Annotated in this window: 52 protein-coding genes and 6 pseudogenes (2 of these 58 cut by a window edge); 8 read left to right on the top strand and 50 right to left on the bottom strand. The window is 33.5% G+C overall.

The genetic code is table 11. The annotated features are described in order from the left end of the window. Together tet(M) and HMPREF2574_RS10125 are read left to right on the top strand one after the other, a co-directional pair. Nucleotides 1-1,383, top strand: the 3' portion of a protein-coding gene (tet(M), locus tag HMPREF2574_RS03690) for a tetracycline resistance ribosomal protection protein Tet(M) (RefSeq protein WP_000691727.1). It extends 537 nt beyond the left edge of the window; only the last 1,383 of its 1,920 coding nucleotides appear in the window; its start codon lies beyond the left edge, outside the window; the stop codon is at nucleotides 1,381-1,383. A gap of 118 nt (nucleotides 1,384-1,501) precedes the next feature. Then, nucleotides 1,502-1,669 carry a cysteine-rich KTR domain-containing protein gene (locus tag HMPREF2574_RS10125; protein WP_000336323.1) on the top strand — a complete coding sequence of 56 codons (168 nt, stop codon included), beginning with the start codon at nucleotides 1,502-1,504 and terminating at the stop codon, nucleotides 1,667-1,669. Between the two features lie 59 nt (nucleotides 1,670-1,728). On the opposite strand, the gene HMPREF2574_RS03685 is transcribed toward HMPREF2574_RS10125, so the two are convergent. Further along, nucleotides 1,729-2,082, bottom strand: a complete 354-nt coding sequence (locus HMPREF2574_RS03685) for a helix-turn-helix transcriptional regulator (protein WP_001227347.1) — start codon at nucleotides 2,080-2,082, stop codon at nucleotides 1,729-1,731. Between the two features lie 504 nt (nucleotides 2,083-2,586). Here HMPREF2574_RS03685 and HMPREF2574_RS03680 point away from each other — a divergent pair. Both HMPREF2574_RS03680 and HMPREF2574_RS03675 read left to right on the top strand, forming a co-directional pair. Beyond that, nucleotides 2,587-3,009, top strand: a complete 423-nt coding sequence (locus HMPREF2574_RS03680) for a sigma-70 family RNA polymerase sigma factor (protein ID WP_000804885.1) — start codon at nucleotides 2,587-2,589, stop codon at nucleotides 3,007-3,009. Next, nucleotides 3,006-3,236, top strand: coding sequence for a helix-turn-helix domain-containing protein (locus HMPREF2574_RS03675; protein WP_000857133.1), 231 nt, complete (start codon nucleotides 3,006-3,008; stop codon nucleotides 3,234-3,236). Before HMPREF2574_RS03680 ends, HMPREF2574_RS03675 begins: the two co-directional genes overlap by 4 nt. Before the next feature lie 225 nt (nucleotides 3,237-3,461). Here the strand turns inward: HMPREF2574_RS03675 and HMPREF2574_RS10840 are convergent, their stop codons facing one another. Next, the gene (locus HMPREF2574_RS10840) at nucleotides 3,462-3,713 is read right to left on the bottom strand and encodes a hypothetical protein (RefSeq protein ID WP_001845478.1); all 252 of its coding nucleotides are present in this window, start codon (nucleotides 3,711-3,713) and stop codon (nucleotides 3,462-3,464) included. On the opposite strand from HMPREF2574_RS10840, the gene HMPREF2574_RS03670 reads away from it, so the two are divergent. The 4 genes from HMPREF2574_RS03670 to HMPREF2574_RS03655 all read left to right on the top strand — a co-directional run bounded on the left by HMPREF2574_RS03670 (nucleotide 3,697) and on the right by HMPREF2574_RS03655 (nucleotide 7,264). Continuing rightward, the gene (locus HMPREF2574_RS03670; RefSeq protein ID WP_000814511.1) at nucleotides 3,697-3,900 is read left to right on the top strand and encodes an excisionase; all 204 of its coding nucleotides are present in this window, start codon (nucleotides 3,697-3,699) and stop codon (nucleotides 3,898-3,900) included. The genes HMPREF2574_RS10840 and HMPREF2574_RS03670 overlap by 17 nt on opposite strands. Before the next feature lie 81 nt (nucleotides 3,901-3,981). Continuing rightward, nucleotides 3,982-5,199 carry a tyrosine-type recombinase/integrase gene (locus HMPREF2574_RS03665; protein WP_001291561.1) on the top strand — a complete coding sequence of 406 codons (1,218 nt, stop codon included), beginning with the start codon at nucleotides 3,982-3,984 and terminating at the stop codon, nucleotides 5,197-5,199. Nucleotides 5,200-5,576: 377 nt separating this feature from the next. Continuing rightward, nucleotides 5,577-5,927, top strand: a complete 351-nt coding sequence (gene mobC / locus HMPREF2574_RS03660) for a plasmid mobilization protein (RefSeq protein WP_000013643.1) — start codon at nucleotides 5,577-5,579, stop codon at nucleotides 5,925-5,927. Between the two features lie 5 nt (nucleotides 5,928-5,932). Beyond that, nucleotides 5,933-7,264 (top strand): relaxase/mobilization nuclease domain-containing protein, encoded by a 1,332-nt coding sequence (locus HMPREF2574_RS03655; protein ID WP_007894578.1) that lies wholly within the window; start codon nucleotides 5,933-5,935, stop codon nucleotides 7,262-7,264. 41 nt (nucleotides 7,265-7,305) lie between these two features. On the opposite strand, the gene HMPREF2574_RS03650 is transcribed toward HMPREF2574_RS03655, so the two are convergent. The 48 genes and pseudogenes from HMPREF2574_RS03650 to HMPREF2574_RS03435 all read right to left on the bottom strand — a co-directional run. After that, complete coding sequence (locus tag HMPREF2574_RS03650; RefSeq protein WP_225304694.1) at nucleotides 7,306-7,872, bottom strand: ABC transporter permease; 567 nt, start codon at nucleotides 7,870-7,872, stop codon at nucleotides 7,306-7,308. Nucleotides 7,873-8,098: 226 nt separating this feature from the next. Beyond that, the gene (locus HMPREF2574_RS03645; protein WP_007894588.1) at nucleotides 8,099-10,594 is read right to left on the bottom strand and encodes an FtsX-like permease family protein; all 2,496 of its coding nucleotides are present in this window, start codon (nucleotides 10,592-10,594) and stop codon (nucleotides 8,099-8,101) included. Next, a complete protein-coding gene (locus HMPREF2574_RS03640; protein WP_007894576.1) occupies nucleotides 10,581-11,270 on the bottom strand; it encodes an ABC transporter ATP-binding protein in 690 nt (229 codons plus the stop codon). The genes HMPREF2574_RS03645 and HMPREF2574_RS03640 overlap by 14 nt, the downstream gene beginning before the upstream one ends. Before the next feature lie 101 nt (nucleotides 11,271-11,371). Continuing rightward, nucleotides 11,372-12,349 (bottom strand): sensor histidine kinase, encoded by a 978-nt coding sequence (locus HMPREF2574_RS03635; protein WP_007894582.1) that lies wholly within the window; start codon nucleotides 12,347-12,349, stop codon nucleotides 11,372-11,374. Then, a complete protein-coding gene (locus HMPREF2574_RS03630; RefSeq protein WP_007894595.1) occupies nucleotides 12,342-13,001 on the bottom strand; it encodes a response regulator transcription factor in 660 nt (219 codons plus the stop codon). The genes HMPREF2574_RS03635 and HMPREF2574_RS03630 overlap by 8 nt, the downstream gene beginning before the upstream one ends. A gap of 75 nt (nucleotides 13,002-13,076) precedes the next feature. Then, nucleotides 13,077-13,250 (bottom strand): annotated as a pseudogene (locus HMPREF2574_RS10115) (sensor histidine kinase); the annotation flags it as partial. Further along, a pseudogene (locus HMPREF2574_RS11035) lies at nucleotides 13,234-13,323 on the bottom strand (DNA-binding response regulator); the annotation flags it as partial. The pseudogenes HMPREF2574_RS11035 and HMPREF2574_RS10115, both read right to left, overlap by 17 nt. A gap of 97 nt (nucleotides 13,324-13,420) precedes the next feature. After that, complete coding sequence (locus HMPREF2574_RS03625; RefSeq protein ID WP_007894591.1) at nucleotides 13,421-13,642, bottom strand: helix-turn-helix domain-containing protein; 222 nt, start codon at nucleotides 13,640-13,642, stop codon at nucleotides 13,421-13,423. A gap of 110 nt (nucleotides 13,643-13,752) precedes the next feature. Further along, on the bottom strand, nucleotides 13,753-14,412 hold the full coding sequence (locus HMPREF2574_RS03620) for a hypothetical protein (RefSeq protein WP_007894597.1): 660 nt from the start codon (nucleotides 14,410-14,412) through the stop codon (nucleotides 13,753-13,755). A gap of 42 nt (nucleotides 14,413-14,454) precedes the next feature. Further along, nucleotides 14,455-23,211 (bottom strand): helicase-related protein, encoded by an 8,757-nt coding sequence (locus HMPREF2574_RS03615; RefSeq protein WP_070812190.1) that lies wholly within the window; start codon nucleotides 23,209-23,211, stop codon nucleotides 14,455-14,457. A gap of 84 nt (nucleotides 23,212-23,295) precedes the next feature. Next, a complete protein-coding gene (locus HMPREF2574_RS03610; RefSeq protein ID WP_002843620.1) occupies nucleotides 23,296-24,099 on the bottom strand; it encodes a KilA-N domain-containing protein in 804 nt (267 codons plus the stop codon). Nucleotides 24,100-24,183: 84 nt separating this feature from the next. Next, nucleotides 24,184-25,890, bottom strand: a complete 1,707-nt coding sequence (locus HMPREF2574_RS03605; protein ID WP_007894717.1) for a DNA topoisomerase 3 — start codon at nucleotides 25,888-25,890, stop codon at nucleotides 24,184-24,186. A 98-nt stretch (nucleotides 25,891-25,988) separates the two neighbouring features. Then, a complete protein-coding gene (locus HMPREF2574_RS03600; protein ID WP_007894787.1) occupies nucleotides 25,989-28,178 on the bottom strand; it encodes a CD1107 family mobile element protein in 2,190 nt (729 codons plus the stop codon). Beyond that, nucleotides 28,156-28,392 (bottom strand): hypothetical protein, encoded by a 237-nt coding sequence (locus tag HMPREF2574_RS03595; RefSeq protein WP_000711923.1) that lies wholly within the window; start codon nucleotides 28,390-28,392, stop codon nucleotides 28,156-28,158. Before HMPREF2574_RS03595 ends, HMPREF2574_RS03600 begins: the two co-directional genes overlap by 23 nt. Before the next feature lie 12 nt (nucleotides 28,393-28,404). After that, nucleotides 28,405-30,537: a CHAP domain-containing protein gene (locus tag HMPREF2574_RS03590; protein ID WP_007894794.1), complete on the bottom strand. Its 2,133-nt coding sequence runs from the start codon at nucleotides 30,535-30,537 to the stop codon at nucleotides 28,405-28,407. Between the two features lie 4 nt (nucleotides 30,538-30,541). Continuing rightward, entirely contained in the window at nucleotides 30,542-32,971 is a 2,430-nt protein-coding gene (locus HMPREF2574_RS03585) for a VirB4-like conjugal transfer ATPase, CD1110 family (protein ID WP_007894666.1), read from the bottom strand. Continuing rightward, nucleotides 32,883-33,272, bottom strand: coding sequence for a PrgI family protein (locus HMPREF2574_RS03580; protein ID WP_034440670.1), 390 nt, complete (start codon nucleotides 33,270-33,272; stop codon nucleotides 32,883-32,885). Before HMPREF2574_RS03580 ends, HMPREF2574_RS03585 begins: the two co-directional genes overlap by 89 nt. A 3-nt stretch (nucleotides 33,273-33,275) precedes the next feature. Then, the gene (locus HMPREF2574_RS03575; RefSeq protein ID WP_007894829.1) at nucleotides 33,276-33,539 is read right to left on the bottom strand and encodes a hypothetical protein; all 264 of its coding nucleotides are present in this window, start codon (nucleotides 33,537-33,539) and stop codon (nucleotides 33,276-33,278) included. A gap of 17 nt (nucleotides 33,540-33,556) precedes the next feature. Continuing rightward, the gene (locus HMPREF2574_RS03570) at nucleotides 33,557-34,420 is read right to left on the bottom strand and encodes a VirB6/TrbL-like conjugal transfer protein, CD1112 family (protein WP_000466901.1); all 864 of its coding nucleotides are present in this window, start codon (nucleotides 34,418-34,420) and stop codon (nucleotides 33,557-33,559) included. Between the two features lie 19 nt (nucleotides 34,421-34,439). After that, nucleotides 34,440-34,523, bottom strand: a pseudogene (locus tag HMPREF2574_RS10110) (Maff2 family mobile element protein); the annotation flags it as partial. Nucleotides 34,524-34,526: 3 nt separating this feature from the next. After that, nucleotides 34,527-36,173 (bottom strand): recombinase family protein, encoded by a 1,647-nt coding sequence (locus HMPREF2574_RS03565; RefSeq protein WP_070584764.1) that lies wholly within the window; start codon nucleotides 36,171-36,173, stop codon nucleotides 34,527-34,529. A gap of 3 nt (nucleotides 36,174-36,176) precedes the next feature. Next, on the bottom strand, nucleotides 36,177-36,401 hold the full coding sequence (locus HMPREF2574_RS03560; protein WP_036757784.1) for a hypothetical protein: 225 nt from the start codon (nucleotides 36,399-36,401) through the stop codon (nucleotides 36,177-36,179). 154 nt (nucleotides 36,402-36,555) lie between these two features. Further along, complete coding sequence (locus HMPREF2574_RS03555) at nucleotides 36,556-37,299, bottom strand: phage replisome organizer N-terminal domain-containing protein (protein ID WP_070584762.1); 744 nt, start codon at nucleotides 37,297-37,299, stop codon at nucleotides 36,556-36,558. 65 nt (nucleotides 37,300-37,364) lie between these two features. Further along, nucleotides 37,365-38,396 (bottom strand): PDDEXK nuclease domain-containing protein, encoded by a 1,032-nt coding sequence (locus tag HMPREF2574_RS03550; RefSeq protein ID WP_036753996.1) that lies wholly within the window; start codon nucleotides 38,394-38,396, stop codon nucleotides 37,365-37,367. A gap of 179 nt (nucleotides 38,397-38,575) precedes the next feature. Then, complete coding sequence (locus HMPREF2574_RS03545) at nucleotides 38,576-39,103, bottom strand: PcfB family protein (RefSeq protein WP_070584760.1); 528 nt, start codon at nucleotides 39,101-39,103, stop codon at nucleotides 38,576-38,578. Nucleotides 39,104-39,353: 250 nt separating this feature from the next. After that, nucleotides 39,354-39,725 (bottom strand): hypothetical protein, encoded by a 372-nt coding sequence (locus HMPREF2574_RS03540; protein WP_052063280.1) that lies wholly within the window; start codon nucleotides 39,723-39,725, stop codon nucleotides 39,354-39,356. 76 nt (nucleotides 39,726-39,801) lie between these two features. Further along, complete coding sequence (locus HMPREF2574_RS03535) at nucleotides 39,802-41,280, bottom strand: WD40/YVTN/BNR-like repeat-containing protein (RefSeq protein WP_241686049.1); 1,479 nt, start codon at nucleotides 41,278-41,280, stop codon at nucleotides 39,802-39,804. Between the two features lie 100 nt (nucleotides 41,281-41,380). After that, nucleotides 41,381-43,021 (bottom strand): MobQ family relaxase, encoded by a 1,641-nt coding sequence (mobQ, locus tag HMPREF2574_RS03530; protein WP_070584758.1) that lies wholly within the window; start codon nucleotides 43,019-43,021, stop codon nucleotides 41,381-41,383. A 312-nt stretch (nucleotides 43,022-43,333) separates the two neighbouring features. Beyond that, complete coding sequence (locus HMPREF2574_RS03525; protein WP_004825302.1) at nucleotides 43,334-43,648, bottom strand: DUF3847 domain-containing protein; 315 nt, start codon at nucleotides 43,646-43,648, stop codon at nucleotides 43,334-43,336. Between the two features lie 60 nt (nucleotides 43,649-43,708). Beyond that, a pseudogene (locus HMPREF2574_RS10660) lies at nucleotides 43,709-44,182 on the bottom strand (restriction endonuclease subunit S); the annotation flags it as partial. A gap of 41 nt (nucleotides 44,183-44,223) precedes the next feature. Beyond that, nucleotides 44,224-44,739 carry a restriction endonuclease subunit S gene (locus HMPREF2574_RS10655; RefSeq protein WP_070584756.1) on the bottom strand — a complete coding sequence of 172 codons (516 nt, stop codon included), beginning with the start codon at nucleotides 44,737-44,739 and terminating at the stop codon, nucleotides 44,224-44,226. Continuing rightward, nucleotides 44,720-45,625, bottom strand: a complete 906-nt coding sequence (locus HMPREF2574_RS03510) for an HsdM family class I SAM-dependent methyltransferase (protein WP_207778512.1) — start codon at nucleotides 45,623-45,625, stop codon at nucleotides 44,720-44,722. Before HMPREF2574_RS03510 ends, HMPREF2574_RS10655 begins: the two co-directional genes overlap by 20 nt. 201 nt (nucleotides 45,626-45,826) lie before the next feature. Then, on the bottom strand, nucleotides 45,827-46,216 hold the full coding sequence (locus HMPREF2574_RS03505) for a hypothetical protein (RefSeq protein ID WP_001041172.1): 390 nt from the start codon (nucleotides 46,214-46,216) through the stop codon (nucleotides 45,827-45,829). A gap of 45 nt (nucleotides 46,217-46,261) precedes the next feature. After that, on the bottom strand, nucleotides 46,262-46,786 hold the full coding sequence (locus HMPREF2574_RS03500) for a phosphotransferase (protein WP_001176020.1): 525 nt from the start codon (nucleotides 46,784-46,786) through the stop codon (nucleotides 46,262-46,264). A 216-nt stretch (nucleotides 46,787-47,002) separates the two neighbouring features. Continuing rightward, nucleotides 47,003-47,734 (bottom strand): 23S rRNA (adenine(2058)-N(6))-methyltransferase Erm(A), encoded by a 732-nt coding sequence (gene erm(A), locus HMPREF2574_RS03495; RefSeq protein WP_000810833.1) that lies wholly within the window; start codon nucleotides 47,732-47,734, stop codon nucleotides 47,003-47,005. A 57-nt stretch (nucleotides 47,735-47,791) separates the two neighbouring features. Beyond that, on the bottom strand, nucleotides 47,792-47,845 hold the full coding sequence (locus HMPREF2574_RS11100) for an erythromycin resistance leader peptide (RefSeq protein WP_350225099.1): 54 nt from the start codon (nucleotides 47,843-47,845) through the stop codon (nucleotides 47,792-47,794). Nucleotides 47,846-48,320: 475 nt separating this feature from the next. After that, nucleotides 48,321-48,800, bottom strand: coding sequence for a Csac_0668 family 2Fe-2S cluster-binding (seleno)protein (locus HMPREF2574_RS03490; protein WP_000700631.1), 480 nt, complete (start codon nucleotides 48,798-48,800; stop codon nucleotides 48,321-48,323). A 398-nt stretch (nucleotides 48,801-49,198) separates the two neighbouring features. Next, nucleotides 49,199-50,148 (bottom strand): annotated as a pseudogene (locus tag HMPREF2574_RS10835) (IS3 family transposase); the annotation flags it as partial. Between the two features lie 12 nt (nucleotides 50,149-50,160). Next, complete coding sequence (locus HMPREF2574_RS11030; protein ID WP_204964914.1) at nucleotides 50,161-50,412, bottom strand: N-6 DNA methylase; 252 nt, start codon at nucleotides 50,410-50,412, stop codon at nucleotides 50,161-50,163. Nucleotides 50,413-51,192: 780 nt separating this feature from the next. Beyond that, the gene (locus HMPREF2574_RS03475; protein WP_004825248.1) at nucleotides 51,193-51,411 is read right to left on the bottom strand and encodes a helix-turn-helix domain-containing protein; all 219 of its coding nucleotides are present in this window, start codon (nucleotides 51,409-51,411) and stop codon (nucleotides 51,193-51,195) included. 123 nt (nucleotides 51,412-51,534) lie between these two features. After that, a pseudogene (locus tag HMPREF2574_RS03470) lies at nucleotides 51,535-51,687 on the bottom strand (Maff2 family mobile element protein); the annotation flags it as partial. 3 nt (nucleotides 51,688-51,690) lie between these two features. Further along, nucleotides 51,691-52,002: a hypothetical protein gene (locus tag HMPREF2574_RS03465; protein WP_007894841.1), complete on the bottom strand. Its 312-nt coding sequence runs from the start codon at nucleotides 52,000-52,002 to the stop codon at nucleotides 51,691-51,693. A gap of 164 nt (nucleotides 52,003-52,166) precedes the next feature. After that, entirely contained in the window at nucleotides 52,167-53,951 is a 1,785-nt protein-coding gene (locus tag HMPREF2574_RS03460; RefSeq protein WP_070812189.1) for a VirD4-like conjugal transfer protein, CD1115 family, read from the bottom strand. After that, nucleotides 53,948-54,433, bottom strand: a complete 486-nt coding sequence (locus HMPREF2574_RS03455) for a PcfB family protein (RefSeq protein ID WP_000606558.1) — start codon at nucleotides 54,431-54,433, stop codon at nucleotides 53,948-53,950. Before HMPREF2574_RS03455 ends, HMPREF2574_RS03460 begins: the two co-directional genes overlap by 4 nt. Next, nucleotides 54,430-55,281 carry an ATP-binding protein gene (locus HMPREF2574_RS03450; RefSeq protein ID WP_007894699.1) on the bottom strand — a complete coding sequence of 284 codons (852 nt, stop codon included), beginning with the start codon at nucleotides 55,279-55,281 and terminating at the stop codon, nucleotides 54,430-54,432. The genes HMPREF2574_RS03455 and HMPREF2574_RS03450 overlap by 4 nt, the downstream gene beginning before the upstream one ends. Then, complete coding sequence (locus HMPREF2574_RS03445) at nucleotides 55,278-56,048, bottom strand: replication initiator protein A (RefSeq protein WP_000344984.1); 771 nt, start codon at nucleotides 56,046-56,048, stop codon at nucleotides 55,278-55,280. The genes HMPREF2574_RS03450 and HMPREF2574_RS03445 overlap by 4 nt, the downstream gene beginning before the upstream one ends. Before the next feature lie 90 nt (nucleotides 56,049-56,138). Continuing rightward, complete coding sequence (locus HMPREF2574_RS03440; protein ID WP_001267198.1) at nucleotides 56,139-56,420, bottom strand: CD1845 family protein; 282 nt, start codon at nucleotides 56,418-56,420, stop codon at nucleotides 56,139-56,141. A gap of 540 nt (nucleotides 56,421-56,960) precedes the next feature. Then, a protein-coding gene (locus HMPREF2574_RS03435; RefSeq protein ID WP_042754178.1) for a hypothetical protein crosses the window boundary here: on the bottom strand, nucleotides 56,961-57,671 show its 3' end. The gene runs 1,026 nt beyond the window's last position; the window shows 711 of its 1,737 coding nt (coding positions 1,027-1,737); the start codon falls outside the window, past its right edge — the gene reads right to left on this strand; it ends in the stop codon at nucleotides 56,961-56,963.

Here is a 57,671-nt window from a genome sequence, read left to right as displayed (position 1 = left end):
GAGGGAAACGATGACCTTTTAGAGAAATATATGTCCGGTAAATCATTAGAAGCATTGGAACTCGAACAAGAGGAAAGCATAAGATTTCATAATTGTTCCCTGTTCCCTGTTTATCACGGAAGTGCAAAAAACAATATAGGGATTGATAACCTTATAGAAGTGATTACGAATAAATTTTATTCATCAACACATCGAGGTCCGTCTGAACTTTGCGGAAATGTTTTCAAAATTGAATATACAAAAAAAAGACAACGTCTTGCATATATACGCCTTTATAGTGGAGTACTACATTTACGAGATTCGGTTAGAGTATCAGAAAAAGAAAAAATAAAAGTTACAGAAATGTATACTTCAATAAATGGTGAATTATGTAAGATTGATAGAGCTTATTCTGGAGAAATTGTTATTTTGCAAAATGAGTTTTTGAAGTTAAATAGTGTTCTTGGAGATACAAAACTATTGCCACAGAGAAAAAAGATTGAAAATCCGCACCCTCTACTACAAACAACTGTTGAACCGAGTAAACCTGAACAGAGAGAAATGTTGCTTGATGCCCTTTTGGAAATCTCAGATAGTGATCCGCTTCTACGATATTACGTGGATTCTACGACACATGAAATTATACTTTCTTTCTTAGGGAAAGTACAAATGGAAGTGATTAGTGCACTGTTGCAAGAAAAGTATCATGTGGAGATAGAACTAAAAGAGCCTACAGTCATTTATATGGAGAGACCGTTAAAAAATGCAGAATATACCATTCACATCGAAGTGCCGCCAAATCCTTTCTGGGCTTCCATTGGTTTATCTGTATCACCGCTTCCGTTGGGAAGTGGAATGCAGTATGAGAGCTCGGTTTCTCTTGGATACTTAAATCAATCATTTCAAAATGCAGTTATGGAAGGGATACGCTATGGTTGCGAACAAGGATTATATGGTTGGAATGTGACGGATTGTAAAATCTGTTTTAAGTATGGCTTATACTATAGCCCTGTTAGTACCCCAGCAGATTTTCGGATGCTTGCTCCTATTGTATTGGAACAAGTCTTAAAAAAAGCTGGAACAGAATTGTTAGAGCCATATCTTAGTTTTAAAATTTATGCGCCACAGGAATATCTTTCACGAGCATACAACGATGCTCCTAAATATTGTGCGAACATCGTAGACACTCAATTGAAAAATAATGAGGTCATTCTTAGTGGAGAAATCCCTGCTCGGTGTATTCAAGAATATCGTAGTGATTTAACTTTCTTTACAAATGGACGTAGTGTTTGTTTAACAGAGTTAAAAGGGTACCATGTTACTACCGGTGAACCTGTTTGCCAGCCCCGTCGTCCAAATAGTCGGATAGATAAAGTACGATATATGTTCAATAAAATAACTTAGTGTATTTTATGTTGTTATATAAATATGGTTTCTTGTTAAATAAGATGAAATATTTTTTAATAAAGATTTGAATTAAAGTGTAAAGGAGGAGATAGTTATTATAAACTACAAGTGGATATTGTGTCCTGTATGTGGAAATAAAACACGATTAAAGATAAGGGAAGATACTGAATTAAAAAAATTCCCCCTCTATTGTCCGAAATGCAGACAAGAAAATTTAATTGAAATAAAGCAGTTCAAAGTAACTGTGATTACAGAGCCAGACGCAAAGACGCAGAGCCGATAAAATGAGATTAATACAATCTCATTTTATCGGCTCTTTCCGTTATGTATGGATTCTTTTAATTAGTCTTCGATGTTTCTTGCTTCGTTGATACCGCTGGCTAAAGATTCCATTAAGGATAGTTCTTTGTCTGTAAAGCTATCCATGTATTTCTCTATCTGTAATCGTCGGGTGCTTTTTACCAAGTTATTAGCAGGTAAGAAAAATTCATCAACGGAAACATGAAGTAACGATACAAGGTCATAAAGAACTTGTATGCTGGGGTGTTGCCCTTTATTTTCAATATTAGTTAAGTACCGTGGGTCAATTTCAATCAATGCTCCCACTTGTTCACGAGTTAAACCTCGTTTCAATCGAGCTTCTTTAATGGCTAAACCAAAGGCTCTAAAATCATATTTATCTTCTTTTTTACGCATAGTAGACCACCTCTATACATTTTATTGTTCCTACTGAATTAAAAACAGGTATAAAAAAACGTGTTATATGGTTTATAGGTTTATATTTAATAAAAAGCACTACTAAACGCCAATAAAAAAAACCGTTATATGGTAGTGCTATTTACGCTGTTAAAATATTGTATATTACTTCCAAATGGCGGTTTGTTGGAGGTCAACGTCGCCATGAAGTACATCATATACAATAAATTTCCTTACATTGGGTTCTTGTCAAAAAAAGTCGTCTATCTGCAATAGATAAGTACGTCCACCAATGTGGTTTTATAAATCATATAGATAGAATAACAGAAGCATGTAAACAGAGAAATAAATCTGTTTATATGCTTTTTTGGCTATTCAGAACTTTTTTACAAAGTTTATTTATCAGTAATGCAACAAATCCCCCTTTCACATTGGGACTAAGAGTGAAAGGAGATAAACGAGCAAGGCTCACTTCCTTTCCTAGACAGAAAGGGGGTGAGAAACATGAAACCATCTTCTTTTCAGACCACAATAGAAAATCAGTTTGACTATATCTGTAAACGTGCTATGGAAGACGAGCGAAAGAATTATATGCTTTATCTTTCAAGGATTGCAAAGCGTGAGGTGTCCTTTTCGGATGTTGGCGATTATCTTGTTAGCCAGTTTGCGACAACAGATAACTATTCAACTGACTTTCAGATTTTTACACTCAATGGGTTATCAGTAGGCGTTGAAAATGATTTGTTGAGTGAAGCATTACGTGAGTTGCCAGACAAGAAACGTGAAATTCTACTGCTGTTTTACTTTATGGACATGAGCGATTCAGAAATTGCAGACCTGTTGAAATTGAACCGTTCTACTGTCTATCGGCATAGAACCAGTGGACTAGCCTTAATTAAAAAGTTTATGGAGGAATTTGAAGAATGAAAACACAATATCCTATGATTCCCTTTCCTCTCATTGTAAAGGCAACAGATGGCGATACCGAAGCGATTAACCAGATTCTACATCATTACAGAGGGTACATAACGAAGCGTTCCCTACGACTTATGAAAGATGAATATGGCAATCAAAGTATGGTCGTTGATGAAGTCTTACGTGGAAGAATGGAAACCAGACTGATTACAAAGATTTTGTCATTTGAAATTAAGTAATATCCTCTCTCCTTTCGTGGAAGCGTGCTAAACCATTCCACGCTTCCCGAACAGGGAGGTTTGTTATTCCACCAAAGCATATTGAGCTTTCAATGTGTTTTGATAGGCTAACGAGCCATTGTTCTTTGAAAACTGAATAAAAGTAATCGAATACGTTTCGATAAGAAAAGAGCCAACGGAACTAACCGCCATGACCTATCTTATAAAGATAGCGAGCGATTCATGTTAGTGATCCGAGAAGCAATCTTTAGCAGGATTGCCTGCAACGACATTCTTATCGTGATAATGATACTCCCATACAGTCAATAGTCCGAGCGTGATAAAACCGTCGCAGGCAATGAGTATGGCTACATGAGAACCATGCAGGGGTGGAACTCCCGTGAGCTTTGCTAAAGCTGTTCGATTGCTGGTAAAACAACTTTTATGAAATCCAAATAAGTGATTTGGAAAGGAGGATTTTATGAAGCAGACTGACATTCCTATTTGGGAACGTTATACCCTAACCATTGAAGAAGCGTCAAAATATTTTCGTATTGGCGAAAACAAGCTACGACGCTTGGCAGAGGAAAATAAAAATGCAAATTGGCTGATTATGAATGGCAATCGTATTCAGATTAAACGAAAACAATTTGAAAAAATTATAGATACATTGGACGCAATCTAGCGTCGCCAAAGGGTCTTGTATATGATAAAATAGTATTAAGTCGTATCAAGGCTCTTTCCATAAAGGAAAGGAGCAAATGCCATGTCAGAAAAAAGACGTGACAATAAAGGTCGAATCTTAAAGACTGGAGAGAGCCAACGAAAAGACGGAAGATACTTATACAAATATATAGATTCATTTGGAGAACCGCAATTTGTTTACTCGTGGAAACTTGTGGCTACAGACCGAGTACCAGCAGGAAAGCGTGATTGTATCTCACTTAGAGAGAAAATCGCAGAGTTACAGAAAGACATTCATGATGGTATTGATGTTGTAGGAAAGAAAATGACACTCTGCCAGCTTTACGCAAAACAGAACGCTCAAAGACCAAAGGTTAGAAAAAACACTGAAACTGGACGCAAATATCTTATGGATATTTTGAAGAAAGACAAGTTAGGTGTAAGAAGTATTGACAGTATTAAGCCATCAGACGCTAAAGAATGGGCTATTAGAATGAGTGAAAATGGTTATGCTTATCAAACCATCAATAACTACAAACGTTCTTTAAAGGCTTCATTCTATATTGCTATACAAGATGATTGTGTTCGGAAGAATCCATTTGACTTTCAACTGAAAGCAGTTCTTGATGATGATACTGTCCCTAAGACCGTACTAACAGAAGAACAGGAAGAAAAACTGTTAGCCTTTGCAAAAGCTGATAAAACCTACAGCAAAAATTATGATGAAATTCTGATACTCTTAAAAACAGGTCTTCGTATTTCAGAGTTTGGTGGTTTGACACTTCCAGATTTAGATTTTGAGAATCGTCTTGTCAATATAGACCATCAGCTATTGAGAGATACTGAAATTGGGTACTACATTGAAACACCAAAGACCAAAAGTGGCGAACGTCAAGTTCCTATGGTTGAAGAAGCCTATCAAGCATTTAAGCGAGTGTTAGCGAATCGAAAGAATGATAAGCGTGTTGAGATTGATGGATATAGTGATTTCCTCTTTCTTAATAGAAAGAACTATCCAAAAGTGGCAAGTGATTACAACGGCATGATGAAAGGTCTTGTTAAGAAATACAATAAGTATAACGAGGATAAATTGCCACACATCACTCCACATAGTTTGCGACATACATTCTGTACCAACTATGCAAATGCAGGAATGAATCCAAAGGCATTACAGTACATTATGGGACATGCTAATATAGCCATGACGCTGAACTATTACGCACATGCAACATTCGATTCTGCAATGGCAGAAATGAAACGCTTGAATAAAGAGAAGCAACAGGAGCGTCTTGTTGCTTAGTAGTACAAATGAATTTACTACTTATTTACCACTTCTGACAGCTAAGACATGAGGAAATATGCAAAGAAACGTGAAGTATCTTCCTACAGTAAAAATACTCGAAAGCACATAGAATAAGGCTTTACGAGCATTTAAGAAAATATAAAAAGATAATTAGAAATTTATACTTTGTTTGTATGTAAAATTATCTATAAGTTAATAGATGCTTAACGCTTGCTACCTTAATTATTCTTTTGTAGCAAGCACAGTAAGTGTACGGACACTTACGAAAAAATTGATGAAGCAGCCCTCTGGGATCTGCTTCTTTTTTTATCAATTTTTTAACTTGTTAGGGTGTACCCTAAGACCCCGAAATACATTCAAAGGAGGATTTACCTATGGCAAATAGAACACGAAATGAAAGACTTGAAATTAAATTAACTGAAGAAGAAAAGGCTCTTTTTGAGGAGAAAAGAAAACTTGCGAAATGCAAAAATATGAGCCATTTCATTCGCAAGTGCGTTTTAGAAAAGGAAATATATCAAGTGGATTTAGAACCCTTTAGAGATTTACAAGGCTTGCTTTCCAATGCTACAAACAACATCAATCAGATTGCAAAGCGTGTAAATTCTACCGGAATAATCTACAAAGACGATATAAACGATATGAAAAAGCAGATTGAATATTTCTCAAAAGAGTTGTGGCAAATACATTCTCTGCTTCTTAACAGAACTTCCGGAGGTGATTAAATTTTATGGCTATTACAAAAATACATCCTATAAAATCAACACTTAATCTCGCCATTTCATATATTGTTAATGGAGAAAAAACGGACGAGCAAATCTTAGTAAGCACTCATAAATGCCATCAGGAAACTGCTCATACTCAATTTTTAAGAACACGAAATGATGCGGGAACAAACGGAACTGTTCTTGCAAGACACCTCATTCAATCCTTTTTACCCGGAGAAGCAAGTCCTGAAATGGCACATCAGATCGGTCTTGAACTATGTAAAAAGATATTAAAGGATGAGTACGAATTTGTCTTATCTACCCATATAGATAAAGGGCATATCCACAATCACATCATATTCAATAATGTCAATATGGTTACTGGTAAGTGCTATCAATCCAACAAAAGAAGTTACCACCAAATCAGGTATCAGAGCGATAAGTTATGTAAAGAAAATAACCTATCTGTGATTGATGAGTTCTACGAGAGCTATAAGAGAAAGTACAAAACAAATGGAAAGTCATGGTATGAAAATGAGCAATCTAAGAAAGGTACTTCTTGGAAAAGCAGGCTTCAATTTGATATTGATCGTCTGATAAAACAGTCTAAGGATTGGGAAGAATTCCTAAAGAAGATGGCTGAACTTGGTTATGAAATAAAACATGGCAAACACATTGCCTTTAAGCCAAAAGATAAGCAGAGATTTACACGGGCTAAGACGATTGGTGAAGATTATACCGAAGAAAGATTAAAAGAGCGTATTACAGAAAATCAATCTATTAAAGCCCCACCTGTCAAAAAACGAATCGGAAATATCATCAATATGAGTACCAATGCCAAAGTGAAAGAGAGCAAAGGCTATGAATATTGGGCAACAAAACATAACTTAAATACAATGGCTGAGTCAGTTGTTTTCATCAGGGAACATGGCATTAAATCCGTTAAGCAGCTTGATGAATACATTAGGAAAAGTGCTGAAGAAAGACAAGGTTTACAAGATAAAATCAAAGAAATTGATAAGGAAATGCAGCTACTTTCTGATACGATGGAACAAGTTCATACCGTTAAAAAGTATCGAGCCTATTACAAGGAATATAAGGCAAATCCATCGGACAAGGCATTTTATGAAGAATACAAATCGCAAATCACGCTCTATGAAACTGCTCTTTCCAAGCTGAAAAGCTCCTATTCTAAACTTCCAAATTCAAAGAATATTTTAGATAGACTTGATAAACTGCAAGAAAAAAAGAATATCCTCATGAAAGAGTATTCTTCCTCAAAATCTACTATGGACGAGCTTTATCAAATACGAAAGAACTATGGAATTTACATGGGCAAGGAGATGGAGAGATAGTGTTCTCTCCTCTTTTTAAATTCCTAAATTTATTTTCATAACTATTTTTTACGAACTCTCATTTTCTTTAGTATTCTATATGAAATAAAACAGCAACCAATATTTACGATTATGCTAATCAGCAATTCCATAACCGGTGTTTTATATAGTCCCGATAAAACGAATACAGATGATATTGGATATATGGCCCTTACAACTTCCTTTGAGGCAAAGAAAATTCCTATAAAGGAGTATATTTCAGCGATAATCAGAGCTATCCAGTAGCTTCTTTTTACAAGTCCAATAAATGCAATAATTGGAGATATTGCCATAAAAACACCTATTCCAGTTAATACATATACAGCAAAATAATGAACTACTTCACTCATGTTTACCGCATTTAAATGCAATACCGCTTCTACAATTAAAGATACCATAAACAATATTAGATAAACAAAAATGCTACCTAACAGAGTAATTATCATTTTTGCAGTAATCATATTCCTCTCATCTATCGGTATTAGCTTCAATGATTTGAGTACATCTTCTTGTTCTTCACGGCAAATAATATATCCTCCAAACAACGCTATCAAACTTGGCAATACATAATATGTTGTTAAAGACTGCACCTGTAAAATATACCACAAATGTATCTATATACTTTTTGTCACCAAATGAAAATTGTCCTTGAAGAAACACAACCCCTAACGTCATTATGAGTGCGAATACAAGCAAAAAAATCAATTTTGATCTGTGAAGTTTTTTATATAATACAAGCGTCTTCATTATGATAGTACCCTCTTTACTGGACAAACCAGTAAGGAGGGTACATATCAAATGCTCACAGCCTTTTTCTTATATACTCTTGAAAGTATTATCTGAGTTTTCATTTATTGTTTTAAAACCACTTTTTATTGCAAATAAAACTCCTACAATCATAAATACAAATACTACTATTAGAGGGATATAATTCATATTTGTTATCAGACCTTTTATCGCAAATCCTAATTCATAGTCACTTCTATAGGCTCTCAATGCAATTCCAATAATGAACATAAAGATATAGGCTAAGAAAATATTTTTAAACAATATTTTTCCTTCTCCAAAGACCATCTTTTCCATTTGTTTTTCTGTCATGCCAGTGGTGGATAGGAGTTTAAAATCATTGGCTCTCGCTCTAAGGTTTCCCTTAAAACTATTATAGGCATTGGAAAGAGCAATCGTTATAAGAATGATTTGGATAGCTAGATTTAGAAGTCTTTCATTCCTTATTACTTCTTTATCCATAGCCGCTTTTAGAATTTCTGTGGAAGTTCCATGGTCAGATTTTGGGACATAGGTCGAAATTACTTTTTCCGCATCTTCAAATACTTTTTCTTTATTATTATCGGCTTTGATTTTTACAAAGTAGTAATAAACTGGGTTGCCTTCATCTATTCCATATTCATCAATAAATTTTTTCATAGAACTTTCACTTGTAAAGATAGATATTTGATTGTCATTATAAGCTTCTAGATTATAAGGCATTTCATCAATACTTGAATCTATTTTTATAGGCATGGACTTACCATTTGCATTATATTTTAAAGTTACTTTTCCTGTATCCTTATCAGAAATTTTTACATATTCATTAAAAGTATAAGGACTTCCACTATCTTTTGGAATTTTATTTAGTAGTAAATACTTTGCATCCGAAATATTATTTTCTTTTAAAAGTTTTTCGAAATCCTCATCTGTTAAGGCATATATATTGGAATATAATTTATCTTCCGGTATTTTACCGCTATTTAAAGCTTCATTTAAATCTTTAGAAATAAAGTCCTTATTATCACCAAGGTAAAATTTTGTATCAACTCTTTGGTATACATGCAATTGGTCTATGCCTTCAACTTCTTCTATATCATGAACAAAGTTTTTATCCAAAAAATCACCTATATAAATACTAGAGTCAAAATTGTAAGGACTTTGGTAGTTATTATATTTTTCCTCTAAACTTCCATATGCCCGACTTACTAAAACATTAGTCAGTACCAAGGCAGACAGAGCCATGGAAATTACAATAATTCGATAGGTTGAGCGATAAGACCTGTAATAATCTTTTGCTAAAGTCTTTTCTATAGATCCATTTATTTTTGATTTTCCTAATTTAATATTTTTTTCTGTAATACCATTTAAACCTTCGATAACATTTATCTTCGCACTTTTCTTGGCAGGGATCAATGCTGAAAAATAAACCATTATCAAGGATAACAAAATAATTATTAAAATAGATATAGGGCTTGGAAATATGAAATGGAAATCCATAGATTTTACACTTTGACCTAAAATATTTGATATGTTTTGATAAGATTTTGTATTATTAAGCCACATCAAATATAAGAGCAGATTTGCAGAAGCCAAAGATAAGATTGTTCCCAAGGCTATTGGTAAGGTTGAAAGTTTAAATGCTTTCTTTCGAATTAATTGCTTTACCTGCTTATCTGTCATCCCAGTGCTTTTTAATAGAGCAATTTCCTTTAAATCCCTATTGTTCCATACATTAAAAGCCCCATAAATGATAAATGCAAAAAGTAGACAAAGAAAGAAGGCTGCTCCATATTGTTCTAAAGCTGAGTTTACAACACTTTTTGGTGGAATGATTCCTTTTGGATAGACCATTTTATATTCTAAGATATCTTTATTATAAAATAATCTACCAATATCTAGGGCATGGTTCTCATCAATATTCATTTCTGATAAAATTTCCCTAGTCTTTGTATAGGTATCTCTTATATTTTTATACCAAATTTCTGCTTCGGTACCAACATTTTTTTCAAACAAGACTTTTTTATCATCACTTTTAGATAAACCTACAAGCATAGCCTCTTCAAATGAATAGCTAAAATCTTCATAAGTACCAACTATTTTATAAGTTTTATCACGAACAGTTATTTCAGAACCCAAATCATATTCTTTATTTTTTATCAAAAATATCTCTGGAACTAAAAGTTCATTTGCTTTTTCTGGCTTTTTTCCTTCCTTAATATCATAACGTAAAAGGCTTGCAGGATCTCCATTTTCATATATAACTGCATTTAAGTCTGTTTTTATTACTTTATTGAAAGAAACTTTTTCTATATCTTTATCGTTTTTTAATTTATCATAAAAACCTTGGTCAATTCCACTTATATTCACATGATAATCTCCAAAAGTTTTCTTTACATACTCATACTTGTCAGTTTTTAACGAGTTGAAGATAAAAATTACAGTTCCTAGTAAAATTACTGCCAAAAGTATGGAAATTTTAATAGCAAAACTGTCTTTCTTATTATTTTTTACAGCTCCATCAGCTAGGTCATTAATAATTTTCATAAGTTTCATCTCCTAAGAAATTTAACCTACCATCTACCATTCTATAGACCTTATCACAAGAATTTGCTACTTTTTCATCATGAGTTATTATCATAATTGTAGAATTTAATCTCTTATTTACAAGTCTGAAAAGTCCTGTAATTTCTTCAGAATTTTTTCTATCGAGATTTCCTGTAGGTTCATCTGCTAGAATGATGGCAGGTCTTGTAATCAAACTTCTGGCAATGGCAACTCTTTGTTGCTCGCCACCTGATAATTGTTTTGGATACCTATCAAGCTTTCCTTCTATTCCTAGTATCGATAAAATTTCCTTTAAATATTCTTCATCTGCCTTTTTATTGTCTAACAAAAGAGGAAGTAAAATATTTTTTCGAACGTTGATGTTTGGAATCAAATTAAAAAATTGATATACAACGCCAATATTTCTTCTGCGGAATACTGTCATTTCATCTTTGTTAAACTTGGTAATATTTTTATCTTGAATAAATATATCACCACTTGTTGGTTTATCAACTCCTGCTAATAGATGAAGCAAGGTAGACTTTCCTGACCCGCTATCTCCAATAATGGCGACAAGATCTCCTTTTTCTAGTTCAAAATTCACATTTGATAGAGCGTGTACTTCTACTCCACTATTGTAAGTTTTTGTTAAATCTACTGTTTTTACAATATTCATATTTAGTCCTCCTTATCTTTCTTAGATTATATTAGACTTAAGTGACTGGAAAGTGACTAGAAAAAAAATGACTGTGCTTTATTTACACAGCCATAATTAAATCAGTTATAAAATCTCATTTCAAAGGAATTTGATTTCTTCCCCTTATGATATAAAAGCTCTCCATTTTGTCTTTCCATAACAGATTTTGCCATTGGAAGTCCAATCCCATAACCTTTTGAATTTGGATCCAGCTTATAAAAACGCCTAAAAGCTTTTTCTAACATTTCTCTATCTAAACCTTTAGAAAAATCTTCCACAAATATACTCTTATATAAGTTCGTTTCTTTTAAGTGAATTTCTATATGCCTATCTTCTGTTGCTTCTAGACCATTTTTCATCACATTAAATGCTGCTTCATAGGTCCATTTCTTATCGCATATAAGATAAAAGTCTTCTCCATCAAGAGGAATTTCAACATTATCATTAATAAAATAATCTTTTAGCTTTTGTGTGATGTCTTCAATTAATCCTCGAGCTGAAATACTATCTTTTGTCATTTCTATTGTCCCAGAATCAAGGGCTGCAAGTTTTAATAAAATGTCAGATAAGTTGTGGAGTCTAAGTAAATTATCTCTGAGTCTTTCTATATATTCTTCGGAAAAGTTGTCATTTTCGTCTTCTAATAAGTCTAACAATAATAGTAATCCAGTCAACGGAGTTTTTATCTGATGGGCAATATCTTCCGTATATTCCCTTAAAGTTTCCTTATTTTTCTCAGCATTCTCAGCAATCCTCTTGTTTTCTATAATAGTTTTAATAATCTCATCTCTGAGTTTGCCAAATTCATCGTCAATAATTTCATAATTATCAGAGTTTATATCAAGTGAATGTAGGAGGCTGAATATATTGTTGATCTTATACTCAAGAGCTTTTTCTTTTTTCTTTTCAATTTTTGAAATAACTATAAACAGAATTATATTTATAGCTAGAAAGCCAATAAGTGTTAGAATATCAAATCTTGGATTGAGATAAACTACAAACAAAGACATTATCAAATTTAAAATTAAGACAAGTAAAATATTTTTGTTTTTATTCATTGTCCCACCTATATCCTATCCCTCTAAGAGTTTTTATATGACTGCCATAATCTCCAAGTTTAGATCTGAGTCTTTTTATGGTGACAGTTAGGGTATTGTCATTTACTTCATAAAAATCATAACCCCAAACATAATCTAAAATTCGCTCTCTTAGTAGATTTATATTTTGGTTTTCTAAAAGCATTTCCAATATAGCAAACTCTTTTAAGTTAAGGTCTAAATCTTTTCCATCTATCGAAGCTTGTTTTGAAATGAGATCTAAAGATAAATTTTCAAAAGTTAGCTCGTCAACCTTTTTTATTTTTCTACTAAACACATTGTCTATTCTCGCCTTCAGGACAGGAAGAGAAAAAGGTTTTGTAATATAGTCATCTGCTCCTTGAGAAAGACCTTTGATAACATACTCGTCTTCATCTTTTACAGTAAGCATTATTACAGGAAGGTCAGAAAATTCTCTCAGCCACTTCAAAAAATTAAAACCTGAACCATCAGGAAGATTAGCATCAAGTAGAACTAAGTTAAAATCATTAAAATTAAGCTTCTCTGTCTGAGAAAGATTGTTATAAATAATAGTTTCAATATTATGCTTGTTTAAGTAAGTTTTAACAGCAAAAGAAATTGTGCTGTCGTCTTCAATCATTAGTATTTTCAATTCTATACTCCTTTCTGAGATATCACATTTAAAATAACTACAAATTCTGCCAAAGAGACTTTCTAAATCAGCTATTTACATTGCAAACTCTACAGTAAAAACAGTTTTTATATTTGGCACACTACTTACGCTTATTTTAGCATTATTTACTCGCAGTAATTCTTTGGAGATTGATAATCCAAGTCCTGAACCTTTTGTTAATCTTGAACTATCTGCCTGATACATTCTGTCAAATATATACAGAATATCCATCTGTGCTTAAACATTTTTTAATTAAATTACATAATGCAATATCATCATCTATAATTATTATCTCTCTCATATCTCATACCTCCATAATACCTATTCAACATAGTCATCATCAAAGGAAAATACATCATTTGATATACAATCTAAAGTCTAAAGGTTCTTTATAAAAATTAAAACTTATTTATATTATTCGTCCTATTCAATGAAATTAGTTCACCAAAATCTGTATCCAGTTCAATACAAATTCTATAGAGAATTTCCATGCTGACAAATTCACCTTTTCCCATTTTAGCTATCGTTGCAGGAGCTATACCAACTTTTTCCTGTAGGTCTCTTTTTTTCATATTTTTATCTATTAAAAGTTTCCACAGCCCATTATAGTTTATTTTCATATTACCATCCTTAATATTCATATAGTTGAACTTTTATTTCTTTAATTATATCATAATTTCACCAAATAAAAAAGAGTCGGTGCAGCCCTAAGACCACACCGACCATAAATTTATCTCTCAGCTTCTTTGCTTACTTCTTTCTTTTCTTTCGGCTTTTCCTTATCTTCAGCCTGATATTTTTTGATAGCCCCAAGTACAGATTCTTTCTTTTCTTCTTGTCCTTTCATTTGTTCCTTTGCCTTTAACAGCTTTGAAGAAAGTATCCTGATATTGCTATGCTCTTTACCGTTATCATCAATGGAGGTTCTGATTTGTCCAAAGAGCTTAACAAAATCTCCCTGCTTAAAGTCCTTTGGAATATCACTCTTTTCTCCATAAGCGGAGCAATTATGATATACTTTGTTACCCTCATCGTCTTTGGATACAACGGAAAAGTTCGCTACCTTAAAAGCTTCTCCGTTCTTATTTTCCCTTTCTAATACATCAACCTCTCCAACGATATTTCCAACAATATTGATAAGATTATCCTTTTCTTCCTGAGCATAAGGCAGGTCTTTTATCTGTCCCTGTTCTCTTAAATCCTCAATCATATAGTCAAATTCTTCATGTAGCAAATTAAGGCTGTCATTGTCCATATAAGCGTCATAGAGCTTATCTAAAGCACTTTCATCATTGATACCTTTTTCCATGCTTATAATCGCCTTTACAAAGTCCTTATGATTATCATTTACCATATCTTCTATTTGATTTCTCATTGTTTTGTAATCCATGTTTTTATCTCCTTTCATGGCAAAAGGGAGGTTTCCCTCCCCTTATCTTAAAAATTCCTGTTCTTTTGTTTTTTGCTTTTCTTCTGTTTTACTTTCATTTTGATAGGCTCTTATCTGTCCTAAAATAGATGGCTTATCACCTGATTTTTGTGTGGTTTCTTCTTTACTATGAAGATTGTCCTCCACATCATAAGTTGACTCAAAATAATCACTGTCCTTAAAGTCATTGTCATATCTATCAGGAATACCGTCATTATCGAGGTCTTTAGAAAGTGGATCATAGAAGTTGCCTTCATCGTCAATATCAAGACCCGTTGCTGCTCTTAAATCTTCTGAATCAACATAAACCAAATCGTTAAAAGAGGACATTTCTATTTCATTTTTCATATTCCTTAGAGCTTCATTTTCTCCCTTGTTTTCATAGTCGAAGCTCTCTGTTTTGATAGGCATATCATCAATATACTGTGTCCATGTTTTAGCTTCTAAATTAAGCTCATACTGAATACCGTGTCTTTCGTCAGGTGTATTGGTATAGGCGATGCCGATGTGCTTTAAGTCAGGATATAGAGTATTAAATTCATCATAACTATGGTTTTCTTCATATTCTCTGTTGCAAAAGTTTATGATAGCTCTTTTTACATCTTCCACAAGAGGATTGTCATTTCTCTTTTCTTCCACTTCTCCCATATCAAGGAGCTTATTTAACTCTGCCAAGCGAAGCACTTTTGATTTTAACTCATCTGCCTTTTCAAAAGGCTTTTTTAGCTCCTCTTTGGCATTTTCAAGCTGTTCCTTTGTACTGATAAGTTTTTCTTCAAGCCTATTTAATTTCTCGGGCATTTTCTCAAGAGCGTTATCCAGTCTTGTAATATTCCCGTCCGCACTTGTTCCAAGCTCTCCTGAATGCTTTGCAGCACCATTTAGGCTAAAGTTATGTTCATTGGTAAAGAAGTTATAACTTACCTCTAAATCCATATTCCTATACTTTCCTATAACCTTGCTTTCATTGATTTTCACTTTAGAAATAGCTTCAAGAAGTCTTTCTCCGGCTAATTTCTTATCGGTAATTTTTTCTCCTGCAATGGTAATGGAAGTAAACTTTTCCTCGCCTTCCGCTTTAGGTTCTACATCAGATATATCTTTTTTGACAGCTTCAATGAGCTTTTCCGTTCTTGTGATTTCTTCAGGATAGTTTTTCGCCACTTTATCCTCTAATCTGTAACGATTAGACTTATAGTTTGCTTCAAGCATTTTTAGTTTTGTAACTTCGTTGTCCAAATCCATCTTTTCTTTAATCTTAGGATCGCCAGTGGCAAGGGCTTTAATCTCTGCATAGTTAAGAGAGCTTTCGTCCACATCTTCCGCAACTCTGACAGGTGTTTTACTTGTCATAATCTGAGAAATGAACTTCTGCTTATTTTCTATCGTCTGCCATAAGTAGCTGTCAAAGGTATTCTCTGTAACATAACGATAGATATTCACTTTCTCATTTTCATTGCCCTGTCTTACAATTCTACCTGCACGCTGTTCAAGGTCAGCAGGACGCCAAGGCACATCGAGGTCATGCAAAGCAATCAACTTATTTTGCACATTCGTTCCGGCTCCCATCTTCTGTGTTGAACCCATTAAGATACGAACTTCGCCTTTTCTTACTTTCGCAAAGAGTTCATCTTTCTGTTTGTCTGAATTTGCTTCATGGATAAAAGCGATTTCTTCTTTCGGTATTCCCATAGCTACGAGCTTTTCTCTAATATCATCATAGATGTTAAATTCTCCATCTCCTTTTGGAGTGGACATATCAGAAAAAAGTAGCTGTGTTGACCTGTTTTCTTTTGTCTTATCCCAAATGGCAAAGACATTCTTTACGCATACATTGACCTTGCTATCAGGATTATCAGGAAGAAGTGGATTGATTAAACGCTGATCTAAGGCAAGTTTCTTACCATCATTGGTAATCTTAAGCATATTATCAACATCTGGCACTACAACTCTATTTCTGACATCATCTGCTCTTTTAGAAAGGCTCTTTAGAATTTCCTTTTGTTCTTCAGAAGGCTCTGTTTTAATAACCTCGTAGTTAGCTTCAGGTGTAGGAAGATTAAGCATATCCGCAGTCTGAATATCAGCAACTTCCTTAAACATAGACATAAGCTCAGGCAAATTATAGAACTTTGAAAATCTCGTTTTCACCCTATATCCTGTACCTTCAGGCGATAATTCAAAGGAGGATTGTGTTTCTCCAAAAGTGGAAGCCCATGAGTCAAAATGCTCCAGTCCATTCTTTTTAAGACTCTCATACTGAAGATACCTTTGCATGGTATAAAGCTCTGTCATAGAGTTACTTACAGGCGTTCCTGTGGCAAAGACCACGCCTTTGCCGCCTGTCATTTCGTCCATATATCTGCATTTCATAAACATATCGGAGGACTTAAAGGCTTCTGACTGCCCGATACCTGCAACATTACGCATTTTGGTATAGAGATAAAGGTTCTTAAAGCCATGTGCCTCGTCAACAAAGAGCTTATCAACTCCTAATTCCTCAAAGGTAATCACATCGTCTTTCTTAAAATCATCATTTAATTTTTCAAGCCTTGTTTCCAGTTTTTTCTTTGTCTTTTCGAGCTGTTTCACAGTAAAGTTCTGATTTCTGTCATGCTTGTATTCTTCTACATAGTTTACGATTTCATCAATCTGATCTTGAATATGCTTTTCCTGATATTCCTTACTCATAGGAATTTTTTCAAACTGCGTATGTCCGATAACAACCGCATCGTATTCCCCTGTAGCAATCTTGCCTATAAACCTCTTTCTGTTTTTCGGCTCAAAGTCTTTCTTATCAGCCACCATAATATTCGCTGACGGATATAGCTGCATAAACTCACGACCGATTTGCCCTGTTAAGTGATTTGGGACAACAAACAAGGACTTACTGCACATTCCAAGCCTTTTACTCTCCATTGCAGAAGCTACCATTTCAAAGGTCTTTCCACTGCCTACTACATGGGCAAGCAAGGTGTTTCCTCCATAAAGGCTTCTTGCTATAGCATTTCTTTGATGAGGTCTTAAGTCAATCTCCGTATTCATTCCCTCAAAGGAAAGATTGCTTCCGTCATATTCTCTGTTACGGATAGAGTTAAAACGCTCATTATACAGCTTTACAAGACGGCTTCTTCTTTCCTGATCGTTAAATATCCAGTTCTTAAATTCTTCTTTTAATAACTCCTGCTTTTGTCCTGCAAGCATGGTTTCTTTTTTATTTAAGACAGAAGTTTTAGAGCCGTCCGGATTTACAATTTGGTCAAATACCTTTGTTTCTTTAAGGTTTAAGGCATCTTCAATCAGCTTATAGGCATTTACCCTCGATGTACCAAAGGTCATTTCAGCAAGTTCATTTCCTCTGTCCTTGCTTTTTCCTTCTACATTCCATTCGCTTGTAAGGTTGGAAAATTTTACCTTAATATCCCATCTTGCATATCCCGGAGTTTTTAACGTTTCAAAAATAAATTTCTCAATATCTTTAATCGGTATCCAAGTTGCACCAAGACGCACATTGATTTCACTTGCTTCTAATTCCTTTGGAAGAACTTTTGTAAGCTCTGCTTTTTGGTATTCCAAACGGTTCATTTCATAGCTTATCAGCTCTTTTTCTTTTCCATTTTCTTCATAGCCAAGATGAGGGAGTTCTCTTTCCGTTTGTCTGAGCTTTGATAAGTAACTGTCTACTATGGCAATCTTATCCCTTATATTCCCACTTAAATATTCATCCTTTGTTACATAGCCATATTTGTAGGAGTTGCTGCCATTTGCACAAGCAAAAGGTAAATCCCCATCCTCCAAGTTAAATGAAAGCGGTCTGTAAAAGTTTTGTTCCTCTCTAATATTTAAGTAGATTTCCCCTCGAAGCTCCTCAATTAAAGTCGGTCTGTCTTTTCCTGTAAGACTTCCCATATAGTCAAAGTCCACATATCCTTTTTCAGACACCGATAAGACAAGGGCTTCTAAAGAAGTATCCACATGGTCTATAACTTTAGCCTTTGTAATAGTTCTTTTGGAGAAAATATCTCCCTTTGCCTTGAAATTTTCTTCTTCATCAAGGATTTCTATGGAGGAAACAAGAGGGAAGTTGCTATCCTCTTTCAAGGCTCTGGTATTACTTAGGTTATTTACAAAGCCATGTTTCTTTGAAAAGTTATCATAAACTTCGTTTAATCTTTTTTGAGAAGCCTTGATTTCTTCTTCGCTGAAATCTTCCTTCTGCTTGTAAATCACATCTTTTAAGGCAGCATTCAGTTCAAGGTAATCCTTGATTTTTTCTTTATTCTTGTCTGATACTTCCTTTTTGATAAAGAGTGAGTTTTCTCTATAATAAACTTCATCATCAATTAAGGTGTATGAGAAGTTCTTTACATCATCGGTTGCAGGGATAGAAGTTATTTCATCATCAAGTAGCTCTATTTCTTCATACTTTGCATCTTTTGAAATTCTTTCTCCCGCAATCTCGATACGATCCTTTAACGAAGCCATATTGTTCTCTTGCCCTAAAAAGGCTATCGGCTCACAAGTTAGAGTTTTCCCAAATCTACCACTTACTTCACGCATAGAACCAAGCACTTGTTCAGGATGATTCACAAAATATTTGTTATATACAAGCCCGTTTTCATCTTCCGCAAGATGTATCCAATCTTCCTCTCGCTCAAGTACGCTATCTCTTTTCTTTAAGAAGATAATATCTGAAGTAACTTCTGTGCCGGCTACGCCCTTAAAGGTATCGTTTGGAAGCCTTATTGCTCCTAAAAATTCGGCTCTTGCTGCGAGATACCTTCTAACACTTTCGTCTTTTTTATCCATCGTTCCTGAAGATGTGATAAAGGCGATAACGCCACCATTTCTAACCTTATCAATGGATTTTGCAAAGAAGTAGTCGTGAATAAGAAAGTTATTACGATTGTATTCCCTGTCATTTACCTTATACTCTCCAAATGGAACATTTCCGATTGCGATATCAAAGAAGTTGTTGGAAAATCCCGTTTCTTCAAGTCCCTTAACCTGTATATCACTTTCAGGGTATAGCAGCTTTCCAATACGCCCGCTTACCGAATCAAGTTCCACACCATAAAATTTTGACTTATTCATTTCATCAGGTAGATTACCGATAAAGTTCCCAACACCCATTGACGGTTCAAGGATATTGCCCTGTTTAAATCCCATACCTGAAAGTGTCTTATATACGCCATCAATAACGGTTTTCGGTGTGTAAAAGCTCGTTAAGGTTGATTCTCTTGCAGCTTCATATTCTGATGACGATAGATTTTCCTTTAAGAAAGCTCTTGCCTCTTTCCACTGTCCATCCTTACTTTCATCAAAGACATCAGCAAGTCCACCCCAACCAACATATTTCGCTAAAACTTCCTGAGCTGTAATATCAAGCTCTCGTTCTCCGCTTCCCACTCTGTTAAGCATAGAGATTGCTTCAAGATTATTGTTTAACCTCTCACTTGGAGATAACTTTGAAGGAAGCGTTTCTTCTGTAATCTTGAAATTGTGAGCCTGATTTTTCTTTATCTCTGCTTCCTCAAAAGTCTTTTCGGATTTTATATAAGTCAGATTTTCAAAGATTTTATCAAGCTCACTTTCCTTACGATAAGGAATTACATCGGAGCCTGTAATCATACCTCCAAGATATTCGGTATTATCCTTAACCGTTACTGTGTTTAGGTTATTTCCCATATCATCAAATCTTGTGATGGTATAGTCTTTTCCCTTATACTTCACTTCATCGCCGATGATAAATTCAGGTCTTTCAAGACTTACTTGTCTTAATAAATCCTCATTATCCGTAAAGGATACAATCGGTATTTGATGATTACCTTGCCTTACAGGATCAAGCCACAAATCATTTCTTCCTGTGATTTGATTTTTAGAAATCTCCCTTACTTTGTACTCCTCATGATTAAAATAGATGGTATCGCCTTCTTTAACTGCAAACTCATCTAAAGGGCTGTCCTCTTTTTCGTTAAGCTCTACTTCTTCTTTTTCCTTTAGATAATCTAATAAGGTAGCCTGAAAAGGTTCTGCCTGTATGCTTTCTTCTACTTCTTCAGGTGCTTCAAGCTCTGCAATATTGTCCTCAAAGCTAAGTTCTCCGTTAAAGACATGCTGAAGCTCCTGCTCATCCATCTGCTTTTTAAGTTCACTGTCTTTAAGTTCTCTAAAGGTCTTTGGAAAATCCTCTAAAACAAGTCTTTGGGCATTTAATTCCTTTAGCTCCTCAAGATTAAAATATCCCCATTCAGGTTCAATTCCTAAAACAAGTCCAAAAGCGTCTTTGCTTTCTCTATCGTACTCCGTCATATACCAAGTCCAGTTGCTTCTAAATGGAATGATATATGCTGCATGAACCTGTTTGTCTGCTAAAGCTACATCTTCCTGTGCATAAAGTTCAGGAACTTTCTCAAGCATTTCATCAGTCATTAGATTATTTGGATCATCTTTAGAATAATAACTTGGCTCTTTTTGTTCTTCTATCTCATCCTTTCTTTCAATGTCCTTTTCTTCAAGATAAAGATTCTTAGAAAGCAGTTCATCTATATGCTTTGCTACATTTGACCATGTAAGAAAAACATCGTTACAATGATTCTTCTGTAATTTAAGTCCCTTTGCATCATGCCATTCATCACTTCCCATTGCCCCTGAAACAGCATGAGAACCTCCACCAATTCCATACTCGTCTTTTATGAAATTTGCTTTTTCCTGAAGCGTATGGTTTTCTTTAAAATACTTTGTAATTCTTTCTTTCCCTTGATCAAAGCCGCTTCCTCTTGAAATCGTAGCAAGGACTTCATCTTCTGTAATAAAGCCATGTACCTTTGGAAGTTCGGTTAAGTTAGAGATATATTCCTTTCTCGGAATTGCAAGCTCCTCTAATCTCTGGTAAAGGCTATCTACCTTGTGATAATGAAACCTTAGTACATCTTTGTTTTCTTTATATCCTGTCAAAAAGCGACTGTACTCGGAAATAACATTCTTTAGATAGTCAGGATTTTTAAGAGCTTCCGATAACTGTCTTGTTTCTTTCGGAAAGCCACCACCTCTTTCTATAAAGTCAAAATAGCCTTGTGCTTTCCCTTCTTCACTTAAATCGTGGTATAGATACCATAAGGATTCTGAAACTCTATCTCTTTCATAGTCCTGTGCTTCAGAAAGCTCTACATTTGTTGCAAACTCTCCATTTTCCAAAAGTTCATTGATTCTTCTTGCAGCATTACTCCAGCTTAAAATTTGCGTGCTATCTTCTCTTGCAGAAGTTCCATAAGCTAAATGAATACCTTTATCCGAATACCAGGAAGATACTTCTGTTCCATTAAGAAATAAACCGTTTCCGCCTCTAAAGGTATCTTTAAGGTATTCTCCTAATTCTTCTACTGTTTTCCCTTTGGAAAATTCAGCAATAATAGGAAGTCTACCACCCTCATGATTTCCACCGTTTACAAGAATACTGTCAATATCATTTTGAGTAAGAGGTATTGTAAGTTTAATCTGTCCTAATCTGTTTTCAGGCAAAGAAAAAGAAGCCTTGTCAGCTTCTCTTATCTCTTTATCCGTATTTTCTTTTAGATTTCCACTATTTCCTTGATTGTCATTTCTTTGAGAGCTGAAATCATCGCTTTGTACTGCGGATGGCTCTCGTCCTCTATCTTCCAAGCTATCATCAGTTTCGGCTTCTCTGCTCTCATAAACTCTATTGCCTGTTTCTGAATATCCATCAGGTGTCCTATCAGCTTCTTCTCCTTGTATAGATCCACTAACATCTCGAAGTGGCTCTGCTCCTCGCTGTTTGAAAGATAATCCAGCCTCATCACTGCGTACACCGGATTCGGATATTCCCTCATAAAGTCCATCTCTTCCTCTAACTGATTCAGCGTATTCTCTTTGATTTTCTCTATTATCTCGTCCGTACTCTCCATTTCGGAAAATTCGCTCGTTTTCACTAATTCTTTCCTGATCATCTCGTCGAAGTACATTTTCTTCTACCTCCTCTAATTCTTCTTTTATTTTATTATATCCTGCTTCTTTACCTCTTAACACTTCTTTTTGAAGCTCTAACTCTTTGCTTTTTTGAATGGTAGCATCAATTATATTTCCGCTAATATCCGACACCGTTTCTCCAAGGCTCATAAGAGAAATGCTGTCAAGCATTGCAAAGTTTTCCTTTAGAAGCTCCGTATCCATAGGATAGTCTAACTTAAATCTTGAAGCTACTGCATAGCTTACCGAGTTCCTCACAAACTTGGTAAAGGCTATTCTGTCCTCATCGGATATTCTAAGCTCATTCATCAAGCTATCTATCTTTTTATCTCCGTAGAGCCTGCTTAAAGAAAAGATGTTTTCTAAGGTGCTTTCACTTTCTTCATAGCCTTCAACTTTTATCATTTCTTTTAATACATCTCTATGAGATTCTTTATCAAATCTCCAAAGATTTACTTCATTGACATCTCTGTTTTGGGAAACGGTTTGACTTATATCAAAGATATAGTCCACCTTTTTATATGTGCCATAGTCCTCTAAAATGGGGATACCTTTTTGTCCTCTCATAACAGTTCGATTAAAGCGTTCCCTCCAGTAGTCAAACTTGGCACAAGCTGTCGCTTCAGGATTTTTATCATAAATACTTAACTGACTTCTAAAGTCATACCTCTGATTGTTTCCGACAACCTTTAAGAGCTTCAGATACTCTGCTTCACTCTGCAGAATATCTTGTTTTATTAGCTCCAAGATGTTATGAAAATCATTTATTCGCATGTTTACCTCCTTCTTTTTTGCATGAAAAAAAGGCGGTTAGATTTTACTCTAATCACCTTTGTACTACATATTGATATTATCCTTTTATTTCAACTTTTTAATTGATTCACTCTCGGATAATATTTTCATCTGTTCAATTGCTATTGAATTTAGTTTTTCCAGTCTTTCAGATTGACTCATGCCCTCATTTATAAATACCGCATTAAGATTTTCAAGATTAGAAAGGCATACAAGCTGCGATATATCTGCATAATCTCTAATATTCCCTTTTAAATCCGGATTTTCATCACGCCATTCTTTCGCTGTTATTCCAAACAAAGAAACATTAAGAATATCCGCCTCACTTGCATAAATAAAGTTGATTTTTTCTTTTGAAAGTTTTTCGGGTACAAGCTTATTTTTAATGGCATCTGTATGAATCCTATAATTGATTTTTGCCAAATTCCTTTTTATATCCCAGCCTAACTTCTTTTGTTCTTCTTCCTTTAAGCGTTCAAATTCCTTAATCAAATACAATTTAAAGTATGGAGATACCCAAGAAGCAAACTCAAATGCTATATCTTTGTGAGCATAAGTTCCGCCATATCTTCCTGCTCTCGCAACTATACCGATAGAATTCGTTTTTTCTACCCACTGCTTAACAGATAAAATAAATCGGTTAAATCCTGCTTCATTTTTAATTCCCTCGAATTCGGGGGAATTAAAATTGGTATTATACATTTCTTCCCAAATACCTAAAAACTCTATTGTGTTCTTGTTTCTAAGCCATTTTTCTATTAAAGCAGATCCGTTCTCAATATTTCTAACCATATCTGTTAAAGAAATGTAATCCCTATTATCTATGGCAATAATGCTGATTTCTGAACCTTCAACATTTATTTTAGACACATAATCACCTCTCAATCATTACATTGATTATCTTATATTATAGCATTTTTAGGGCATTTTTTCCATCTTAAAATAAGTGCCATCTTACTTGCTATAAGTTGAAACCACTTCTTTTATCTCAGTTTCAATTGCCTCTAAAAAATTTTTCTTTGATGATTTTCCCTGTGCAATATCCGATAACTCCATTTCCCACTTTGCTGTTGTTTCTGCGGATTTAAAGGTACCAGCTACAATCGTTACAAGGCTGATTCCCTTATGTGTAGCAATAAGGTTTTTCTTATCTCTCTCAATAAATCCTTTGAAAATTAAGTTTTCAATAATCCCTGCTCTTGTTGCAGGTGTTCCAAGTCCTTTTCGCTCGACCTCTACACCTTTTTCCAGTGCATCATTACCAGCCACTTCCATTGCTTTCAAAAGCGTATCTTCAGTAAAGTGTTTCGGTGGTGTTGTGTACTTTTCTTTTATTTCCTTGTTTTCAATGCTCAATACATCACCAATGTTCACATCAGGAAGTACCATATCTTCATTTTTCTTAGACTTATATTCTTTAAGATATTTTGTAAAACCTTCATCTTTAATTGTCTTACCTGAGCTTGTAAAAGTAAAGCTATCGAATTCAGCTACAATCTTCGTTGTATTTTCCACTAAAGGATAGCCCACACTTGCGTGGAATTTATCGGATATAAGGAAGTAAACTTTAGCTTCACTTAAAGGAAGTTCTGAAACATCTTCTTTTAAGGAACTGATTGTCGGGATAATAGCATGATGATCCGTAACCTTTTCAGAGTTAAATACCGTCTTAATACGCTCTGTATCAAAATCATTTTTCCCTAAAATGTTATTAACCGTACTTACAATCATATCTTCCGTTAAGCATCTGCTGTCTGTTCTTGGATAGGTAATCAGTTTTTTCTCGTATAGGCTCTGTGCATAATCAAGTGTTTGCTTGGCACTATATCCAAAATACTTATTGCACTCTCTTTGAAGTGTTGTAAGGTCAAAAGGCAAATCAGGCTTTGTTATCTTTTCCTTTTGAATAACATCGGTAATTCCTATCTTATCGCCAACTAAATTGATTAGCTGTTCAGCAGCAACCTCATCATCAATTCTCTCTGTTGATAGTGTAAAACCATTCATAGAAAGTTCGACTGTAAAATATTTTTCTTTCTTAAAATTTGCTATCTCATCATCTCTATTTACAATCATGGCAAGGGTAGGTGTTTGAACTCTTCCCACACTGTAATTTTGCTTGTATAGACACGAATAGAGTCTGCTTAAATTCATTCCCACAAGCCAATCTGCAATCGCCCTTGCTTGTGATGATTCGAATAGATTATCGTAAAAACTTCCGTCTTTCAGGTTATCAAAACCCTCTTTTATGGCACTATCTTCCATTGATGAAATCCAAAGGCGTTTCATCTTCTTTTTACAATTTGCCTGATTGTAGACAAGCCTGAAGATTGCTTCTCCCTCACGCCCTGCATCGCAAGCATTTATCACGATGTCTATGTCCTTATCGTCCATGAGCTTTTTAAGAATCGTAAATTGTTTCTTTGTGGACTTTGCAATCTCATACTTATATTCTTTTGGAATAATCGGCAAATCAGCCATATTCCACTTTGCGTACCTTTCATCGTAGCTTTCCGGATTTGCCATTTTAATTAAGTGTCCAACACACCAACTTACCTTGTATCCGTTTCCCTCATAGTATCCGTCTTTCTTTTTTGTAGCTCCAATCACTTTTGCAATAGAGATTGCAACACTTGGCTTTTCAGCAATTACAAGTTTCATCTATATTTTTCCTCCTGTTTTTCAATATAAAAGGGCGAAAGATTTTACTCTCTCGCCCTGTGTTTTGCACCAAATATGAGATAGTTTTGGGTGCAAATTTATTCCAAATCATCATCTTCCTTATCTTCTGTTTCTGCTTTATCTACTTCATTTTCGCTTTCTTCCGCTTCTGAAAAGAAATCATCATCTTCCTCCTCAAAGCCTTCAAGCTCCTTATCTTCCTTTTTCTTAACGACCTTAAAATAATATCCTGCACCTAATGCTCCTGCTACTACAAGAATGAGAATTAAGTAGGTTCCTGTATTACTGCTTTCTTCCTTTTTTACAGGTTTAGGTTCTTCTTTTTCAGGTTCTTCCTTTGTAATTTCCTGTTTTGGAGCTTCTTTCTTTTCAACCATATTAAGAAGATCATCTTCGTATACTTCTGTTAGGAGCATAACATTCTCGCTATCCTCATCGTGATTGATGATTAAATGGAAGGTCTTGCCATTCTTAGTAGTAAAGGTAACAAACTGTCTTGCATCCGCTGAATACATATCCGTTTCTCTCTTATCACTGCTATCTCCATGATGAATCGGATAATCCTTGTTCGCATTATCCTTATTTTCCGTAACAGTTCCTCTTGCCTTTGATGGAGCAGAAGCAACTCCTTTATTGGTATTTACATTCTTACTTGAACCATCCATAGAGGAATCCTGACTGCTGTTATTGGCAGGTTGTTTCGGTGTCAGCTTATTGGGATAACGAACTTCTTTTTCTTTTCCATCGGTCTTGCCAACATTTGTGTCCTTTGTAATCTTTCCTGTATTATCCTGTGATGATGAGCCTTTACCCATATTACTTACCGATGTTTGAGGTAAGTTTCCTGTTCCTGTTTTCATTCCAGAGATAGGGCTGATTGGTGTTACAACAGGATTATGCGTAACAGGAGCTTTGCCAACCTCATTCGTCTTTTTCTCAAGCTCCTTAATTTTCTCAGTTAGCTTGTCTATCTCCTTCTTCATATCTGCTGATAAGTCTTTATCGTCTTTGCCCTTTTCAAGTTTTTCCTTCAGCTTATCTATTTTTTCCTCAAGGTCTTTGATTTTCTCCTTTTGCTTGTCGCTTAATTTATCCTTGTCCTTAATCTCCTGATTTAGCTTATCAAGTTTTTCCTGAAGTTCCTTAGATTCCTTTTCCATTTTGGAAATATCATCTTTGCTAAGCTCTGTTTGAGTTCCCTTATCTTCTGTTTTTGGCTTTTCCGTCTGCGTCTGAGCATTACTTTCTAACTTCTTTACAATTCGGATAATACTATCGCTTCCATCTCCTTTTACTGTATAGTTTACAAAATCGTCATTAAAGCTCATGTTATCAGGAAGCATTTCAAGATCAGACGCATCAATCACCTGATTTTTGTCAAAGAAAGCTGAATACTCCTTATATACCTTTCCATCCTGATATTGATATTTGACCTTTACTTCACTTTTTGTCTGACTTTCCTGATCCTTAGTATCCTTATTGTCTGTTTGAGCTGACGCATTCGCTACTCTCTTATATAAATCCTCTAAAGGTAATTCAAGGTAGGGTACACCGGTATGAAATCTATTCCATGTTTCAATAATCAGCTTGTCCTTAATAATCTTAATTTCTTTGACATTATTGATATTTGGATTTGCTTCCTTTACTCTGCCAATAATAGCGTTCTTTGTTTCCTCTTTAAGCTCTCCCTCATAGTCAACTGTTACTTTCTCAATTTTTCTATTTAACTGTAAAACAGGGCAGGTATAGACAATGACATTTGCTTTCTTTCCTTTTACAGTTCGTTCTTCCGCATTTTCTGTAATATCTCCAATATAGTAATTATCCTTATCTCTTGGAGAAACGATACTTGTAAAAGCACCTGTCCCTACATTGTGAATTCGATAATATGGATAGGGTTTCTTTGTCATGTATCTTAGATCATCTAACTCATTTTCCTTGTCCATATTCTCATTGGTAAAGGTTTCATTATACTTATCGACAACTACACCTCCCTTTTCTTCAAAAGATTTTGATAAGGAAAATTTAAAGTTCAATGGCTGACCTTCTTTATTTTCTTTTCCGACATAATAAAATCCTCTAAAGGTGTCATCTGAAGTATGATCCTCGAATTTCAGTTCATAATATGTTTCATATTTTTCAGGCGGTTCATTTGACGCAAATACTGTCTTTGCACCAACTTTTAACACCCCTAAAACTCCGCCCATTAAGAGGGTAAAAGCTACAACAATAGCTGTAATTCTTTTATTTTTCAAACTGGTTTTCATTTGTCTTCTCCTTTTTCACTTCTGCTTTTTCTCTGTTTACTTTTGCCATTAAATCACTGATTGTAATGTTGTTCTTTCTGCAAATGGCAATAATTTCTTCGTTTTCAAGTTCTTCCTCACGAATGAACAAAGGCTCCAATTCTTCATCAATTAGAGCCTTTTTATCTTTTAATTTCTTTATTCTGTTTTTTACTGCTGTAAGTTCTTTTTTCAAATTGTGTCCTCCTTATCTGTTTACATTTGGCGGAAAGCCGAAACCTACGGGATGGTGCTTGCAGAAAGTTGCTATCCAATCATCTAAGGTAGTTACTCTGATTCGCCCGATATTATCTATTACCTTGCCATCGCCTATATAAATTCCCACATGACCATAGGTAAGTCCTGCTGTACTTCCGCTACTACTACTTTCAACTGCAACAAGCATTCCTACCTTGAGTTTTGATTTATCTGATGTAAAGGTGTAGTTTCGGTACATATCACAAGCATTTCCTCCGATATATCCAAGTCCTGCATTTTGATAGACCTGCGACACCCACATAGCACACCAGCCTGCACCCGGAGATGGCGTAATGTATGCAGCATTTACAATCTTCTTTTGAACTTCCGTAGAAGCCTCATACTCTTTTCCACCTCCGATACCTCCATTGGAAGCAATAAGGTCGCTATTACCAAAGGCTTCTCCCATATTGCCTTGAGCAAGGAATAAGGCTTCATAGTGTTTTAGATTGTCAGGATAGTTCGCAAAGACTTCTCTGATGATACTGTCCATTTCCCTTTTATGAAGGGTTACAATGAGTTTCTTGTACTCGTAAGGTTCTTCATGGCTTTCGGTATATTCATTTCCATCTTCATCGGTATAGGTTTCTGTAACTGTCCTGTATCTGATTTCTACTTCTTCCTTATACTCAAGGTCATACATGGACTTAAAAAGCTCATTTAATACGGAGCTTACTTCCGATACATTCTTTACTTCTCCGCACCTTGATGTAATGTAGGATAAAAGCTCATGGACATTATGACCGATGTACTCTGTGTTATTTAGGATGTACTCGTCATATCCGGGATAATTCTCTTTGACATGATCAACCTCGTTTTGAAGCTCACTTTCCATAGCGGAAAAGTTCTGATTGATTTCATTTAGGACATTTGGCTTTGACAAATAGCTTGTTGTAAGAACAGAACTTGTGGAGTTCATAAAGCCTGTCATTCCCGTTCCTGCAAAGTTGATAAAGAAAGTTCCCAAAATAATAAGACCTATGAAGATAATCATAAGTCCCTTTGCTTTTCTTAATATGACTTCCTTTGAACTTTTAAGACTGCCTATAAGCCCTTCCTTAATGCGATCTCTAAGCCTTGACTTATTCTGCCTTTTAATGGAATCTTTCATCTGCTTTCGCTTCTGAAATCGCTTAAAGTTATTTGCTTTTTGATACTCCTGTGTCTTTTTTAGCTCCTCTTTGGCATCTCGAAACTCCAATTTGGATTTTCGCTTTCTGATTTTATAGTCCTTATTCGTAAGGTCATATCCTTTCTTCGCCTTTTTCTTATCAGAATATTTCTTTATGCCATGAATGAGTTTCGAGCTTGCGTCCGCTGTCTTTTCTCCTGCTTCCACCCCTTTGTTTTCATCGCTTCCATGGGATAAGTAATCTCTTACGGTTTCACTTCCTTTAGCAAGTCCTGAAAGGGCAGATACTTTTACCATATCTTTCTTTAGCTTTTTCTTCTGCTCTTTAGAAAGTCTGCTATGAACTTTTTCGCTGACAGCATCTGTTCCCGCCTTTTTACCTTCAGTCTTATTTTCCTTTGATACATCTTCTTTTTTTCTTGTATAAAGGCTTTCGGTGTAGTTTTTCCTCTTATGCTTTCTCTTTTTAGCCTCATAACTTTTAGAGGAACTTCCAATAAACTCATCTTTTTTATGGAGATTATCATCCACATCATAAGTTGACTCAAAATAGTCGCTGTCCCTAAAGTCATTGTCATATCTATCTATGATTCCGTCATTGTCGAGGTCTTTTCCTAAAGGATCATAGATTATTCCATTTTTAACCTCCGTAATATAATCCGATCTTCCTGTTTCAGTGACAAAAGCTACGCTATCCTTATCAGAAGCTCTATACCTTGCATTTCTTTTGGAAGTTTTTCCGTTTTGTTCAGTTTCTATGCTTCTCTTACTGACCTTTTCATGCACCTTATCTTGAAATCGGTCTTTATCATGGACAATTTTTCCTCTGTAATCATCGTTATGCTTTAACTTACTTTCTTCAGGCTCTATACTGCCATTACTTTGCAATGTTTCCTTTTCTATCCTTGCTCTTTGCCTTTCCTTAAAGTCCTTTTTCAGTTTCTTTCCCATAAGCCTACCTCACTTCTTCAGGCTTGGTTGTCATCTTCTGATAAAGGATTGTGTCTTTCGGGAACTTATCAAGGAAAGGAACAATGGTATTTCCAAAGAACAAAAGTCCTTCTCCTGCATTGGAATTGGTTACATATTTTAGCTGTGGCTGTGAGATTTTAAGTTTCCTTGCTAAAATTTCTCTATCGCCGGAAGCCTGATTGAGCATTAAAACAAAGTCCGTATTATCAAAGATATTTTCAATTTCTTTACTCATCAGTAGGTCTTTGACATTCTGTGTAATGCCTGTCGGGATTCCTCCCCACTTACGAAATCTTTTCCAAATCTCTACGGAATAGGAAGCTGTCTGCTCGTCTTTTAAAAGCAAGTGAAACTCGTCGATATAGTACCTTGTAGCCTTATTTCCTCTGTTTTGCGATACCTTATTCCATACCTGATCCTGAATAACAAGCATTCCGATTTTTTTAAGCTGACTTCCAAGTTCCTTAATATCAAAACAAAGAAGCTGCTTATTTAAGTCCACATTGGACTGATGGTTAAATACATTAAGAGAGCCTGTTACATAAATCTCCATTTCCGTTGCCAGCTTTTTACCGACTTTTTCTTCCTGATTTTTTAACATATCATATAGGTTTTGAAGAATGGGCATATTACAAGGCTCTGGATTTTCGAAATACTTTTCATAAATCTTAGGAAGGCATCTGTCTATAACCGACTTTTCTTCTGCTGTAAGACCACTACCGCCAACTACTAATTCAAGCATCGACATAATGAAGTTTGCTTTGTCCTTTAGTGGTGCGTCCCCATCGCCATAGTTCATATTGATGTCAAGGGGATTTAGATAGTCTTTTGACTTACTACTGACCTTTATGACTTCTCCTTTAAACTGACGAACAAGGTTTCCGTACTCGCCTTCCGGATCGCAGATAATCACATCATCATCGGTTGTAAGAATGGCATTTGCCATTTCTCTTTTTGCACTAAAGGACTTACCACTTCCCGGAGTTCCGAGAATTAGACCGTTTGGATTTTTCAGTTTCTTTCTATCTGCCATAATCAGGTTATGGCTTAGGGCATTTAGTCCGTAATACAAACTGTTCGCCGAATTTATGAAAAGCTCCTCTGTGGTAAAAGGCATAAATACTGCCGTAGATGATGAGGTTAGTCCTCTGTCAATTTCAATCTTATTTACCCCAAGTGGAAGTACACTGATTAAGCCCTGCTCCTGTGAGTGATCAAGCCTTTTTAACTTGCAATTATGCTTATTGGCAATAGAGCTGATTTGAGAAATGGTATTGTCCAGCTTTTGAATTGTCCTTGCAAAGTTCATAAAGATAATGGTTACAACAAACATTCTTTCATCTCTTGTCTGGAGGTCTTTTAAGAGGCTTTTTACATCTTCTCCATAGGTGATTAAATCACTTGGAAGAATGTCCATATCATAACCGCTTCTTACAGCCTTTTTATTCTCCTCAATCTTCATCTTGTCAATATCGGTATTTTTTCTTTTTACCATCTTGATGGCTTCCGACTGTTCGATTGCCTTGATATGAAAAGAGATATTGATGTTATCATCTATATCCAAAAACTCAGCAAGCATACGGTCGGAAAGCTCACTTGCAAGGATTTGAAAATGACTTGCTGCTCCGATAAATTTTCCAAACTTAAAATACCTTGACGGTGTAAAGTTAAATTCATCAGGAACAATGTATGTCTTTGTGCTTTCTTTCTTCTTTAAGTCCTTATATGAAAATTCAAAGGTCTTATTCGGATTTAAAACATCATGAAGTATCTTCAGCCTTTCCTCTCCGTTAAGGCTTTCTGCTCTTACTCCCATACTTTTAAGACTCGATAATATATCTATCTCCAGTCTTTCCAGTTTTGATGTTGCCTGCTCTAAATTATCCGCTTCCACTGTAAAGGTTACATACTTTGATTTTTTCAGTCCGTTATTTCCCTTTACAATCTGACTTTTGAGCATTTCTCTAAACTCAAGGCGAATATCGTCAAACCCGTCCTTTTTATCCGGTATTTGAATAGCTGATTTCATTTCTTCATTTCTGCCAAGCTGATTGATATATGAAAACTCTATGCTGACACTTGGATCAAAGGAATTAAGAAAATTTGCAAACTGATTAAAAATCAAATCTCTATCTTCTTCTAAGGCAAGCTGATAGTTTATATCCTCAAAGGCAATACTCTTATTAAAATGCTTTTCATCAATCTGACATATCCCGCTTTTTAAGAGTCTAAGATAGGGAATGGTATCTTCAACAGTGTATCTTTTCGGTTCTTTCCTAAAGATAAGGTCAAGTAATCCGCCCCTATCTTTTTTAGACTTTCCCTTATTTTGCTTTAAGTCCTGTTTTTGACTTCTTAACTTCTTTTGGTTTTGTTCTAACTTTAGCTGCTGAATTTTTCTTTTGTCTTTCAAGATAAACCTCCTTTCTCACTCTTTTTTGTGGCTGATAAAATTTATGAAGGTAAATATACTTAAAGTATTTCTCAAAGCTAAGTCCATCCTTTTCAAAAAGAGTGGTAAAAAATATAGGGAGAGTAGACACAATGAGAAAGATGACTGCTATATCATTTGGAACAACCTTTCGCATAAATAAATAGATTGGTATTCCAATCAGTCCTGCAATCGTAAAACCTATCAGTTGTCTTTTTGTCAGGTTGAATGCAACCTTTGTTTTTACCTTCTTTAAGTCTTTTGGGATAGGTACATACGCCATAACTTACCTCCCATCTTCTTTACCCTTTGAAAGCTCCTCTATATGCTCATATACGGAGCCGATTTCTTCCTGAATACTTGCAATCTGTTCATTTGTACTTCTGTTATATCTTTCCTGCATTAGACAAAAATCATTGTGGCAGCGACCGATGTCTTTTGTTCTTTCTTCCAAGTCCTCCACTTTGCTGTGAAGCCTGATTCTATCCATTACTGCCAAAATACCTGTTCCAACTGCTACTGCTATCAATACTGTTTTTCTTTTGTTCATCATATATTTCCTTTCTTTTAGTGTGCATTTAATACGCTTTTGGCCAGTGTTCCGCTCTTTAGCATCATTAACCCCAGCAAAACCGCATATCCAAGTATCGTAAAGGTACTTGTGTGTATATCTGTTATCTGTATTGTTTTAACTAATACTGCGTATATTCCAAGACAAACCATTAAAAAGAGTCCTTGTAATCCTATGGCAAATAAGCCTTTGATATAGTTTGTTCCGATTTGTCCCCACTCTTTGTTTCCCATTGTGGCAAAAGGAATGGCTGAAACGGATGAGTAAACATAAATCTCAAACATTCTGCCGTATACCACAAGCATAATCACAATGGAAATGACCTGTATTGCCACCTTTATGAGCGAGGTTTCAAAGAGTATCATGACAAGCTCTCCAAGACCTTTATCTTTTAAGCCTTCTACCATCGTTACAATCTGATCTCCGGAGATAACGGCAGAGGTGTTAATTACCCCTGCCGCTTTATTTACCATGTGCTGTGCAACATCAAAGACTGCCATAGAAAACTGAAAAGCATGGGACACTAACCATACGGCAATCCACATCTTTATGATGTACTTGAAAAATTCAAAGGTATCTGTATCGTGCATATTGTTCTTTTGCATAACCATATTGATAAGCTCGATACAAAGGACTGCCGTTATGATTAGCCCTGCAATGGGGATAATGACAGAGTCGTTAATGCTTTTGATAAAACTAAAAACCTGTCCGTTCCACCCCATCGGTGTCTTTCCCACATCCGTTGCAATCGCACCAACTTTATCGTTGATGTCAAGAAACATGGACTCTAAGTTTGCTTGGATACCGCCCAGTAGAAGATCTTTGAAAAACTCCTCTATCTTGTCGAATATCCCAAACATTTAATTTCTCCTTTTCTTCTTACTTGAGTACATTTGCAAGAAGCGGAATCAGCTTTAATCCGATAAGGACAATGCCGCCTCCTGCCATAAGCTGCTTTATGCCTAATTAGAGATTGTAAAATACTTGTAGTGTGTCTGTATTTCCTATGAAATTGTAGTAAATATCAATTGTTTGGGTGATTTCTCCATTCACTATTTCTTTTTCGTGAACATAGATTTTTGAGATGAGTTCGTTTAAGGTTTCTTTGTCCAGCTTCTTTATATCCTTATGTTTTTTTATGAGTTCAATCCATTTTTTGACATTAATATCTTCAAGATCTTCTTTAACAATCAATTTTTGATTATCCTCTATTCTTTGATTTAGATAATCTTGTTCTTTCTGCGATTTTTCAAGAATTTTTTGGAAGTTGCTTTCACTTATCTTGTTATCTAGCCAGTCATCATATAGTCTTTCAATCTTTTTAGTTAAGTCTTCTACTCTTATTTGGTCTTCGTAAATCTTATCCATGATAAATTTTTGTTCTTCTTCATTATCAATTTCTCGTGATTTTTCAAGTGCTTTTATGATTTCTTTTTCGTCTTTTAATGCTATTTCTGCATTTTTTCTAATATCTTTAAGCACTATCTCATAAAGAGTATCGTAATAAATTCTATGTTGACTACATAATGACTTTCCATATCTTCTATAAGTGTTACAAGTGAGTAACTTTTCTCTTTTTTTTGATTTGTTTCTTCCAAGATTTAAAGATTTTCCACAATCGGGACATTTCACAATGCCTGCAAATATGCTTTCTTCTCCATTTTTAAATGGTCTTCTTCTGCTCTTTAATTTTTCATTTGCTATATTATAAATATCTTCAGAAATAATTGGTTCATGTGTATTTTCTACTATTATCCATTCCTCTTTAGGTTTATCGGATAACCAACCTACTTTGAATTTATAATTAACTTTTTGACTAGCAATATGACCGATATAAACAGGATTTTCAATAATTTCTTTTAGGGTTGTGCAGTCCCACCAATACTCTCCACCATCTACGGTCATTTCTAACTTAGTTTTTTTATTTCTAAGTCCTTTTTTTCTATTCCACCAGGTAGGTGTAGGTATTTTTTCTTCAAAAAGTCTTCTCCTAATTGCTTGTACTCCATAACCACTAAAAGCAAGATCAAAAATTTTTTCAACAATCCATGAAGTTTCATCATCGATTACTAATTTATGTGGATTATCATTGTCTTTCCTATATCCTATTGGAGCAAGACAACCAATAAATTTTCCTTGCCTTGCCCTAGTCATATAAGCAGATTTCATCTTTTTGGAAACATCTCTTGAATAAAACTCGTTTAAAACATTTTTAAAAGGAACTATTTCGTTGTTTTCTTGAAAGGTATCTACTCCATCATTTAAAGCTATATATCTGACATTGTTCTTTGGGAAGAAATTTTCTGTATAGTATCCAGTCTGCAAATAGTTTCTTCCAAGTCTTGATAAGTCCTTAGTGATGACTATATCCACTTTTTTATTTTCAATATCATTAATTAGTCTTTGAAATGATGGTCTATTTGTATTTAATCCAGTGTATCCATCATCTATATATACATCGTAAATACTCCAACCTTTTGATTTTACATAGTTTTCTAAAAGTTCTTTTTGGTTTTGTATGCTGGCACTCTCTCCTTTCTGCTCATCATCTTTAGATAGTCTGCAATAAATTGCAGCTTTGAATGAAAAGTGATTTGAATTTGTTTGTATCATTTCCTATTCCTCCTTGTTTGAGTTTTCAGAAATAACACAACTTTCTCTAAAACTATTTTTATTATAGCACTCTTTTTTATTACTATCAATATTATATTTGTTGTACTCAATTTCATTGTCCTTACTTAATTTGCTTGATTTTTTTATTAGTCTTAGAAAAGCGTCTGTATCTGTTCTTCTATTATCATAATTTCTTTTTACAATGTATTTTGTTTGTCTTTTTGTCATAGCTTATCCTTTCATGCAATAAAAAAAAGGCGATTAGATTTTTAATTTTCTAATCGCCTTTTAAGTGTCATATTTATATTTTTATTATCTCTGGCATACTTCGATACCTTTTTATACTTAAAGTCTTTAATAGTGGCTTTCCACCTCTTTTTATCTATAAAGATTCGCCTACATCATAGTTCATTTTCTTATTTAAACCTTGATGTCTTAGTTTATCTTTATCTTTTTCATACCAATTTAGGATTGTCGCATAGTGGTTTTGATAGGTCTTTCCTCTGCTTTCCATGTACCTTGATAGTTTATTTATCATTTTGTCTGTGTGTGAGTTTAATTTTTCTTTAAGATTTTTATATTCTTCTTTGCTTAGTCTTACATTTTTGAATTCTCCATAAAAGATGGGGGTGGACTTTTTATCTTTTTCTATCTCTCCCTCTCTCTCTTTATCTATCTCTATATCTTTCTCTATCTCTATCTCTCCGTTGCACTTTTGTTGCTTATGTGTTGCATTGGTGTTGCATTGCAACATTTTTAATTCTCTAGACTTTCTTGAACGCCTTGTAGATGCTGTTTCTGATCCGATTAAGTTTGGTATTTCAGTTAGGTAGTATTCATCATTTTCTGTTACAACTTCTAGTAAACCTTGATTTATTAAATAATTAACTGTTACCATTACATCATCGTCTGTTTCATCTATGGTTAGTGCTAACTCTTTTATAAAATCACTTTCTACTCCGTCATAATAGAGTTTGCCCTCATCTTTTAGACTTAGTAATAAAAGTTTGAGGTAGATTATCGTGTAGGTATCTCCTCCCGATATTCTCCTTAATCTTTTTATCCTTTTGTCTGTGAAAAATTCTTCTTTTAGTTTTATCCAATAATATCTTTTGTTTGTTGCCATTCTAATCCTCCTTGCAATAAAAAAAGAAGTAGATTTTTTCTCTACTTCTCCTTATAATTTATATTTTATTTTTCCTTATATTTTTTAATAACTTTTTCTACTTGTTCTTCAAGCTCTTCCCTGTCTGGTATATACAAAGTATATTTTGATGCGAATATTTTATTTGATAAATTTCCTAAGGCGTATTCTGCTTGTACTCCGTCCTTATCTGTACATAAGATTATTCCTATTGGCTCATTGTCCATCTCATCATTGACTTCTGCCTTATAATAATTGAGATACATATTTATTTGACCAACTGCTTCTGGCATTAGCTTGCTTGTTTTTAGTTCGATTAAGACATAAGACCTTAATATTTTATTATAAAATACCATGTCCACATAATAGTGGGTGTTGCCTAAAGTTACCCTTTGCTGGCTGCCTACATACATAAAACCCTTACCAAGTTCAAGCAAGAATTTTTCGATATGATCTATGAGTGCTTTTTCTAAATCACTCTCCATCATTGGCTTTTCTTCTGGCAAACCTAAAAATTCAAATACATAAGGGTCTTTTACAAGGTCAGCTGCCTTATTTATTTCATTGCCCTTTAAAGCTAGGTCTAGAACTTTTTCTTTGTTTTCCTCTCCAGATGATAGGAGCAATCTTTCAAAAAGTGATGTTTTTATTTGTCTTTTAAGTTCTCTCACAGACCAATTTGCATTAATACTTTCTTTCTCATAGAAGCTTCGTTTTTTCTCATCGCTAATGGATAAGAGTTCGCAATAATGGGACCAGGTCAATATTCCAGACAGTGTCTGGAATATTGGATATGATAAATATAGGTTTCTCATATTAAATAAATTAGACTTAGAAAATCCCTTGCCATATTCCTTTGTAAGTTGTCTTGATAAGTCATTTATAAGTTCTTTTCCATACTCAGCTCGTTCTGAATGACCTTGCTCATCTTCTACGATGATACGTCCAATCTCCCAATATGTTTGAACTAAAATATTATTGACTTCTCTTGCGACTTCATTCCTTGCCTTATCCATCAATGTTTTTATGCTATTAAAAACATCATCATGAACTCTATCTATTTTATTATTCTTATTCATACAAGCACCTCTTTGACCTCTTAATTGCTTTAATTATATCATAAATATTGTGTTTATTCAATTTTATATCTTATCTGCCTTGATATTTCCCAGATTTTCGATAATCGAAATTCTTGATTTCCGATTTTCGGAAGTCTTGTTATTATGGTTATTTAAGGGTGTAACTTTTCGTTACTCCCTTAGATTTCTCTGGTCATATCTTTTTTGTTTGGTTTTACTTTTTCTTTTACTTTTCTTTTGACTTTTTCTTTTGTCTTATCCTTGTTCTTGGATAGGTCTTTGTATTTCTTTATTTGTTTTAGGATACTTTCTTTTTCTTTTTTATTTTCCTTGAATATGACTTGTTTAAAGGCATATTCCATTACTTTTATGTCTTTGGATTGGAAGAATATTTCATAGTTTTGTGTTTCTTTGTTTTTCATTACTGAAAAGCTTACCCCAAGTTTGTTTAGTTCTTTTTTTAAGTCTTTGAGGTTGCTTTGATCTATGCTTATATTTTCTAGTTGTCCTTTTTTGTAGAGGTCTTTTATTTTCATTTCATAGCCCATAAGGCTTTTTAGGTTTCCGTTTGCTTTTTCTAAAGTTTCATTCATCTTTTTTCTTATTTCTTTGTCTAAGTTGATTGATTCTTTTGCTGCCTTTATCGTGTATGATATTACGGTTTGTGCTGCTTGACCTGCTTCTTTGCTTATTTCTTCGTTTATCATGCTTTTCTCTCCTTTGTTTGAATTAAAAAAGGGAAGTATAGGCTTTAATTTTTCTATACTTCCCTTTGATTGTTTTTATTTGGTTGTTGGTGGTGGAATACTTTATTTTGATGTTTTTATAGCTTTCTTAGGTATTTGTACCTTTTATACTTTAAAATAGCTTACAATGCCTTTCCACCTTCAGTAGTTTATGTGTGTTCTTTTGTCTGATAGATAGTTTTTCATGTTGGAATATATAATCTGTATTTCTTCATTGTTCATTGATTCTATTTCTTCTAATTATTACTATTATTAGAATGATTCCAAGGATAATTTCTATTATTAAAACTTTCAAATATTTAGGTGTGTCTATATTTAATTTTTGAAAGTAAGCATCTATTTCACTATCTTCAAATCCATCATCTTCAAAAAAATGTTCTTTAGCTCCTCCAGAATCATATATTTCTAATCCATATCCATCTGGAAAACCTAGACTATATTGAATTTTCGTTATCTCATAGTTAATGTTAAAATGCTCTTTTACCTTTGCGACAATATCCTCACTTTGATTGATAACTTCTATTGTAGTTGTAGTGGTTATCAAATCACCTAAGACTAATAAAGCAGTGTAGCCATCTATCACAACAAAAAAATCACCATTATAATAAAAAGAATTTTTTTCATTTACTCTACCTAAATCATTCTCAAGTTCAAATTTTTTATTTCGTTAAAACATTCCAACTTTCTCCCGCATCTTCAGAATAAAATTGAATTCCATTGGATTCATACTCCCCTGCTGTAACAGTAATATATAATTTATTCCCCTTACTTTCAGGCATAGAAAGATACTTATAATCATCCAATTTTAGTCCGATTTCTTTTCCCTCTTTTGGTATATCTTTTACCTTATCCATTGGTAAATTAACTTGTCTAAAGGTAAGGCCTCCATCTTTTGTACTATATATTTGAGAGTACTGTCCAGATGCCCCCTGAATTCCAATAAAACCAAAATCATTTGAAAAGAATATTATTCCTTCAGCTGATCCAGCTTCATCCATAAAAGGATTTTTGTTGATAACTTTCCAATTTTCCCCACTATCAATTGATTTTTCAAATGCATAGAACCTTGAACCGGCAGCAGCATCTACAACCACAAGTCTATATCCTATTTTTTTATCATCTAAAACAAAGGTATAAACCGTACCATTATTTTCATCTGTAATCCATCTTTTTGAACTTTTTGCATCTTCAATTATTTCGCTATTATGTTCATTTTCAAGAATTTCCGGCGATATATATTGTGGCTCCATTAGATACTTAAATGAAGATATATCTTCATTATTTTTTATATAAAGAGAAGCCATATACCCACTAAATTCTCCTCCTCTTGATAACATAGAAGTCGTCAATCCTGTATTATATTTTCCATCACCATCTGCATCTCCATCTAATATAGAGAGTCCTTTTTCTGAATTAACTTTTTCTTTTCCTGAATATAAAAAAGAATATGTTTGATTTTGTTTTATATCCTCCCAATTATGAACTTGTTCTTTGTAATCGGATTGCTTAAGAATTGCGAAAAAAGGATTTAATAACTTATCCGAATTAATACTAAGACCTTCGCCTTTATTAAGCCATATATTTATTTTACTATCTTTCTTATAGTCATAGGTAATTAAAAAACCTTTCAACTGTCCCTTATCATTTTCTCCATATAACATTGTTTCTATATTCGTAATTGTTCCATCCCCTGTAAACTCAATGTAGAAATCATCTGATACATAAATTTTTTCTGGTAAAGAATTTTTTTCTCCTATATCGTTTATCAATCCATCAATACCATTTTCATAAATATTATTATGAATGAATTTTATCTTTTTATGATTTAAGAAATCATCAATTTTCCAAGATAAAGCCCCATTATAAGGAATTGCTGTGTGTATTATCATCCCTCCAAACACTAGGCTTATAGCAATAAATAAAACCAAACGGAATTTAAAATAACTTGCCCGATACCCTCTATGTCTTAATATTAATCTGACTAAAAGTAAGATAATTAGTAAAATCACAAAAGGCAACATAATTCTAAGCCAATAATGTGTTCCTCCTAACTTACAAATTTTCCATAAAATATACATACAAATTGAATATAAAACTAAGATTATATAATCAACTAACGGTTTTAGTTTCTTCTTCACATCAGTCCCTCCATTCATGTGCATTATATCATTTTTTAGGTACTTTTTCTATATCAGCTTCCTACGGTGCTTGAAAGTCCCCTAATAAAGTTAAAACATCTTACCTTTCCGAATTCCTATAACTATCTTTTGTTCTCTCTTTTTTCTTTTCGTATTTTTCTTGTTGCTCTTGATATTTTTTAATCTGTGCTATTACACTTGGTTTTTCGCCTTGTTTTATAAGCTTATCTATTTCTATGGATAAATCTATGCCAAGTTCTTTGTTTACAAAATCTACTGAATATTTTATATGATTAATTTCCTGGTATTCATCTTTTATCTTGTCTTTTTCTTTATTTATTTCTTCAAGCTTTGCCATTAAAAGATTTTTTTCTTCATTCCACTTTTTAGGACTTAGTTTTTCCTTATCTGATAGGAGTTTTTTTAATTTCCCACTCACTACCTTATATTGGTCTATGTCTTTCTTATGTTTATTATAGAATGCGTCTTTTGTGAATATATTTTTCTTTTGATATTCTTCATAAACTTCTTTTTTGGCTTTGTAGATTTCATAGTATAGAATTTTATTTTCTACATCTTCCATTTCTTTATGGATTGTCTTTGCTTTTTTATTTAGCCTATAACTATTAGACTTTAAAGTTTCTATTTTTGTTTGTAACTGACCTATGGTTTCTATGTTATTTTTTCTTAAATAACTATATGCACTTGTTAGCTTTTTGAAGTCATATTTTTCTTTATTGGTTTTTGCATATCCTTTTAGATATTTACTTTTTTCTTTTTGAATTTCTGAATATGTTAATAGATAATTTGTTAGATTGAAAAGTTTAGGGTTGTCTATTACCTTATCTCTTTCTATATCCTTAAATTTTTCATAAGCAGTAGTTAGGTTATCTAATAGATTTCCTATCCAACCCTTTAATATTTTTATCTCTTCTTTTATTGTTTTTACAAGTACGTTATATTTTCTTATTTCTCTATTATAGTTTCCCTTGTCAGTTTCTATTCCCTTTCTTTCCATTGCACTTGCTGCTGATCCTAAATGGATTGTCGGTAGATAATCTGAATTTTGTCTTTTAAAACTCCTATGGTCTACTCTTTTTTCTATCTTGTTTTTTGCTAGATATTCATTGCAAAGGTCTGAAAAATTTTCTCTCCATTTTTCTACATTGCCTTTATCGTTCCAGGTTGTTAGTTCTACTTTTCTTGTCTTTGGTTTTCCATTTTTGTTTAATACTTTTTCTCCTTTTTCATCTAGGATATATTCTTTTTTTGACTTTGCTAAGAACTCTCCTTTTTCGTTTATGGGTCGCATTATGGTCATGATATGACAATGGATATTTCCATTTTTATCTTGACTCTCATCATGAATTGCATAATCTACTATCATTCCTTGTGATGTTAGATTTTCTTTTATATATCTTTCAACTAGGTTTATGTTTTCACTTAAAGATAACTCTTTTGGTAGTCCTATTATGAATTGTCTTGCTAGTTGTGCATTAGAATTTTTTTCTGCCATTTCAACCTTATTCCATAAGGTAGACCTATCATTAAATTCTTTTGGTATATGATCAGGCAATATTATATTTTTTACTAATACTTTTTCTTTTCTTGTATAGTCATGGGTTACTCCGTCCCATTCATTTTTTATTTTTTCTCCACTTATATATGCTGCACTTGCTACTGCACTTTTGCCTTTTCCTCTTGATATTATGTTTACTGAAAAATGAAAACTGTCTGCCATTTTTATCACTTCCTTTCTTTCTTTGTTGTTTTAGGTGGAGGCTTAATAGATTTTTATATCCACTTTGTGAATGAGCGTTTTGAAATGATAGAATTAAAAAAGCCGACTACTGAATTAATTTTTGTTGTTTCAGTATGTCGGCTTAATTGTTTTGTTCATTTCAAATTTTAAAAGTCAAGGGCGAGCGTTAGCGAGTTTATTTACCCTTGACTTTTAAAAAGCGAATGGTTGTTGCTCCCTGCAAGGGTTTGGCTCCGCAGGACGCAAGCACCCTTTAGGGTGTATAATTGCGCCCTTGTAACCAAGGGACAATTATGTTATTTCTTCTTTAGATGATTTTTCTACACTATCATCTATTCTTTCTTCTAAAATTCCCATTATGTTTAATCTTATTTCTTCACCATTTAATGATTTCATTAGTTTATAAAATTCATCTTTTGTTAAACCAATACTTTCTTCAAAAATACTTTCTAACACTGCTCCTTTTTCTATAAGTCTTTTGTTTCTTGCTTTTCTTTCTTGTTCATTAAGTTTTTTCTTCAACTGTCTTTTTTGATTTTGTAATTGCTTAATGCTTTCTTCTTTCTTTTCAATCTGTTCTTCAATACTTAATCTTTTACTTGTCATAATGTGTCCTTTCTTACAATAAAAAAAACGACTAGATTTTTATTTCTAATCGTTTTTAATTCAAACACAATGAATTTCTCTATTGCAATTTTCTTTTATTTTTTCAATATATTTCTCCATATAATCCCAATCGGGATTACCATGAACATCTACTGGTAGTTTTATCTTTTCTTTCTTTAACAAATCGGGAAATAGTCCATAACTATAAGAATATTTATCAGTCAATGTGTCTAAACACGATACTAAAAATAGACATGCTTTCTCACTCAAATGTCTTGTATCAATATAATAAATATCTCTTCCAGATACAAAGTTTTCTTTTTGATAAAAGAATGATGCATTCTCTGCACCAAATGATATAACTCCCTTAGGGCTAGGAGTCATTTTTTTAGTTTCAGTAACTCTATATTTTATACCATTATTAAATTTTGTTCTTACTACATAAGGAATACCGTTCTCATCTTCAACGACTTCTCTTGCATGAAGCACGTCAGGCTTTTTAATATTTTCAAATAAATCACCAACTATAAACTCTTTCCATTTTGAAGTATCAACCTTATTTAATTTTGCATTATTTAAATAGCTTGTAAGATTGCTTGTACTCTCTCTCTGGTTTCAAGCCTTTTCATTGCTTCTTCCATGAAATTCCAATCTGGTGTTTCATCGTCTAATGCTGGTAAAAGTATATTTTCTTTTTTTATACTATCACTAGATCCCATATCGTTATATTGGTACTTTATCTTTAAACTTTCTCTTATTACAGAAGCAATAAATAACCCGTTAAATTTATTTAGATTGTCATTATATAAAAGCATTATTGATGACCCTCCACCACCTCTTCCCAAAAAATCTTTTGGTTGGTAAAATGTACTACCATCAACTGGACTTACTGTTATACAATTTCCTTTATCTAAATCTTCATCATCAATAGGCTCTCTGTAACTATCGACACCATTATTATAATTTCCAGAAGATACAAAAGGTATCTCTCCCTCATTATATTTTTTTACACTTCTTGATTTAGGTCTTTTTACAGTAAATAACTTCTCTATTTCAAAAGGTTTCCAATCATCAATCTTTATTTTCTTCATTTTCTCCACCTACATCTAGCATGAGTTTACCATCTTTATATTCTGATTTATACAAAACTTGATTTAAAAGTTTTTCATTAAATTCTTTTACGTCAATTTTTTCTTCAAAGAGTATAAAGTCTATAATGGTCTTTTTAAAATCTTCTTCATATATTTCAAAAGGTTTCTGTGGTTTTTGATATGATAAATATTCTTTTGAATCTATCCATTGGTGTGTGTTATATTTTGTATCTACTTTTGTTCTTGCAACTTCTAGCCAATATTTTTCTATTTCTTTCCACTTATTTTTTATATCATGCCTACCTTGATTTTTAACTCTTTCAAGTCCATCATCTTCCATATAGCAAGCAAATATTTTTTTATCTTTTTGTGGTTTTCCAGTTTCAAAAACAAATACACTTGTTGTTACTCCTGCATCAAAAAGTTTTTCTGGTAATTTTATAATCATATCAAGAGTGTGTTTTTTCAGTAATGAGTGCATTCTATCTTTTTCTAGTTTCTTATCTGGTAAAATAAATGCACATTTAATACCAGCAGGTACATTATCCAATACATTTGTAACTATTTTTTTGCAACCATATTTTCTCTCATATGGTGGATTCATCAATACTTTTGTTATGTTTTTAGATTTGATCCATTTACAAGCTTCTTTTTCCCTTGTATCAAATTGTTCCAAATTTGTCTTGCCATCTTTGTGAATAAGCATATTAGCACAAGCTAGGGCGAAAATTTCTCTATCAAACTCGATACCATAAAGTTTATTTTGTTTTATATCTTCTGCTTCTTTTGTATTTACTCCACCAACTTCTTTTATCATATTTGCCATTGCTTTTACTAAAAACGCTCCGCTGCCTGCACAATGATCTAAAATTTTCAATTCTAACAAGTCTTTTTCAGTATTTTTAACTTCATAAAAACCTCTTTGGCAATAATGCCTAATTCTTCTTTAGTTGTTAAAATTTTTTATTTTACCATCATCGTTCCCCTGATTTTCAATTAATCTTCTTAGGTTATATAAGAAGTACATATCTTTTTAATCTTAAAGTTTTTAAGTCTTAATTTTAAAATTTTCAATCTTAGATATTATTTAAATCATTCCAAAATGCTCTAAAGCATCTTCGATTGCTTTTTCTTTTTCTTCTGGGCAATTTGGCACTCTTTGATTTTCTTTCTTACTAAAATTATAATTTTCTCTCTCTATTAGACCATGTTTCCTTTTTATTTGTGCAATATATAGGCTTGAAACTTTTAGTACGTATTTATCTAACACATACTTTTTAATTTCTCCATAAGTTGCGTCTTTTGAAAAGTCAATTTCAGATAATTCATCTTCCCCTATTTCTATATCTAAATGATGTTCTGTATTTAGTTTGGACAACAGAGCTACCGTCTCAACATGCCCTGAAGTTCCAAAGTTCCGTAACTTTTTATGATTAATTATACTGAAAGCAATTTGATATAATTCTTGTTTATTCATTTTCTTCTCCAATATTATTTAGCTTAATAATACGTTATTCTTTTTTCAAAACACTAAGTTATTCAGTTCACCATCAAGAACTTTTATAGTTTCATTTCTTTCCTTATCCTCTTGATTGTCATATAAAAGTTGTTCAATAAACTCCCATATATCTTCTAGTTTACGTCTAATATGATAGAATAACAAAGCATCCGTATTGATTAAAAAATCTTTGTGTAATTTCAGGTATATGTTCATAAATACATCATAATATGGCTTATCAACAAAAAACATGAGATCAGCTTTTACTGGAGCCAATTTCAAGCCTTCCCAGTCAATTAGAACTAACTGCTCATCCCGTTGCATCAAGTTCCAATTATGAATATCTGTATGGCATAGGGCCATTTTAGGATTACTTCGTCTTAGAATCTCCGACAGTCCTTCAACTCTGTCAATAGATTGTTCAAGGGGTTTTATGTGTGCCCCAAGCAAGCATTTTAAGTCCATGGGAAGACTGGCGCATTCTTTACGCAATACTTGTTTTAGCTGTTTCAGAAATGGCAAGCTAAAATCTTCCCTAATTAGTTGCACATATACCTACTATATCAATAAATTTTGAGTTATCATTGACTATATTAGTTGCTATTATCAGAATAGTCGTCGATAACTATATTTTCGTGCAAATATGCAAATAAGTAAAATGATAATTATGTTATATCATAATAATTGAAAATAATAGAATGCATTTTTCAATGTAATAAGATTAAGCGTTCTCTTAAAGTTAGAGAACGCTTAATTATTTTTAATTTATTGAAATAATTTGTAACTATTGAAAACAGACAAAAATTGTTCATTGGATAATTTATCAAGATCAGTAACATTCGCATGCTTCAGCACCTGTCTTAATTGATTTTTAGTAAAAAGAACATGATATTCCCTGTTTACCCATTTATAAACGAAAAATCTATACTTTTTGTAGTCCTTCTTTAAAATAAATGGTTTATGCCTTTCAAGTACAATCAATACAGAATCTACATTAGGCTTAGGGTGAAAATATGCTCGTGGCACTTTTTTAAGAATTTTTATATCCATTTCCACCATTAACAGCAAACCTAAAGCTCGTTGGGTATTTTGCAACCTTTTAGCAAATCCCCTCTCTACAATAAGGTAGCTATATTTCGCTTGACTATCAAAAGCAATCTTTTTTACAATATCAGTACTAATATTGTAGGGAATATTACCAAATATTTTATAGTCTGTATTTTTAGGAAAGCTAAACTTCAAAATATCCTCATGAATAACTTTTATATTCTGAAAAGGTTCAACTGCTTTTTTCGTGGCATGACATAAACCTTCATCAATCTCTATAGCATTCACCCGTTGACTCATTTCCACAAGTTCCTTGGTAAAATGTCCTTTTCCTGACCCAATTTCTATTATTTTATCTTGTTTATTGATATTCGTATATTTTAATATTTCCTTTACATGCTTTTTAGATGTAATGAAATTTTGCGTATTTTTCGGGTTTTTCTGTTTCATTATAACCTTCTCCTTGCCGGTTATAATGAACTAATCTTAAGAGCTCATTATAACCAATTATTTTTGGTTTGGTTGATAATGAAATCTCTCATTAACAAATATAGAAAACATACCCATACCTTTACCTCCTTTAATTTTTTTCATTATAAATGAGATAAAGTAATATCTACTACTGCAATACATGTACACATATTTAACTCCTCCTTATGCAACTGATTATATCACTTTTAATTTCTCTATTCAATAAAGTTCTGTGCTAATCTACCTCACCCTATGGATTTTTAATCCCGAAACATCAAATGTCATCTGTCAAATGCCCTATTTAAAAGGGTCAAAAAACGGTATTTTTTAGCCTGTTTTTGACCCAATTTTCGTACTCAAACCACTACATGTTGTGGTTGACTCCTATTATTCCTTGTCCAAACCACAATACGTCATCAGAATTGCTGCTTCAACGTGTGTCGAGTTGCCTTGATAGCTATCAAAACTGCATTCTCAACCCCTAAGGTTATGGGGAACATATCCACGCTCGTAGATGGAAACATATCAAAGATTGGCTCTCGTTTGTAGAACATATCGACTGTAATTATTTCATTTTCAAGCCTTTATCGATAGCTTCCTGAATAATCTTATGACAACAAACTCCCAACGGATTGTTTTCTTTACAATTAGAATTTTTCATTGCCCCAGTGATGGCATTTACTTCTTTTACGGATTTCGCGCCATGCTTTACAACTGCTTCAATTACCTGATTTTCTGTGACTTCGCTACAATAACAAGCATACTTAGGATCTGCATCTTTCTTAAACCAGATAGGAACTCTAACTTGGTCTTTCAAGAATTTTATTTCATTATCTAAGTTATAGTAAACAACGTCGCAGTCCTCGTTCATGCAAATCTTATATTGATCTCCGTTAACAGCATTACGATAATCATCTACCACTAGATGTTCAACAGTTACTTTACTAACGGAAATCCCTTCATTATTACATACAGGACAATTGTCTTTAATTTGATCCGGCTTTTCTGTTTTGCATCCACAACAACATTCATTATTAATCTTCATATTCTTAGCCTCCATATTTTCATTATAATTTCTTTTTTAAACTAGGTAAAACCAATTTCATATACTTGTCATTTATTAATAGCGTCAAACATTTTAGCTGGTGTTAATTTACTTAGCTCCCTGTTGTCAGCCAACGCACGTGTAGCTTTTTTGTGTATAAACACATCAGCGTCATGTTACCCATTGCTCGGCATTCTTCTAATGAACCCAAATACATGGAATGGCAACCCTTTTTTAGACAATTTATAACCGAACATTATCAAGCTTGAAAGTTTCTTTAGATTATAAAATATATTCTCAGACAATCAAGGGTAAAGGCTTCGCCCAAATTTCGTTGAAATTTGCCCTTGACAGTCTGTTCATATATTTTATTTAATTTATGAAACTTCCAGAGCTTTTTATTCTGCTTTTCTATATTCTACTGGTGTTTTATATCCTAAAGATCCATGAATTCTTAGGTTATTATACCAATATACGTATTCTGCTAATTTTAGATTAAGTTCTTGGAAATTAGTAAAGTTCTCCTGATATATGAATTCTGTCTTCATTACTTTATTGACTGCTTCGCTTACTGCGTTATCATATGGGCTTCCTTTTTTACTTAGCGATCTTTTTATCCCAAATACCTTTAATATTTCTTCTATTTTTATATTTTTAAATTCTCTTCCTCTGTCTGTGTGAAATATTTTTATACGATTTAGTGGCTGCCTTATTGAGTAAAATGCTTCTGCTACTAGATTTGCATCTTTGTTTTTACCTGATGAGTATCCTATTATTTCACGGCTGTTTAAGTCTATTATTAAACATATATAATTCCATGTTTTTCCTACTCTTACATATGTTAGGTCGCTTACTATTGCTTCTAAATAGTCTCTATTGTCAAATTATCTATTTAAAAGGTTAGGGATGTCTTCTTCGTTGCATTTGGATCTTATTACTTTATATTGTGCTACTGTATAGTTTGAGATTAGGCCATTTTTCTTCATTATTCGGCCTATTTTTCTTCTCGATATTTTATATCCAATTTTCCCTAGTTCTTTTTTTATTTTGCGTGTTCCATAGTTGTTTCTACTTCTTCTGAATATTTCTTTTATTTCTTCTATTAGTTTTTCATCTTCATCTAATTTCACATCTTTTTCTTTGTTCAAATGATAATAGACTAAACTTCTTGTGACCCCAAGTAGTCTACACATTGCACTAATGTTATATTTATCTCGGTTCGAGATAATGAGGTCTATTTTTTGCCTAACAGTAGTGCAGCTTGCTTTAAAATATCATTCTCCATTTCAACCTGTTTCAATTTTTTACGAAGTCTGATTATCTCTTTTTGTTTCGCATCCACATTATCAAAATGGTTACTCTAAGCAGCACACCAACTATTTATTTTTTGAGTTTTAAACTTTGGTAGAAGTCTTGAACTCTTTATATTTACATAACTATTTGCCTCTATCACTATTATGACACGAAACCCGCAAGTAGCGTCAAGTAAACGGTCGTTATAAGTTATCTCTAGTAAATCGTACATAAATGAAGTGATATGCTCTGGGGTAAATACTTGACCACTTTCAGACTTTTTCTTGTATCTATTAAATTCATTAAAGAAAATGCCCATTACATCTTCGCCGTTCCAGTTATCTGAGTTTATGGACTCTGCGATTTCTATGATACAGTCAATAAATGTATTTATATCATCTTGATTTTCTACAATGTTCATTTTTATTTCACTGTACACCTCAAGCAAAATATCTATTTTAAGATTTTGTTTTCTATGATCTTGAAGTGATTTTGCTAAAGTATCATATATTTTATTTCTAAATGGTTCATATCCATTATCTTTTATTGCTTCAAGATTGCCGCCAAACCTTTCTACTACCAAGGCTGAAGCTGTAAATATCATTCTATGATATAAATTCTTAATTCCGAATTTAAAGTGTAGTAAATCATTTATTCTTTTTGTTAGAGTGAAAATTTTGTTTTTATCTATATAATTTTCTTTAAACAAATCAATATAGTATTGCTTGTGTTGAAGTTTATTAGCTACTCTTATGAGTTCCTTGTTTTTATATATAGCGATTTCTTTGCCATTGTACAAAATTCCAACAGTTTTTTTATATTTGCTTGAAATTATGTCTATATTTTTCATTAGCTCATCAATAAAAATTTGTTTGCTAATATCTCTTTCTTCTGATTTTGTTTCAAGGATTATTGCTACATCATTCATGTTTTTAGGTAAATACCAACCATCTGGCTTATCTGAATATCCTTTAAACCCTAATTGATTAAAAGTAGTTATTTGACCAGTCCCTTGATCAACATTTTCTTCAGCTTCATCAAAGCCTAATACTAATTTCGCATAATCCCTGACTTGATCTTCTGTCCTTAAACTCATTTTCTAATCCTCTTCACTAAAATTGTCTTCAAAACTAATAATATCATTAGGGGTGCAAGATAGAGCCTTACATATTCTTTCTAAATTCTTAAATGTAATTGGTTTATCCTTGCCCATTTGTGCCATAACATTTGTTGTAAGTCCTGCCATAGCTATTACATCAGTTTTCTTTAAACCTTTTTTTGCTAACTGTATCCATAATGGTTTATAGTTAAGTGCCATAATATCCCTCTTTTTCTGTTCATTAGATTTATTTAATTATAGCATAAATATTGATTTCATTCAATCTTACATTGATTTAGTGTTTTGTTTTAGAGAATTTGTTGTGTTATTCCGTCCTTATTTTGCCATAAATTGCTTAATGCCCTGAGATTTTGCACCCGGATTGTCATTACCATAACCTTCCATCAGGTTAATAACGCCCCATGCTCCAAGTCCTGCACCTACTGCCATAACTAAAATCTTTAATACATTTACTGCCTGTGTAAAAAATTCCATAATTTATTCCTCCTCGTTTTCTTCTTTCTTTTCAATCTTGTTGTATGACTTCACAACAAAGTTTTTGTAAGTCTTTCCGTCTTTTTCACGCTTCTTGAAGTAACCAAAGATATGAATCAAATCGCCCTTTTCAAAGACTTTTGCTTTCTCCGCTTTTTCTCCATAAGCGGCACAGTTGATATATTCCTTGCCTTTCCCATACTTTTTTACAAGCGTAAAGTTTACAACTTCAACAGCTTCTCCCTCTTTGTCAAAACTCGAAAAAGTTGGTTCTGCCAATAAATTGGCATTGATGTTAATCATTTCTTGCTTCATTAAAAATTTCTCCTTTTCTTTTCAATAAAAAAGCGATCGGAGTTTTTCTTTTCCAATCGCTGATACTCTTGCTATTTAGTTTTCCTTAGTGGGACTTCTTATCCTTACCATCTTTCCTCCTGATTTTGAGTAATAAAAAAGCAGCAAATCTATGTTCGTTAGACTTACTGCACTCTTGTAATAACCGTTTCTCTATTTAATTTTGCTTTCCCTTTTCGCTTGATATATTCCTCAATATCAAAGGCATTTTTCTTATTAAAATCTTCAAGTAACTTGTAATTCTTATGCTTTGTAATATCGAATTTGTCTGACAAAAACGGTCTGACACCTCTAAGCTGAAAGATACATTTACTGCCATCCATAACCGTTATCTCATCTTGACTCATCAGTTCCTTACCTGTCTTTTGATAATTCAATCCATAACTATTGGCATTGGAGCGTGTTTCCGATGTGTTATACAGGTCTATGGTTTCTTTTCCCAATGTTTCAGATAGCTCTTTTAGAGTTGTTTTCTCCTTTCCACCCAAGAATAGCGTACTATCACAGTTACCTACAATCGTATCTGCATTGTCCTTGTAGATTGCCTTTAGCTGAGATTGTGCCTGCAAGATAATACTTGCTGAAATTTCTCTTGAACGGATTGTCGCTATTAACTTCTCAAACTTCGGAATTAAGCCGATATTGGCAAATTCGTCAAGCAAGCACCTTACATGAACAGGTAATCTTCCCCCGTACTCGTCATCTGCCTTATCGCAAAGTAAGTTAAATAGCTGTGAGTACATTATAGACACCACAAAGTTAAAAGTATCATCTGTATCAGAGATAATAACAAAGAGTGCTGTCTTTCTATCTCCAAGTGTATCAAGCTCAAGTTCATCTTCTTTCATCAAGTCCCTAAGCTCTTGAATATCAAAAGGAGCAAGCCTTGCACCACATGAAATAAGAATAGACTTTGCTGTTTTTCCAGCAGCAAGTTTATACTTTTTATATTGCTTAACTGCAAAGTGTGTAGGCTCTTTCTTTTCCAATGCTTCAAATAGCCTATCAATGGGATTCATGTATGTTTCATCATCTTCCCTGACTTCTGAAGCATCTATCATATCCAGTAGTGTCGCAAAGTTCTTTTCTTCTCTTGGAGCTTCATAGAAGATATATCCGATAAGAGCTGTATAGTAGAGCTTTTCGGCTTTCACCCAAAAATCTTCTCCTGCTTTTTCTCCCTCTCCCTTAGTGTTCGCAATAATTGTCTGCACCAGTTTCAGTATGTCTTTTTCACTTCTGATGTAAGCAAATGGATTGTACTTCATACTCTTTTTGAAGTTGATGGTATTTAAGATTTTTATCTCATAGCCATTATCTTCAAGCATCTTGCCACACTCAATGACTATTGTGCCTTTTGGATCTGTAACACAATATGACGAGTGCATTTGCATTAGGTTTGGCTTTACATAAAATCTCGTCTTTCCGGAGCCAGAACCACCAATAACAAGTACATTCTTATTTCTTGCATACTTTGGATTTGCCGGTCTGCCATTCATGGTTAATCGCTCTGTTTGAGTAAGCAAGATATTGTTTTGGAACTTTTCATCCACATACGGCTCTATATCTTTTCTCGTTCCCCATCTTGCTGAACCATACTCTTTCCCCTGCCTAAACTTTTTTGCATTTTTCCCTTTGGTATAGACAATAAATTTAATTAGAGCTGCCGCTCCCACGCCCATTAAAATGTCAGAAGGATGAATACTTGGAATAAAGCTCATGGTATTAAGTTCTAATATTCCTTGAAAGATTTTGTCTATCACATCTCCACCAGTATAGGCTCTTACATGATGAGAAAAGATATTGCCAACATAGAAAAATGCAAGATAGGGAATATTCTGCTTTAGCAACTTTGCCTTATCTTGCACCTTAAATAAGCCTTTGATGTCTTTTAGTATCTTATCTATCATAGGCTCTGCTCCTTTTGTTTATTCTTAACTTTATCTTTAGAAACAGTGTTCTTTGCCATCTCCTTGAACTTCTCAATATTCTTGTGGATAGATTCTTTTCTTTCCGTTTTCTTTTCTGATTCTGCAAGAGCGTGTTTGAAGGCTTTATCCATGACTTTCATGTCTTTTGCCTGAAAGAATACGGAGTATTTACCGCTTTCTTTATCTTTCATCACCGAAAACTTTACCCCATACCGATTAAGTTCCTTTTTCAGTTCCTTCAGCTCTGCTTCTTCTACCGGAATTTCTTCAAGCTGTCCCTTTTTAACCATATCTTTGAGCTTTACTTCATTTCCGTTAGCATTAACCAGCTTTTCCAGTCCTCCAAGTTTTTCAGCCTCTTTCATCAGTTTCTTTAATAAGTTCAGAATTAGCTTTCCTGTTACTTTAGCAGCTTTCACTTCCATGTTAAGCGTTTTTCTTGCGATTTCTTCATTGATCAAGTTCTCTCACCTCCAGTCAGTAATCTTTCTTTATTCCTCTTTAATTTTTCTTCCTGAATAACTTTTCTGTAATCTTCTCCAAGTACCATCACAGGAATACACATCTCGATAATTCTTGAGTAAATTCTTTGGTATTCCACACTCTCCGTACAGTTTTCAATTTGGCTGTATGAAAGATTTGTGGTAAAGATTGTTGGCTTATGCTTTAAGTACCTGTTATTCACAATGTTATATACCTGCTCTTTGGCATAGCTTGTATCCCTTTCAATTCCTAAATCATCTAAGATGAGAACGGAAGTGTTTACAAGGGATTCGATATATGCGTTTTTATCAAGGTCAAATCCGCCTTTTTGAAGTTCGTTGATTATTTGTGAAAAGTTTCTAATCTTGACGCTTATCTGATACTGTTCAATCAGTGCATTGGCAATAGAGCAGGCAAGATAGGTCTTTCCGCTACCCACCGAACCATAAAACAAGAGTCCGATGTTTTCTTTTTTCATCAGTTCGTAATCTTTTACAAAATTCTTTGCGATGATAAGACTCTGATTTTCTTTTCCCTGATAGTTTTCAAATGTATATGCCCATTGAATCATGGATGTGAAGCAGATACTTTTTAATCTCTCGATTTCAAGCTGCTTTTGTCTTTCTTTTTCTTTTGCTTCTCTATCTCTATCGCATTTACAAGCTGTCTTAAATATCATCTGCTTTCCAAAAAATTCTAATGCTTTTCCATCTTTTCTTTCATGGCACACTTTACAGTAGGCGTGTCCGTCTTTGATGTATTCTTTTTCAGGATTGAAGCTGTATTCCACATCTTCTATCATCACTTTCTCTAATTCTTTAATCATAAATGTACTCCCTTGTTATATTCCTCCCATGTAGGGATATTGGTTTTTTTCTTACTTCCCTGATCTTTATAAAACCAAGAAAGAATTGTTGCTTTATGGTCTTTATATGTCTTTCCAGTACTTTGAAGATAGGTTGATAATCTCTCAATGTAGTTATCAAGCTCTCCTGCCATTTTTATTTGTAATTCGCCTATATCCTCATTCTTTAAAAAAACATTTTGAAATGTTCCAAGTCCGTTTTCCCCAAAACTATATTCTCTCTTACTATACTTACTCTTATTATTCTCTATATAGTTAGAGTCAACATTTTGAACTTCCTGAAGTTCATTTTCTTTACTTCTGAGGTTAAAATCTTTTACTTCTGAAGTTAAGTTTTTTGACTTCTGAAAGTCATTTTCTTTTACCGCTATTATGCTCATAAAATCTTTAACATAAATGACATTCGGCTTACCAAGTCCAAGCCTTACTCTTTCAATCAGTCCTATTCCTTTTTTGCTGTCTAACTCGTCCAATGTTTTTATGGCAGTAGGCTTTGAGATATTTCTTCTTCTCATAATTTCTTCAACAGTAAAATAGATAAATACTCTGCCTTCCTTGTCCACCCAGTTATTCTTAAAGGACATTCCTGTGCGTTTCAAAAGCATGGAGTATAGGATAATGGCTTCAGCAGACAGTCCCTTAAATTCTTCTCCGTCTACTAATATTTCAGGCACTTTCAGAAAGTTAAATCGCTCTGCTTCTCTGTTATAGAAATAGTCAAAGTCCATGCAAGATCACCTCCCTCCTTAAAAATTTGCAAAGAAAAAGACGATAGTTTTTTCATCTATCGCCTTTGGTAACCATTTTTATGAAATTTTTTAGATTGATTTTATTGCCTCATTGATACCTTGTAAAAAAGCTATAACAGTTGCACCAACCATCGGTATTCCGTATGGACTAACTAAGAATCCAATAATCAATGCTTCTATTCCGATGGTAACTTCTTTTTGCAGAAAAGATGCAATTGCTCCAAATATACAAAACATCATCAGCAAATATAGTAGGGCTGTTCCGATACCAAGTAGAAATGTCAGAAATGCTGTGAGGATACTTAACACCAAGCTAATTGGGAATAAGATTATTTTTATTATCCATCTCATAATTTCTTATTCCTCACTTTCAAAAACATTCTTTGTATCTCCACACACCATATCAATGCAAACATTCACATCCATATAATTTTTTAAGACTTTTTTTCGTCCTCCCTCTCCGTCTTCTACAAATACATAATGTTTGTAAAACTGCTTAAAATGCAGGATTTTCACGATTTCACTCTTTGTATCAACGCTATGCACTCCACATGTGGTGATAGGTCTTACCCATATTATGGAACGAAATGACCAAGGTAAAATTTAAATTACACTATGAAACGTAATCATTACTGCTCTTAAATCTATTGTTATTTAGATAAAAAAATATTATAATGTTCCTGTTGAGTATCGATGTTCTCTTTATCTTATTCGAAAGGAGAATAATTCCATGAAGAATTTAAGTGACCAGGACATCCTTAATATCGTCAAGGACATACAGAATACTACTCGTAGTGTTCGTGACATCATATATGCTGTCAAGGATATCATCCAAATGTTTAAACGATAAGGCTCAACTCTAGACAAAGTCTATACTGACTTTGTCTTTTTTTAATGAACTAGTTTTTCAATTTTCCGACAATATAGGACAATCCCACTTATTTTATTCATTAAAATCTTATGTTCAGCTTTGTAAATATCCAATAATTTCTCAACCAAATCGACTACTTGTAGTTCAGCAATATCTGCAGCACACAAATATAAAGATTGCACATTATATAAGTGACTCAATTCCAAATATTCTCCATTTAATAGTTGATATTTTTTGGAGATATATTTTTTTCTATCAAAAACTTTGAGCAAATATGCATTAAGTTGCCACTCCCCATTATGAGAACTTACCATGAACACTAGACCTGGAATTTCAATTGGTAAATCAAACTTTAAAGCTTTATTAAACCAATTTTTGAAATTTATATACACTGAGTCAATGTTAAACTTTTCTTTCACTATTACCTCTTCATCATGTATTCCCAACTCCTTCAGTTGTATACTTGAAAACTCCAACCCGCCTAATATGATAAAGTATAAAAATAGTGTTAACGATCTTATCTCATCGATTTTATTATCCTGTTTATATAGATTATGTTTATGAAAATACCCATTTCGTTGATATCTTGTCCATTGTGAAATTGCATGATTCATACAGCCTCTGACTTTTGCTGATAAAGCTAATTTTGCTTCTTTCGAGGTAATGAATTCATTCAATGACCCTAACGTACCATCAATCATTTCAGCATTGTCTTTAGTATATTGAATCCT

The sequence above is a fragment of the Streptococcus sp. HMSC034E12 genome (genome assembly GCF_001835915.1).
GTDB classification, from domain to species: Bacteria; Bacillota; Bacilli; order Lactobacillales; family Streptococcaceae; genus Streptococcus; species Streptococcus vaginalis.
Note: the sequence above shows the minus strand (reverse complement) of the source record. Positions and strands in the feature narration are given on the sequence as shown.

Bases quoted from the DNA above. Each gene is read 5' to 3' on its own strand.
- HMPREF2574_RS03680 (WP_000804885.1), top strand. From the start codon at position 2,587: ATGAAACCATCTTCTTTTCAGACCACAATAGAAAATCAGTTTGACTAT.
- HMPREF2574_RS10655 (WP_070584756.1), bottom strand. From the start codon at position 44,739: ATGAAGAAAATAAAGATTGATGATTGGAAACCTTTTGAAATAGAGAAG.
- HMPREF2574_RS03465 (WP_007894841.1), bottom strand. From the start codon at position 52,002: ATGAAGCAAGAAATGATTAACATCAATGCCAATTTATTGGCAGAACCA.
- HMPREF2574_RS03655 (WP_007894578.1), top strand. From the start codon at position 5,933: ATGGCTATTACAAAAATACATCCTATAAAATCAACACTTAATCTCGCC.
- HMPREF2574_RS03635 (WP_007894582.1), bottom strand. From the start codon at position 12,349: ATGAATAAAAACAAAAATATTTTACTTGTCTTAATTTTAAATTTGATA.
- HMPREF2574_RS11030 (WP_204964914.1), bottom strand. From the start codon at position 50,412: ATGGGCATTTTCTTTAATGAATTTAATAGATACAAGAAAAAGTCTGAA.
- HMPREF2574_RS03645 (WP_007894588.1), bottom strand. From the start codon at position 10,594: ATGAAAATTATTAATGACCTAGCTGATGGAGCTGTAAAAAATAATAAG.
- HMPREF2574_RS03550 (WP_036753996.1), bottom strand. From the start codon at position 38,396: ATGAATAAGAATAATAAAATAGATAGAGTTCATGATGATGTTTTTAAT.
- HMPREF2574_RS03555 (WP_070584762.1), bottom strand. From the start codon at position 37,299: ATGGCAACAAACAAAAGATATTATTGGATAAAACTAAAAGAAGAATTT.
- HMPREF2574_RS03460 (WP_070812189.1), bottom strand. From the start codon at position 53,951: ATGATAGATAAGATACTAAAAGACATCAAAGGCTTATTTAAGGTGCAA.
- HMPREF2574_RS03685 (WP_001227347.1), bottom strand. From the start codon at position 2,082: ATGCGTAAAAAAGAAGATAAATATGATTTTAGAGCCTTTGGTTTAGCC.
- HMPREF2574_RS10840 (WP_001845478.1), bottom strand. From the start codon at position 3,713: ATGTCAGTCTGCTTCATAAAATCCTCCTTTCCAAATCACTTATTTGGA.
- mobQ (WP_070584758.1), bottom strand. From the start codon at position 43,021: ATGGCAGACAGTTTTCATTTTTCAGTAAACATAATATCAAGAGGAAAA.
- HMPREF2574_RS03605 (WP_007894717.1), bottom strand. From the start codon at position 25,890: ATGAAACTTGTAATTGCTGAAAAGCCAAGTGTTGCAATCTCTATTGCA.
- HMPREF2574_RS03600 (WP_007894787.1), bottom strand. From the start codon at position 28,178: ATGAAAACCAGTTTGAAAAATAAAAGAATTACAGCTATTGTTGTAGCT.
- HMPREF2574_RS03570 (WP_000466901.1), bottom strand. From the start codon at position 34,420: ATGTTTGGGATATTCGACAAGATAGAGGAGTTTTTCAAAGATCTTCTA.
- HMPREF2574_RS03625 (WP_007894591.1), bottom strand. From the start codon at position 13,642: ATGAAAATAAACTATAATGGGCTGTGGAAACTTTTAATAGATAAAAAT.
- HMPREF2574_RS03590 (WP_007894794.1), bottom strand. From the start codon at position 30,537: ATGGGAAAGAAACTGAAAAAGGACTTTAAGGAAAGGCAAAGAGCAAGG.
- HMPREF2574_RS03505 (WP_001041172.1), bottom strand. From the start codon at position 46,216: ATGAATAAACAAGAATTATATCAAATTGCTTTCAGTATAATTAATCAT.
- HMPREF2574_RS03575 (WP_007894829.1), bottom strand. From the start codon at position 33,539: ATGAACAAAAGAAAAACAGTATTGATAGCAGTAGCAGTTGGAACAGGT.
- HMPREF2574_RS03640 (WP_007894576.1), bottom strand. From the start codon at position 11,270: ATGAATATTGTAAAAACAGTAGATTTAACAAAAACTTACAATAGTGGA.
- HMPREF2574_RS03525 (WP_004825302.1), bottom strand. From the start codon at position 43,648: ATGACAAGTAAAAGATTAAGTATTGAAGAACAGATTGAAAAGAAAGAA.
- HMPREF2574_RS03440 (WP_001267198.1), bottom strand. From the start codon at position 56,420: ATGAGATGGATAATAAAAATAATCTTATTCCCAATTAGCTTGGTGTTA.
- HMPREF2574_RS03560 (WP_036757784.1), bottom strand. From the start codon at position 36,401: ATGACAAAAAGACAAACAAAATACATTGTAAAAAGAAATTATGATAAT.
- HMPREF2574_RS03545 (WP_070584760.1), bottom strand. From the start codon at position 39,103: ATGATAAACGAAGAAATAAGCAAAGAAGCAGGTCAAGCAGCACAAACC.
- mobC (WP_000013643.1), top strand. From the start codon at position 5,577: ATGGCAAATAGAACACGAAATGAAAGACTTGAAATTAAATTAACTGAA.
- HMPREF2574_RS03665 (WP_001291561.1), top strand. From the start codon at position 3,982: ATGTCAGAAAAAAGACGTGACAATAAAGGTCGAATCTTAAAGACTGGA.
- HMPREF2574_RS03565 (WP_070584764.1), bottom strand. From the start codon at position 36,173: ATGATACAAACAAATTCAAATCACTTTTCATTCAAAGCTGCAATTTAT.
- HMPREF2574_RS03445 (WP_000344984.1), bottom strand. From the start codon at position 56,048: ATGGACTTTGACTATTTCTATAACAGAGAAGCAGAGCGATTTAACTTT.
- HMPREF2574_RS03620 (WP_007894597.1), bottom strand. From the start codon at position 14,412: ATGGATTACAAAACAATGAGAAATCAAATAGAAGATATGGTAAATGAT.
- HMPREF2574_RS03580 (WP_034440670.1), bottom strand. From the start codon at position 33,272: ATGGCGTATGTACCTATCCCAAAAGACTTAAAGAAGGTAAAAACAAAG.
- HMPREF2574_RS03475 (WP_004825248.1), bottom strand. From the start codon at position 51,411: ATGGCACTTAACTATAAACCATTATGGATACAGTTAGCAAAAAAAGGT.
- HMPREF2574_RS03670 (WP_000814511.1), top strand. From the start codon at position 3,697: ATGAAGCAGACTGACATTCCTATTTGGGAACGTTATACCCTAACCATT.
- HMPREF2574_RS03675 (WP_000857133.1), top strand. From the start codon at position 3,006: ATGAAAACACAATATCCTATGATTCCCTTTCCTCTCATTGTAAAGGCA.
- HMPREF2574_RS03450 (WP_007894699.1), bottom strand. From the start codon at position 55,281: ATGATTAAAGAATTAGAGAAAGTGATGATAGAAGATGTGGAATACAGC.
- HMPREF2574_RS03615 (WP_070812190.1), bottom strand. From the start codon at position 23,211: ATGCGAATAAATGATTTTCATAACATCTTGGAGCTAATAAAACAAGAT.
- HMPREF2574_RS03490 (WP_000700631.1), bottom strand. From the start codon at position 48,800: ATGAAGATTAATAATGAATGTTGTTGTGGATGCAAAACAGAAAAGCCG.